The following is a 49,719-nucleotide window of genomic DNA, read 5'->3' on the forward strand; positions in this document are numbered from 1 at the left end:
GCATCCTGCAGGTCTCGCAACCTGCCCGGAGGCAACCGTTCTAACCTACCCGAGTCACTTCCCTCAGTCAAGTCCCTCATTCGAGCGACCGAACTGTGGAGGAGCTCCTCCGTTCCCAGCGCAACGCTCTCACAGCGGCAAGACCGCTGCGATCGTGGTGTGTGGGTGGCTGCTCCGGCGATCGGCCGCCGAGGTTCTTCCCTCGGTGTCCGCTGCTCGCTCGGAGGCAACCGTTCAAACTTAGCCGAGGCGCTTCCCTCCGTCAAACCCGCCGTTTCCGGCTGATCCTCGGGGTGAGACTGCGTCTCTGACCGGGCATCGTTGCGAGACCACGACATGGTCGCGATCTCGATGACACCTGGATGGCCGCTCCGCGGGACCGGCCTCCGAGGATCTCTCCTCGTGTCCGTTCCTCCCTGCCGGGCGACATCCAGAACATTACGAGTGGGTCGCGCTGAGCGTCAAGCGAGCAAGCCGTGATCTGGGTCACGACACCGGGTCGGGCGCTGGCCTGGGGGAATGGCGAAGGGCCGGCGTCTGCGCGCTGATCGCGGACACCGGCCCCTCCCCCTCACCGCCCGCACCGGGCCATGAGGTCAGTACAACGCGTTCGCCAGCGCTCGCCGCGCGGCCACCACCCGGGGGTCGTCGCCGCCGACGACCTCGAACAAGTCGATGAGCCGCTGTCGCACAGCCTCGCGCTCCTCGCCCGCGGTGGCCCGGACGACATCGATCAGGCGCGCGAACGCGTCCTCGACCTTTCCGCCCAGCACATCCAGGTCGGCGACCAACAGCTGCGCCTCGACGTCGGACTGCCGGGCGGCAGCGGCGGCGCGGGCGCCTGCCAGGTCGGCGTCGCGCGTCCGCTCGAGCAGGCCGACCTGGGCGAGCCCCGCCCGGGCCATGTCGTCGCGCGGGTTCTCCTGGAGCGCCTGGGTGTACGCCTCTTGGGCGGCGGCGAGGTCGTCGCGCTCGATCGCGTCGAAGGCCGCCTGGTGCAGCGGGGGCAGCGGCGGCTCCTCCTCGTCGGCGGGGGCATCGGCCGGAGCCTGCTCGGACGTCGGGGCGGAGCCCGTGATCCCGTTCGCGGCGGCGGCCGCGAGCACCTGCTCGAGCACCGCGCGCACCTGCTCGATGGGCTGCGCTCCTTGGAACAGCGGGAGCGGCTGGCCCGCGAGCACCGCGACGACCGTGGGCACCGACTGCACCTGGAAGGCCTGCGCGACCTGCGGGCTGGCCTCCACGTCGATGCGGGCCAACAGGAACCTGCCGGCGTACTCCGCGGCGAGTGCCCCCAGGTCGCGGGCCAGCGCCGTGCTCACCTCGCTCCACGCCGCCCAGAGCAGGACGACCACGGGGTACTGCGTCGACGACTGGACGAGCGCCGGGAACCCGGCCTCGTCGACGTCCACCGTGTACGCGCCCGCCGCGGGCGGGCCGCCGGGCGACCCCGGCGGCGGCGTGGAGGGTCGCGCGAGGCTCGAGAGGTCGATCGCGCCCCGGACATCGAGGGGCGGCTGCTGGCTCGGCGGCTGGCTCATCGTCAGTTCTCCTGCGTGGACGTCTGGCTCACTCGCCGGTGACGGCGGTGAGGGAGTGCTCGGCGGCTAGCACCTGGACCTGGGGCGTCACCGAGCCTGTGGGCGGCACGTAGAAGACGATGACGTCGGTCCACGTCCTGGACAGATTGTTCCCGACGCTGGCCTTCCCGGCCAACGCCACCTCGAACGGGTCGGTGAGGGTGAGGCTCCCGCGGGTGATCGCCAGGGTGGTCACCGTGCTCATCTCGGCCACGACGAGGGCTCCGCCGTCCGCGGTGGACAGCGCGATGACATCGCCAACGGGCGTGTACGTCTCCGTGGCCGAGCCGACAGCCTCCACGCTCGCCTGCGACTCCGCGCGCCGACCCTCGATCGTCGTGCGGAAGAAGTCGGCGGCGAAGCTCGCGGCGTGCGGCGACGCGTCGCCGTTCGTCAGGACGTCGACATACTGCGCGACCACGTCGGCGGGCTTCACGACGAGGCTCTCGTCGTCGAGCGCGACTGGGATGCTGCCGATCTCGATGTCGGCCGTCGGCGGCATCTGCACACCGCCGCCGAGTCGCGCCCAGCCCCACAGCTTGTAGGGATCGCGGGGCGACGCCTGCTGCAGGACCAGGATGCGCGGCGCCTGCAGGTCCTCGGGCTGCTCCGTGACGACGAGCTGTGTGCGCGGCCACGTGGTCGTGTCCGGCACGATGCTCGACTGGGCGGCGACGGGCAAGACCGTCGGGACCTTGGCGCCCGCCGTCGCCGTCGCCCGGACGTACTCGGCGGTGCGGGTGGCCAGCGCCGGTCCCGTGACGCGCTCGGCGAGCAGCGCCGGGTCGAGCGCGGCGTCCGCCTCGGCCAAGACCTCGCCCAGGCGGGTGAGGACGTTCTCCGACTGAGCGGCGGTCAGCACAGGAGGGGCCACGGCCTGGGCCGCCTCCGGCGTCGGTTGTGGCAGCGGGCTCGCGCACGCCCCCAGGGCGAGGCAGCCCGCGAGGACCACGGCGCCGGCCCGTGCGCGGCGGATCCGGGAGGTCATCTGTGCTCACTCTCCTCCGGGTCGCGGCCCGGCTCGTCGTCGGCGGGGGCCGTGCCCCCGGGGATGCCCCAGGCGCGACGCCAGGCGTCACCGCGGGCCGTGACGGCCTCGGGGTCGCCGACATGGGGCCAGCTGGGCTGGGCGGCGGGCGCCTGCGAGGCATTGTCCGACGGGGGCGTGGGGCCGACGGCGTCAGGTCCCCTGCCCGCCGACGGCATGGCGCCCCACGTGGGCCCGGCGGACACGCCACGCGGCTCGGCTGCCCGGCGCGAGTCACCGCCCGGCCGGCGGAGCTCGGCACGGGACGGCAGGCGGCCGGGGTCGCCGGACTGCTCGGGCTCCGAGGGTGGCGGCGTAGCGGGCCTGGCGCCCCGGGAGACCCAGCGGCTGCCGAGCGTCGGCATCTCGCGCCGACGGCGGGAGTCGGCCGGCGTGCCGTCCGGGGCGGACGGGCTCGACGCGCTACCGCCGGGCTCCGCGGTCCACGGGGTGGGAGCCGGAGCGCCGCTCACATGGGCCGGCGGCGGCACGGACGCCGCGGCGGGCGCCTCGTCTGCCGGTCGGCCCAGCAGCCATGACGGCCTGCGCGATGCGGGCGGGTCGCTCGGCGGAGCGGGCGGCGGCGCTGCGGCCGTCGAGGCGGCAGGCAACGAGGCCGTAGGTGAGGGGGCCGCGTGTGACCGGTCTGCGTATGACCGGTCTGCGGGTGCGGGTGCTGCCGGGGACGGCGCCGGGTGCTGGGCGTGCGGGCCCGCGCCGGCTGGCGTCGGGTCGGCGCCCTCCGCCCCGCGACGGCCTGCGGAGAGCCAGGAGGGCGTCGTGGCGGCAGACGCGGCAGCTCCGGCGGACGCCCCAGCCAGAGGGCTGGGAGACGCCGGGCTCGATATCGACGAGTGGTGGGATGCCGATGCGCCCGCATGGACGGCGTCCGCGGACTCGGCGTCGGGGGCGGGACCGGCGCCCTGGTGGCTGGGCAGCGTGGCGACGCCGGCGGCGCGGAGCTCGCGCAGCTGACGGCGGGTGAGGCCCTCGGCGGACGCCCCCCGCGACCCCACGGTGCCGGTGACGGCGGGGATGGCGCCGGTCAGCACTGCGTGCCACTCGGGCTCGACGGGGCCGCGACGGGCCCGCCGCCACTGCCGCACGCCGAGCACGAGGCCCGCGACCAGGAGGATGCCGCCGACGACCAGCGCCGGCACGAGCCACGGCGTGGACACCGCGCGCGGCCACGACATCGTCAGAGTCGGCGCCTCGGAGCCGACGCTCGCCACGATCAGGCTCCACCGCCCGGGCTGGTCCTCCCAAGTGAGGGTGGCGGCGCCGTTGCCGGTCGCCTCCGCCACCCACAGGTCGGAGCCACGCGGGTCGGCGGCCGTCGCGGCCTCGTCGGCGGCGGCATCATCCGTGGCAGTGCCGTCGGTGGCCGTGCCGTCCTCAGTCGCAGCGCCCTCGTCAGTCGCAGCGCCCTCGTCAGTCGCAGCGCCCTCGTCAGTGGCCGGTTCGTCAGTGGCGTCATCGGCGGGGGTGGTGGCCGCGACGGCCTCGGTGCGGAGCTGGTCCCAACTGGACAGGCCCGTCACGCGCAGGTGCGCGTCCTCCCCCACCCAGCCGGTCACATCGGTGTCGCGGCCGACGGCGATGACCACAGGCGTGTCACCCGCGGCCTCGACGGTCACGGTGACGGGATCGCCGGCCAGGTCGAGCACGCCGGGGTCGGCGACGAGCAGTGCGGCGCCCTCTGGGGCGGTGGCCGAGGCCACGAGCACATCGTCGCCGCGCCACACCGTCGCGGACGCGACGCCGAGGCCGATGACGAGCAGGCCGAGGGCGCTGAGAATGGCGGCAGTAAGTCGATGGAGCACGCAGGATCCTCCCGAACGTCGACCGCCAGGGTAGACGAGGGCACTGAGTGCGACCGGACGAACCCGTCATCCCCGGAACCGGCTCGCCGCCATCGCCATGTGGAGGACTCCCCCCGAACCGGCCAGTATCCTGGCGCCGGACTACCGGCCGACCGTGCCGAGCCTTGATCGAGGCCGTCCCGGACCCGGCGCTCGAGCGCCCAGGAGGATCCCCCGTGGCAGAGGACCGTTCGCCCTTCCCCGTCGTCAACTTCCGCGGCTACGAACGCGCCCCGGTGGATGCCCGGATTGAGGCATTGGAGAAGGCGCTGGCGGACGCGCGAGCGCAGGTGGAGTCACTGGACTCCCGCACGATGCAGGTCGCCGGGGAGCTCTCCGAGGCGCACCGCCAGCTGCGCGAGGCGGAGCGGCCCACCTACTCCGGGTTGGGCTCGCGCATCGAGCACCTGCTGCGCTCGGCGGAGGAGCAGTCCTCCGACGTGGTCCAGCAGGCCAACGCGCAGGCCTCCGACGCCCTGGCACGGGCCAAGCTCGCCGCGGGCCAGCTGCGCGCGCGTGCGGAGAACGAGGTCGCCGAGCTGCTCGCGACGGCCCGCCGGGAGGCGGAGGAGGTCCGCAGCACGGCCCACACCGAGGCCGAGAGCGCACTCGCCGCCGCGCAGCGCCGCGCCGAGGAGCTCGTCGGATCCGCCGAGCGCGAGGCCGCGCGCATCCAGAGCGCGATCACCACCGAGGAGAGCGAGCGGCGCAGCAGCCTCGAGCGCGAGCTCGGGACGTTGCGGGCCACCGTCGAGCGCGAGGCCACCGAGCTGCGCATCTCCACTGAGCGCGCCGCCACCGAGCTGCGCACCCGCACCGAGGCCGAGACGAGCGCCGAGCGCGCCGAGGCCGAGCGGTACGCCCAAGACCTGCGGCAGAGCGCCGAGGCCGACACCACGGCGCTGCGCCAGCGTGTGGACGCCGAGCTGGCCACGATGCGCGCCGACGCCGAGCGGTTCGCTGCCATGCAGCGCTCCGTCGCCGCCACCGAGGTCGCCGAGGCCCGCCAGGCCATCGCCGCCGAGGTCACGTCGTTGCGCGCCGAGGCGCATGAGTACGCCGACAACGTCCGATCCAAGGCCGAGCGCGAGTCCGCCGCCCTGGAGCAGCGGGTCGCCGCCGAGGTCACCGCACTCCGCGCCGAGGCCGAGCAGTACGCCGGCTTCGTGCGGGCCAGCGCCGAGCGCGAGACCGGCGAGCTGCGCGCCGCCACCGCGGACGAGGTCGCAGCGGCCCGCTCCGAGGCCGAGCAGTCCATCACCTCGATGCGCCTCGAGGCCGAGCACTACTCGGTGGAGGTCCGCGCCCAGGCCGAGCGGGAGACCGCCGAGCTGCGCGAGCGCGCCGAGCACGAGACGCAGCACCTGCGCGCCGCCGCCGAGCGGGAGACCGCGGAGCTGCGCGACACCACCCAGCGCGAGGTCGCCGAGCTGCGCGAGCAGGCCGAGCGGGAGACCGCCGAGCTGCGCGAGAGCACGCGCCTCGAGGTCGAGCGCCAGCTCACCGAGACGCACCGCACCGTCGCCGAGATGACGGCGTCGGCCAAGGCCAGCGCCGACGCCCTGGTCCGGCAGACGGAGGAGGCGCTGACGGACGCCGAGCTGTCCATCGCGGCACGCCGCGAGGCCGCCGAGCGCGCCGACGCCGAGCGGCACGAGGCCGCGCGCCGGGAGACCGAGCGCCTGGTCGGCGACGCGGAGGCACACGCCAGCGAGGCCGAGCAGCGCGTGGCGAAGGCCCTCGAGCAGGCCGAGAAGGTCCGCACCGACTCCGAGGCCCACGCGAAGGAGCTGCTCAGCAACGCGCGCCGCAACGCGGACCGCGTGGTCGCCGAGGCCCGTGAGCACGCCGAGAAGCAGCTCTCCGAGGCGATGACGGAGGCCGAGCGCGAGCGCACGTCCGCCCAGCGCCAGGTGGAGGACCTCAACCGCCAGCGCGAGTCGATCACGTCCTACCTGGACGAGCTGCGGAACCTGCTGGGGAACGACCCCGTCCCCACCCGCCAGACCCTGGAGCAGGCGGAGAAGGCCGAGGCGCAGTTCGCCGCGCAGCAGGGCGACCGCCCCGCCGCGACGCGCACCGAGCAGCCCACCCCGCCCGCGTCCACGGGGACGCTGCGGTCCGTGCGCCCCGTCGGCAAGGTGCGTCCGGCGCCCGTCTCGGCGGCCTCGACGGCGTCCCAGCCCGCAGTCGCCCGCGACGCGAAGCCGGCGGGCAAGGCCTCGGACAACGGCTCCCCGAGGGCGGCCGACAAGCCGTCCGACGGCGCGAAGCCTGCTGACAGCGCCAAGCCTGCTGTCGACTCCAAGCCTGCTGTCGACTCCAAGCCTGCTGACAGCGCGAAGACTGATGGCGCCAAGTCCGCCCAGGGCGCGGCGCCGGCAGAGAGCAGCAAGCCGGCCGAGAGCGGCAAGCCTGTAGAGAGCAGCAGGCCGGCGGAGAGCGGCAAGGCGTCGGACGCCGCGAAGCCCTCGGACGGCTGATCCCGGCACGGCGAGGAGGACCCGGATGAGCACCCCTGACGCGGCGAGCTGGCGCGAGCAGCGCAGTGAGGCTGCCGCAGTGCACGCCGAGGCGCTGGAGCGGCGACGGGTCGCCGAGTCCGACCGGGCCCGCACGCTGATCGCCGCGTTCGTGCGCGAGGCGCGCGAACGCGGCGTCGAGCCGACGCCGCTGCGCGCCCGCAGCTACGACGGGCGCCATCGGTACCGCACCCACCTGCGCGGGTGGTACCTGCGCCGGGATGAGAGCGTCGCTGTGGGCGTCGACGGCGAGTTCTACGTGCTGAGCGTCCCGGCGTCGCTGCAGGCGGCGCTGCGCGGCGCGTCGGTGCCCCCGCGCGACCCGCCGCTGGTGATCGGCGCGGGCGGCAAGGACGGCGAGTCGCTCGACCTGCCGATCGCCCTGGCCCGCGCGTTGGGCGACGACCCGGGACGCTGAGCGTCAGCCCGGGCGTCCGGCAGAGGCCGCCCGCTCAGTCGTTGACCGTGTCCACGCGCTGGGCCAGGTCGCCCAGGGCGGCCGCGACAGCGGCAGGGTCCTCGACGGCTGTCATGTGCCCGCTGCGCACCACCACGACGAGCTGACCCGCGGGCAGCGCCTCGGCCATCGCCTCGGCGACCGCCGCGGGGGTGACTTGGTCCTCGTCGCCGACCAGCACCAACGCCGGCCCGTGGAACTCGCGCAGCAGGTGGCCGCGGTCCGGCCGGGCGGCCATGGCGCGCTGCGACCAGGCGACGCCAGCCGGCTGCTGGTCCTCGATCCACGCGGTCAGGGTCGCGGCGAGCGTCGGGCGGGCGGCCCGTGTCGACTCGCCGAGCAGCGCCGTCCCCATCGGCAGCACCTCGGCGACTGAGCCGGTCTCCTCCACGGCGTCGGCGATCCGGAGCCGGTTCAGCCGCGCGTCGTCGTCGTCGGCTGTGGCCTTGGTGTCGAGGAGCCCGAGCCCGGCGATCAGGTCGGGGTGGCGCTCGAGCAGCGCTAGGGCGACATAGCCGCCCATCGACAGGCCGGCCACGACGGCGCGCTCGACGCCACGAGCGGCGAGGGCCTGCGCGACGGCGTCGGCGGCTGCCTCGAGCCCGGGCGGGGCGGGCAGGTCGACGTCCGCGGAGCCGCCGAGGCCCGGGAGGTCGACGCCCAGCACAGTCCGGTCGACCGGGAGCTGGGCCACGGTGGACTCCCACATGCGCGAGTCCACCGGGAAGCCGTGCAGCAGCACCAGCGGCGTGGAGCCGGCTGTGCCGCCGCGCAGCTCGCGGACCGCGAGCGCGGGGATGGGCGCGTCGCCTGGGGTGGCGGTCATGCGGTCTCCTCCGTGTCGGACGCTGGGCCGGGCTCGGAGCCGAGCTCGGCGTCGGGCTCGGCGCTGATGGCGCGGCCGGACCAGGTGATGGGCAGCGTCGACGAGCCTATCCGCGGCGGGCGAGGCCTTCGAGTGCGGCCTCGAGCTGCCGGGCGACTCCGTCGTCATCGTTCGAGGCGCAGACGCGCGACGCCGCGGCGCGCACCGCCGGGTAGGCGTTGGCCACGGCGAAGGACTCCCCCGCCCAGGCGAGCATCGGCAGGTCGTTGGGCGCGTCGCCGAACGCCCAGACGTCGGCCGCCTCGATGCCGTGGCCGGCGGCCCAGTGCGCGAGGGTCGACGCCTTCGTGACACCGGGGCCGGTGATCTCCGCGAGGCCCTGGGCGCCCGAGTCGGCGACTATCGCGCGTTCCGCCAGTGCCGCGTGGACGTGCTCGAGCAGCTCGACGGGCCCGAGCGCGGTGGAGCGCATGAGCAGCTTGAGCGTCGAGCCGGCGAGGGCGTGGGTCACGTCGACGGTGTGCGCGGCGTCCCACGGCGGCGCAGCGTCGGCGCCGAAACCGGGCTCGGCGGCGAGGCCGTGGATGCTCTCGACGGCGAATGACGCCCCGGCGACGGCCCGCCGCAGGTCGTCGACGAGCTCGGCGACCAGCTCGGGCGCCATGCCGCGGTCCAGCAGCACGCTGCGCTCGTGCACGTCGTAGACGGCCGAGCCGTTGGCGCAGATCGCGGCCCCGTGCCCGCCCACGGCGGCGCGCAGCTCGTCCACCCAGCGCGGCGGACGCGCGGTGACGAAGACGACGCCGATCCCGGCCTCCTCGACGGCGCGCAACGCGTCGCGGGTGCGGGCCGAGAGGGCGCCGTCCGACCGCAGCAGGGTGCCGTCGAGGTCGGTGGCGATGAGGCGGGGGACGCGGGGGTGCATCTGGCCGACCCTAGCCGTCGCGGCGCGGCCGGACCGGGGACCCATAGTCAGGCGGGTGGCTCAGCGGCGGGGACGCCGCCGACCTCGGGCGGCCCAGCACGCGTTGTGCCAGTGCCGGCGGTCGTCGAGGGCGGCCTCGGCCCCGAACATCCCGTCGGCCGCCCACGCGACGACGTGGGCGGTGCCGGGCGCGATGAGCTGGTCGCAGCCGGGGCAGCGGTAGGGCCGGTCGGAGCCGCGCACGTCCTGCACCGTCCACTCCCCGTCCGCCCCGGCCTCGGTGCGGCGGCCGCCGCGCAGGCGGTCGGGGTCGAGCGGGACGTGCTCGGTCCCGTAGGGCCGTTTGGTCGATCGACGTCCGCTGGGCACGGCTCCATCCTCTCTCAGTCCCGGGTATGCGAACGGCCGCCCGCCCTGTCGGCGTGACAGGTGCGGGCGGCCGGGTCGCCGGGGTCAGCCCATGGTGGGGGCCGACTCCACCGTCGGGATCTTGCCCGTGCGGACGAGCTCGCCGTACCAGTACGAGGAGTCCTTGCGGGTCCGCACGAGGGTGTCGTAGTCGACGCGCACGATGCCGAACCGGCGGTCGTACCCGTAGGCCCACTCGAAGTTGTCGAGCAGCGACCACACGAAGTAGCCGCGCACGTCGACGCCCTTGTCCATGGCCGCGCCGACGGCGTCGATGTGGTCGTGCAGGTAGCTGACGCGCCGCTCGTCGTGCACGCGCCCGTCCGCGGAGAGCTCGTCGTCGAAGGCGGCGCCGTTCTCGGTGATGGCGAGCGGCAGGCCCGGGTAGGCCTCGTGCAGGTCGAGCAGCAGCTCGGTGAGGCCGTCGGGGTCGATGTTCCAGCCCATCGAGGTGTGCGGGCCGGGCATGGCCATCCACTCGATGTCGTCCGTGGCGGGCCACGGGCTCAGCGGCGAGGACTTGTGGCCATCCGGGCCGGGGCTGCCGTCGCCCGGCACCCGCGGGGCGTCGGACTTGCGGACCATTCCGGTCGAGTAGTAATTGACGCCGAGCACGTCGACCCCGCTGTTGATGATCTCCAGGTCGCCGTCCTGCACGAAGGACCAGTCGGTGACCGACGCGGTGTCCTCGAGCACGTCGGCCGGGTAGGCGCCGTCGAGCAGCGGGCCGAGGAACACGCCGTTGGCCAGGCCGTCGATGCGCCGCTTGGCGTCGATGTCCTCGGGGGCGGTGCTGGCGGCGCGGGTGACGTGCAGGTTGAGCGTGATGGAGATCTGCGCGTCGGCGCCGACGATCTCGCGGACCGCGCGCCCGCCCAGGCCGTGGGCCAGGTTGAGGTGGTGCACGGCGGCGAGGGAGTCGGCGTGGTTCTCCCGGCCGGGCGCGTGCACGCCCGAGGCGTAGCCCAGGTAGGCGGAGCACCACGGCTCGTTGAGGGTGGTCCAGATCTTCACGCGGTCGCCCAGCGCGCCCGCGACCACTGCCGCGTAGTCGGCGAACCGGTGGGCGGTGTCGCGGGCGGGCCAGCCGCCGGCGTCCTCGAGGGCCTGCGGCAGGTCCCAGTGGTACAGCGTGACGACGGGGTCGATGCCGGCCTCGACGAGCTGGTCGACGAGCCGCGAGTAGAAGTCGAGGCCCTTCTGGTTCACGGCGCCGGAGCCGGTGGGCTGGATGCGCGGCCACGCGACGGAGAACCGGTAGGCGTCGAGCCCGTGCGCCTTCATCAGCGCGACGTCCTCGACGGTGCGGTGGTAGTGGCCCACGGCCACGTCGCCGGTGTCGCCGTTGAGCACCTTGCCGGGCGTCGCGGAGAAGGTGTCCCAGATCGACGGGCCGCGGCCGTCTTCGGTGGTGGCCCCCTCGATCTGGTAGGAGGCGGTGGCGGAGCCCCAGAGGAAGTCGGCGGGGAACTGCCGACCGGACGGGCGCGAGGTGGTCATCGTCGATCCTTTGTGGAGGGGCGTCCGGCGCCGTCGCTGGCGCCTCTCAACCGGCAGGCCAGGCTACCGATCGAATCGTTACGATACAACAGTGGGAGCGTGACCGCGAGGGTCTGCGGGAGCGTTTCCATCGCTCCGCGCAGACCCCGTCGGCGCCCTGGCCTCACAGGCTCAGCTCGACCACCCCGACCCCAGCGGGCGCCTCGCCGCGTGGGCCGCCCACGACCTGCACGGACCATGGCAGGCCTGTGCCGACGACCTCGACGCGCACCCGGTCGCCGTCGCGCGTCACGGTGTACCGAGACCCGCCCGCGCCGCCGAGCCCCGGAACCCAGGTGGTCGAGCGGTGTCCGTCCTCCACCTCGAACAGGTGCAGCGTCACGCCGTCGGCGTACTCGTAGTCCGGGCGGTCGTCCCGCGCGCCGACCGGCAGCACCGTGCCCGGGCGGACCAGCAACGGCAACGAGTCGAAGCCGTGCCGCTGGCGGACCCAGCGCGGGCCCACGACCCGCTCCCCCGTGAGCAGGTCGGTCCAGACGCCCTCCGGCACGTAGAACTCCACGTCGCCCTCGGCGTTGAACACGGGGGCGACCAGCAGCGCGTCGCCCAACATGTACTGCGTGTCGATCGCCGCAGTGCCGCGGTCCTCGGGGAACTCGAGCGCCATCGGGCGCATCACCGGCACGCCCTCCTCATGCGCCTGCGCGCCGATGCGCGCCAGATACGGCATGAGGGAGAGCTTGAGTCGGGTGAACCGGCGGGTGACGTCCACCGCCTCCTCGTCGAAGGCCCACGGCACCCGGTAGGAGTCCGAGCCGTGCAGCCGGCTGTGCGAGGACAGCAGCCCGAACGGGAGCCACCGCTTGAACACCGCCGGGTCCGGGGTTCCCTCGAAGCCGCCGATGTCGTGGCTCCAGAACCCGAAGCCCGACATCGCCAGCGACAGGCCGCCGCGCAGCGACTCGGCCATCGACACGAAGGTCGACTCGCAGTCCCCACCCCAGTGCACCGGGAACTGCTGCCCGCCCGCGGTGGCCGAGCGGGCGAACAGCACCGCCTCGCCGGCGCCCTTCTCCTCCTCGAGCAGCTCGAAGACCGCCTTGTTGTAGAGGTGCGTGTAGTAGTTGTGCATCCCGGCCGGGTCGGAGCCGTCATGCCAGACGACGTCGGTGGGGATGCGCTCGCCGAAGTCCGTCTTGAACGCGTCGACGCCCATGTCCAGCAGCGCGCGCAGCTTGCCCTGGTACCAGGCCGTGGCCTCGGGGTTCGTGAAGTCGACGAGCGCCATGCCCGCCTGCCACAGGTTCCACTGCCACACCGAGCCGTCCGGGTTCTTCACCAGGTACCCGCGCTCGCGCCCCTCCGCGAACAGCGCCGAGCGCTGCGCGATGTACGGGTTGATCCAGACGCAGATCTTCAGCCCCTTGGCCTTGAGCCGCGCGAGCATGCCCTCCGGGTCCGGGAACGTGGCCGGGTCCCACACGAAGTCGCACCAGTGGAACTGCCGCATCCAGAAGCAGTCGAAGTGGAACACCGACAGCGGCAGGTCCCGCTCGGCCATGCCGTCGATGAAGCTGGTGACCGTCGCCTCGTCGTAGTTCGTGGTGAAGGACGTGGACAGCCACAACCCGTAGGACCACTCGGGGACCCGGGCCGGGCGGCCCGTCAGCGCCGTGAGCTTGCGCAGGATGTCCTTGGGTGTGGGCCCGTAGATCACGTAGTACCGCAGCGACTGGCCCTCGACGCTGAACTGCGCGCGCGAGACGACCTCGGTGCCCACCTCGAATGAGACCCGCTCGGGCTGGTCGACGAAGACCCCGTAGCCGGCGTCGGTCAGGTAGAACGGCACGTTCTTGTAGGCCTGGTCGGAGGCGGTGCCGCCGTCGGCGTTCCAGATGTCGACGGTCTGGCCGTTCTTGACCAGCGCGCCGAACCGCTCGCCCAGCCCGTAGACGTGCTCGCCGACGCCGAGCGTGAGCTGCTCGCGGACGAAGTGGCGCCCCTCGGCGTCGGTGATGACCCCGACGCTGCGCGGCGTCGACGTGGTCAGCGTGCGCCCGTCGGCCTGGAAGTCGACGGTCCACTCCCCCTCGGTCGCGACCCGGGCGGTCAGGGCCCCCGAGCGGAACGTCGCCACCGGCTCGCCGGTCAACTCCGGCCCGGCGACCTTGACGTCGGCGACCGACGTCGCGAGCTCGAAGGCGGGGCCGCGCTCGACGCCGCCTTGGAAGTGCTCGATGGTCACCCCCACCACGTCGTCCATCGGCGTGTGGAAGGACACGGTGATGAGCGGGCGATTGAGCGTGTCGCCTCGCGTGGCGAGCGGGCCCGTCGCCGCGTACAGCGTCAGTGTGTCGGCGCCGGCTACCACGTCGTCGACCGCCTGCGGCCGCAGGATGCTCACTCCCGGCAGGACCTGCCAGTAGCCATCGGTGAACTTCATGAGGTCCTCTCGATCAAGGCGACGACGCCCTCGGGTGGGAGATGCGCCGCGCCAGCGTGGTGGGCGCCGGTCAGCAGGTCGTGGAAGGAGCCCGGGAGCGCGACCTTGCGCTCCTCGGAGCCCGCGTTGAACAGGAACATCACGGGGCCGCGGCGCACCGCCTCGACACCGTCGGGCAGGTGGTCCAGCACGCCGCGCACCCCGGCTGCCTCGGCGCACTGCCGCATGACCTCGTCGAGCACCTGCTGCGGCGGCGTGGCGGCCACGTACCAGGCCTCACCGCCCGACGAGTGGGGGCGGCGGACGATCGCGGGGCAGCCCTCGAGGTCGGCGCCCATGAACTCGGCCACCGCCTCGCCGCCCTCCAGGCGCAGGCGCTCGGCCCACATGTGCGCGGTGAAGTCCCAGATGGCGTCCGATGCCACCGGGGCGCCGGAGTCCGGCAGCGGGCAGTGCTCCTCGCCGGACGCGCCGATCAGGTCGGCGAAGGGCACGGGGAACCGCCCCTGGCGGACGTGGCCGTCGCGGTCCGCGACAGCGGAGAACGGCCCGAGCAGCAGCACGCCGCCGCGCTCGACGACGCCCCGCAGGTTCTGCGCGTCCGCATCGTCGAGGAGGTAGAGCTGCGGGACGACGACGAGGTCGTAGCCGGACAGGTCGGCCCCGGGCGGCGCCACGTCGACGGCGACGCCCGCCTGCCACAGCGGCCGGTAGTACGACTGCATCTGGGCCATCACGCGCAGCCGGTCGGACGGCTGGGCGGGCTCCTCGGCCGCCCACCAGCTCGACCAGTCGAACACGACGGCCGCCCGGGCCTCGACCCGCGTCCCCAGCACCGGCGCGAGCAGGCGCAGCTCGGCGCCGTGCGCGCGCACCGCCCGGTGCAGGCGTGTGTCGGGCCCGGCGTGGGGCAGCATCCCCGAGTGGAACCGCTCGGCGCCGAAGGCCGAGGCCCGCCACTGGAAGAAGCAGGAGCCGTCGGCGCCGCGGGCGATGGCGCGCAGCGAGTCCAGCCGCATCCGCGCGGGGGACTTGGGCACGTTGTGGGCGCGCCAGTTCACCGCGCCGGCGGCCTGCTCCATGACCATCCACGGGCCCCCGCCGGCCAGCGAGCGCATCAGGTCGTGGGTCAGCGCCAGCATCGCCGGCGACTGCGCGTCCGCCGGGTCGCCGTAGACGTCGTCGGCGACGACATCGACATGGGGCGCCCAGCGCCAGTAGTCGGTGGCGTGGTGGAAGCCCATGAAGTTGGTGGTGACGGGGACTCCGGGCGCGAGCTGCCGCACCAGGTCGCGCTGCTCCAGGTACAACGCCAGGAGCTGGTCGGAGACGAACCTGCGGTGGTCGAGCACCTGGCTGGGGTTCAGCAGGTACGGCGCCGCGCGCGGCGGGACGATCTCGCCCCAGTCGTCGTACCGCTGGCTCCAGAACGACGTGCCCCAGGCCCGGTTGAGCTCGTCGATGGTCCCGTGGCGGCGGCACAGCCAGGCCTGCAGCTCGGCGCCGCACAGGTCGCAGTGGCACACCTGGCCGTACTCGTTGCCGATGTGCCACATGCGCACGGCCGGATGGGCGCCGTAGCGCTCGACGAGCGCCCGGGCGATGCCAAGCGCGCGCTCGCGGTAGACCGGGGACGACGGGCAGAAGTGGTTGCGCGAGCCGTGGCTGAGCCGCACCCCGTCCCTCGTCACCGCGCGGGTCTCGGGCCACCGGAGCCCGAGCCACGGCGGCGGCGAGGCGGTGGGCGTGGCGAGGTCGACGGCGATGCCCGCCGTGTGCAGCAGCCCCAGCACCTCGTCGAGCCAGTCGAAGTCGTAGTCGCCCGGTCGCGGCTCGAGGCGGGCCCAGCTGAAGACGCCGAGCGTCACGAGGTTGACCCCGGCCTCGCGCATGAGCGCCACGTCCTCGCGCCACACCTCGGCCGGCCACTGCTCGGGGTTGTAGTCGCCGCCGTACAGGATCCCGAGGTCGCTGGTGAGCGTGCCGAGGCCTGACTGGGCCGCCGCCGTGCCCGGCGTCATGCCCGGGGCCTGGCCCTGGCTGGTGATGTCCACGTTGCCCCCGTCGTCGCCGGTGTCCGCCGCCTGTGGCAGATCATCGAAGCGGTTCAACACGCTAGCCCCCGGCCAGGAGTGAGTCCAGCGCGTTTCGCTGGAGTCCATACGGCATATGGGTGGTCGCTCGTCGTCGAACCGCTTACCTCACCCAGGTGGACCAGAGGCCTGCCTTCGCCGCCCCACGCCCCGCTAAAGTGTCCGCAGCCGGGGCGCAGCGACCCCGGCCGACCACTCGCCGTCAGGGCAAGACTCGTCGTCAGGGCGAGATCAGAAGGGGGCGCCCCATGGCGACCATCGACGACGTGGCACGAGCGGCCGGCGTCTCCACGTCGACCGTGTCCTACGTGCTCTCCGGCAAGCGGCCCATCTCCGCGCCCACCCGCCAGCGGGTCGAGCGCAGCATCCGCGACCTCGGCTACCGGCCGCACGCCGGCGCCCGGGCGCTCGCGTCGAGCCGCACCCAGGTGCTCGCCCTGATGGCGCCGCTGCGCGCGGACGTCAACGTCAACGTCATCATGCAGTTCGTCACCGGCGTGGTCACCAGCGCGCGGGCCTTCGAGCACGACGTGCTGCTGCTGACGCAGGACGACGCCACAGGCCTCGAACGCGTGGCCGACGGCTCCATGGTGGACGCCCTGATCATGATGGACGTCGAGGCCGACGACCCGCGCGTGCCCGTGCTCGTGGGACTGCGCCAGCCCGCCGTCCTCATCGGGCTGCCCCAGGAGCCCGCAGGCCTCTCCTGCGTCGACCTGGACTTCGAGGCCGCGGGGCGCGTGGCCGTGCGGCATCTCGCCGAGCTCGGCCACCGGGACGTCGCTCTGATCGGCTCCCCGCGCGCCGTGCTCGAGCGGCACACCTCCTACGCCGACCGGATGCTGCGCGGCTTCACCCTCGAGGCCGTAGCGCTCGGGCTGACCAGCACCGTCCAGTCGTGCGAGTCCTCGCACAGCGGCGCCGTCGAGGCCGTCGACGCCGTGCTGGCGAGGATGCCCGGTGTGACGGGCGTCGTGGTGCACAACGAGGTCGCCCTGCCCGCCGTGGTCGCCACCCTCCGCGAGCGCGGCCGCCGTGTGCCCGAGGACGTCTCCGTCGTGGCGGTCTGCCCGCATGACGTCGCCGTCGGGCAGCCGACGCCGCTGACCGCTGTCGACATCCCCGCCCACACCATCGGGCGCGTGGCCGTGGAGATGGCGATGGCCCGCGTCGAGGGCGAGCAGCCCGCCGAGACCCGGCTGCTCGCGCCCGTGCTCACGGCCCGCGGCACCACCGCGCCCGCCCCGGCAGGTCAAGGCCAACTCAACCCTTGATGGCGCCGAAGATGACGCCCTTGGTGAAGTGGCGCTGCACGAACGGGTAGACCAGCAGGATCGGCACCACGGCCAGCACCATCACGGCCATCTGCACCGGCAGCCCGGTGACGACGCCCGTCGCCACGTCCACAGTGCCGGTGCCGCCGCCCGGCAGTGAGACGCCCTGCAGCACGTATGAGCGCAGCACCATCTGGATGGGCCACTTCTCGTTGTCGTTGATGTAGAGCATCGCGTTGAAGAACGCGTTCCAGTAGCCGACCCCGTAGAACAGCGCCACGACGGCGATCGCGGCCTTCGACATGGGGAGCACGATCGCGCGCAGGATGCGCCAGTCCCCCGCGCCGTCGATGCGCGCCGCGTCGAGGATCGCGGGCTCCACGCCCATGAAGAAGTTGCGCAGGATCAGCACGTTGAACGCGGACACCGCCCCGGGCAGGATCAGCGCCCAGTACGAGTTGATCAGCCCGAGTCCGCTCACCAGCAGGTACGTCGGGATGAGCCCGGCGCCGAAGAACATGGTGATGAGGAAGACGAACAGGATGGGCCGGTGCATGAACGAGCCCGGCCGGGACAGCCCGTATGCCGCGAGCACCGACACCACCGTGGACAGCACCGTGCCGACGGCCGTGATGCCGACGCTGACCAGCGCCGCCCGCGTCACCACCCCGCCGGACAGGATCTGCGTGTACGCGTTGAGGGTCATCTCGCCCGGGATGGTGACGAGCCCGCCGGCGCGGATCGTCTCCGCCTGCGTCGACACGCTGGTGAGCACCACCGTGTAGAGGGGGAACACCACGGCCAGCACCACGACGGCGAGGATCACGAACTTCGAGACGGCGCCGGCCTTCGAGGGCGGCTCCTCCCAGGCCGGCCGGTGCGTGGGGCGCCTCGGCCGTCGCTGGGCTGAGGGCTCTGAGCCGATGGGCACGACGGGGGGCGTGGGCGCCGCTCCCGGCGTGAGCTGTGAGACCTGTCCGCTCATGCGCGTTTGTACACTCCCGACTCGCCGAAGACGTGCGCCAGCTTGTTCGCCCCGAGGACGAGCGCGAGGCTGACGACCCCCTTGACCAGGCCCGCCGCCGCGGCGAAGCTCCAGTCGCCGTACACCACGCCCTGGTAGTAGACGAAGGTGTCGATGACGTCTGAGACGCCCACCCCCACCGCGGCGCGCTGCAGGATGAGCTGCTCGAACCCGACGGTGAGCGAGTCACCCAGGCGCAGGATGAGCAGCAGGATGACCACGGGCCGCAGCGCGGGCAGCGTGATGTGCCACATCCGCCGCCACCGATTCGCGCCGTCCACCGCCGCCGCCTCGTACAACTCCGGCGAGACGGTGCTCAGGGCCGCCAGGAAGATGATGATGCCCCAGCCCGCGTCCTTCCAGACGGACTGCATGGTGATGAGCACCAGGAACGTGTCCGGGTTGGTCATCAGGTCGAAGCCCTCGTACCCGCGCTGGCGCAGGTTCTGGCTCAACAGCCCGGCGCCGCCGAACATCTGCTGGAACAGCGTCACCACCAGCACCCACGAGAAGAAGTGCGGCAGGTAGACGATCGACTGGATCGTCGTGCGGATGCGCGGGGACAGCACGCTGTTGAGCAACAGCGCCAGGAAGACCGGCACCGGGAAGAAGAACACGAGCTGGAAGGCCGTGATGGCCAGCGTGTTGCCCACCGCGTTGAGGAACAGCGGGTTGCTGAACACCCGCTCGAAGTTCTCCCAGCCGACCCACGGGCTCCCGAAGAAGCCCTGGTACGGCGAGTAGGACGACCACGCCATGATGTTGCCGAACATCGGCACGTAGGCGAACACCGCCAGCAGCACGACGGCGGGCAGCACCATGATCAGCAGCGAGCGGTCGCGGGCGATCTGCGCACGCCTGCTGAGGCGGCGGGGCTGCCCCGACGGCGCGGTGGCAGCCGCGCCGTCGGGACGTTCGGCGTCCGACGCCTTAGGGCGCCGGCGATGCAGCAGCGGGACCGTCACTCCTTGTCCAGGATGTCCTGGTAGAAGGCGCGGAGCTCGTCACCGCCCGAGGACTTCCAGGTCTGCACGGCGTCCTCGAGGTCGTCCAGGGACTTGCGGCCGCGCGAGATGTCCTTCTCGAGGTCCTGGAACGGCTGCCCGATCGACGCGTACTGCTGCGGCTCGGCGATCTGCCGGCCGAAGAACAGCGGGTCGGTGAGGTACTGGGCGGCGTCGGCCTGCCAGGCGGAGGCCGCCTCGACGTAGCCGGGGTACTGCACCTTGGCGTTCGCGATGGGACCGCCGACCAGGAACATGTACGTCGGCTGCACCTCGGTGGCCGCCAGGTCGGTGGGCACGGGCAGGCCGTCGGCGTCCTTGGTGTAGTGCACGCCCTCGACGCCGTAGTTGACCAGGTCGAACTCGGTGGTGCCGAAGGGCCCCGCGAGCACGTTCGCCAGCGCGAGGAGCTCCTTGATGCGGCCCTCGTCGTCGGACTTCTTCAGGAACGAGTAGATGTTGGCGGGGTTGCCCTTGAACAGCACCGGGGTGCCGCCATCGCCGGCGAACGGCGCGAAGGGCTGCTGCCAGAACGTGGGGTTGGCGCCGAGGTTGTCGCGCAGCGCCTCGTTCCAGCTCCCCAGGCCGTCGGCCATGATGAGCGACTTGCCGGACTGGAACCGCTGCTTCGCGTCGCCCTCCTGGCCCGCGATCGCGTCGGGGTGCACGGCGCCGGAGGCGAAGAGCTTCGCGTTCCAGGCGAGGGCCGCGCGGTACTCCTCGGTCTCGATCCGGTGCACGAGCTTGTCGCCGTCGAGGCGCCACTTGGGCGGCACCGCGTGGATGATCGCGGCGGTGGTCCACAGGTCCTCGGCGCCCCAGCGGCCCGAGCCCGTGTCGGTGAGCTCGAGGGCGAGGGCGATGAGGTCCTCGCCGTTCTTGACGTCCGGGGAGATGCCGAGCTGCTCGAGCACGTCCTGCCGGTAGAAGGTCGCGTCTGTGAGCACCTCGCCGGGCATCGGCAGCCCGTACAGGCGGCCGTTGAACACGCAGAACTTCCACACGTCGGAGGGGATGTTCGCGAGGTTCGGGTAGTCCTTGACCTTGTCGCCCGCGAGGAACGGCGTGAGGTCCTGGAAGACATTGCCGACGATCTCGGAGGCGAAGCGGGGCGGGAGGTTCCAGTTCGGCACGCACACCCAGTCCGGCACGTCCTTGGACGAGGCGAGCACGGTGGCGAGCTTGTCCCCGTAGGTGTTGCCGTCGGCGATCTGGAACTGGACTGTGGAGCCGAGCGCCTCGTTGACCGCCTCGTAGTACTTGTTGCCCTTGGTGGGCGGGATCGTCCCCCACAACGGCGTCATCGCGACGAACGTGGCGCCGCTGCCGGGCGGCGAGGACACCGACTGCACCAGCGCGTCGGGCAGGCTCGCGAATCCGGGGGTGGAGCCGTTGACGCTCGGGAAGTCCGGCTCGACGTACTCCTGTGGGATGTACGACGGGATCGCGTCCTCGAGCTTGACCGCGGCCGCCTCCCCGCCCTGGGGCGCGTCCGAGCTCCCGCAGCCGGTCAGCAGCGCGGGCACGCCGACGACCGCCGCGCCCGCGGCGACCATGCCGAGGAAGGACCTCCGCTCGACGGGGACGTCCGCGACACGGCTGGCCTTGCGGAGGTGTGTGGTGGTGTTCATCAGCGCCCTTCACTCCCTTGTGGAAACGCACGACTGCGAGGAGACCGCCGTGCGCGGGGGCACGCCGGCGTGGTGCTCCGGAGCCGATCAGCAGTGATCAGACGACCGGGTGGCTCGGATGAACGCTTCGACGAAACACATCGAAGCGGTTCGACGCACCGACTCTAGGGCAGCCCTATCGGTCCCGCAATACCCCGGCGCCGCCGTGACCAAGTTGTCATCTTCCCGGTGGTTGCTCCCTTTCAACCGTCCGAAAGGGGCGAGTTCGCGTACGGTGTGCGGAGGCTGCCAGCAGGTCCCATCGTCGAAACGGTTCGATCAGACGTCTCCCTGCTGCCAGCCGCGACATCCGACCATCAGCACACCGAAGCCGAGGATCAGCGTGGCCGACGACGACGTCCAGCCCGAGCAGCCCCGCCTGGCGGCCGACTCCCCCACCGACCCCGCGGCCATCCGTGCCGCACGCGCCGCACGCGCCCGCGCGCTGCTCGCCGAGCTCACCCTCGACGAGAAGACCGCACTGCTGCACCAGCACGCCCCCGCCATCGAGCGGCTGGGGTTGAACGCCTTCCACACGGGCGCCGAGGCGCTGCACGGCGTGGCCTGGCTCGGGACCGCGACGGTGTTCCCGCAGCCCGTCGGCCTCGCGGCGTCCTGGTCCGCCGAGCTGCTCACCCGGATCGGCGAGGTGGTGGGCGTCGAGCTGCGCGCCAAGCACGCCGCCGACCCCGCCGTGAGCCTCAACGCCTGGGCCCCGGTGGTGAACCCCCTGCGCCACCCGCGCTGGGGGCGCAACGAGGAGGGCTACTCCGAGGACCCACACCTCACCGCCGAGCTGGCCACCGCCTACGCCCGCGGGCTGCGCGGCGACCACCCCGTGTTCTGGCGCACAGTCCCCACCCTCAAGCACTTCCTCGCCTATAACAACGAGACCGACCGCGCCCTGACGAGCTCCCGGCTGCGGCCCCGCGTGCTCCGCGAGTACGAGCTGCCCGCCTACCGCGGCCCCCTCGAGGCGGGTGTCATCGGCGCCGTCATGCCGTCGTACAACCTCGTCAACGGGAGGCCCAACCACGTCGCCCGCGAACTGCTCGACGAGCTGCGGAGTTGGACGCCCGAATCGCTGCTGGTCGTCTCCGACGCCGCCGCCCCCGGGAACCTGGTCACCTTCGAGCGGTACTACCCCGACCACGTCACCGGGCACGCCGCGATGCTGCGCGCCGGCATCGACTCCTTCACCGACAACGACGCCGACGCGCGGCCCACCACCACCCGGATCGCCGCCGCGCTCGAGCGCGGGCTGATCACCGAGGCGGACATCGACCAGGCCGCGCTCCGCCACCTCGAGCTGCGCCTCGCCACCGGCGAGCTGGACCCTGGGCTGGACCCCTACGCCGGCATCAGCGCCGACCAGATCGACCTGCCCGAGCACCGCGCCCTGGCCCGCGAGGCCGTGGCCCGGTCCGTCGTGCTCCTCGCCAACGACGGCGTGCTGCCCCTGGGCCCGGACCAGCGGATCGCCGTGGTCGGGCCGCATGCCGACCGCGTGCTGCACGACTGGTACTCGGGGACGCCGCCCTACCTGACGGGCATCGCCAGCGCGCTCGACGCGCGGCTGCCCGGCGCCGTGCGCACCGCCGACGGCGCCGACCGCGTCGCGCTGCGCTCCACCAGCACCGGCGGGTACCTGCGCCCCGGCGTCGATGGCGTCCTCCTCGCCGACGGGCCCGACGCCGGCCCCGAGGCGCAGATCGACGTCACCGCCTGGGGCGAGGGCATCGTCACGCTGCGCTCGGTGGCCACCGGGCTGCTCTGGTCGGGTGTCGGCTGGGTGATCCGCGCCGACGCCGAGCGGGTGGGCGGCTGGGTCGCGCAGGAGAGCTTCCGCCTGCACCGCCACGACGACGGCGCCTGGTCGCTGCGGCACCTGGGCAGCGGGCGGTGGCTCCGCGTGCAGCACGGCCAGGGACTGCTCGCCGCGGACGCCGCCGAGCTCGCCGACGCCGAGCGGTTCACGCTGCGCACCGTGCGCCACGGGCACACGCACGTCGCCGAGGTGTCCGCCGCCGCGGACGTCGTGCTGGTCGCCGTCGGCAACGACCCCCACCTGCTCGGCCGGGAGACCGAGGACCGTCCCCACCTGCGCCTCCCCGACGAGCAGGCCGAGTTGTGGCGCGCCGCGCGCGAGGCCAACCCGAGGGCTGTGCTCACCGTCGTGTCGTCCTACCCCTACGCGCTCGGCGGCCTCGCCGACCAGGCCGCCGCCGTGGTGTGGACCTCGCATGCGGGCCAGGAGCTCGGGAACGGGCTCGTCGACGTGCTGGTGGGCGACGTCGAGCCCAGCGGCAGGCTCGCGCAGGGCTGGCCCGCCGACGAGTCCCACGTGGGCGACCTGCTCGACTACGACGTGATCGAGGCCAAGTCGACCTATTGGTACGCCGAACACCCGGCCCAGTACGCCTTCGGCCACGGGCTCTCCTACACCGAGGTGGAGTACACCGCCCTCGCCCTCGACACCGCCGACGTGGACCCGGACGACGTGGTCCGCGTGACGGTCACCGTCGCGAATCGCGGTGAGAGGCCCGTGGACGAGCTCGTCCAGGTGTACGCCGCGTCACCCGGCCACCGCCTGCCCGTCCCCCGCCGACGGCTCGTGGCCCACTCCCGGGCGTCGCTCGCACCCGGCGAGACCCGCGATGTGGTCCTCACAGTGCGGATCGAGCAGCTCTCGACGTGGGATGTCAGCAGCGGCCGGCACGTCGTCGAGCCCGGCCGCCACGAACTGCACGCAGGCCCGTCGAGCGCCGCACGGCCGCTGCGCGCCGAGCTGCGCGTGGCCGGGCAGCCCGTGCCGCCCCGCGCGGCGCTCGGCGCCGTCCTCCGCCTTGCCGACTACGACGAGCAGGAGGGGACTGCCCTCGCCGAGCGCACCCTGGACGCCGGCGACGCGGTGCAGCCCGCACCGGGCCGCCGCAGCGGCTGGGTGCTGTTGCGGTCAATGGACGCGCAGGGAGCACGTGGCTTGCGGGTGACACTCGCCCGCACCGGGCCGGGCGCCGCACAAGCCCGCGTCGAGGTGCGCGAGAGCATCGACGCCGCTGGCCTGTCCGCCGCCCACGACGACGCCGCCTGGCAGCCCGTCGGCACGGCCGAGGCTCCAGCCGGAGGCGGCCGCTACGACTGGTCGGACGTGCCCGTGACAGCAGAGCCGCTCACGGCGGGCTGGGACACGCTGGCCGGGAAGGTGGTGGACGTGCGGGTCGTGCTCACGGGGCCCGTCCGCGCGGGCGAGCTGTCGCCGACGCCCTGAGCCACCCGCCCTGCGCGCCGCACCCGCACCGCGCGCAGGGCCTCGTCCACCACCAGCACATCGGCTCGCCGCCCGGCCTCCAGGGCTCCCAGGTCCGGCCGTCCGAGCACTTCGGCGGGGGTCGTCGCGGCGGCGCGCACCGCGTCGACGAGCCGCACACCGCCGCGCACCGTCGCGCGCACCACGTCGAGCAGGTGAGCGGTGCCGCCGGCGATCGCCCCGCCCCCGTCGGAGCCAGCGTCCGCGCCCTCAGGCGACGTCAGCCGCGCGACGCCTCCCCGCACGCTCACCGCCAGCGAGCCGAGCACATAGTCGCCATCCGGCATGCCCGTGGCCGCCATGGCGTCGGTCACCAGCGCGATGGCTCCCGGGCCCACGAGGTCGAACACCGCGCGCACCGTGGCCGCGTCCAGGTGGACGCCGTCCGCGACGAGCTCGACCACGAGCTCCCCCCGCGCCGCCGCGGCAAGGCAGGCGGCCACTGGGCCCGCGTCCCGATGATGCGGCGGGCGCATCCCGTTGAACAGGTGCGTCGCCGTCGGCCGCGCGGAGCGGGCCCGTGGCTCCGCCGCGAGCAACCCCACGGCCCGTGCCACACCCGCGTCGACCTGCTCAGCGCTCGCGTCGGTGTGCCCGATGGACGGCAGCGCCCCGGCCCGCGTCAACGCCGCCACCACGTCGTCACCGCCGTCCACCACCCCCGCCACCTCGGGCGCCACGGTCATCGTCACCAGCGCGCCGCGGGCGGCCGCCGCCACCTCGCGGACCAGCGCCGCGTCCCCGGGGATCATCGCGCCCGGGTCCTGCGCGCCGCACCTCCGTTCCGAGAGGAAGGGGCCCTCCAGGTGGATGCCGACGATCTCGCCCTCGTCCACCAGGTCCGCCAGCAGGGCGGCACGGGCGAGCAGCGCCTCGCGCGGGGCCGTGACCAGCGACGCGACGACGCTCGTGGTGCCGTGCCGCAGATGCTCCCGCGCAGCGACGCGCGCCTCGTCCACAGTGCTGACGTCGGGGAACCCGGCGCCCCCGCCCCCGTGGTTGTGCAGGTCCACGAGCCCCGGCAGGACGCTCGCACCGGGCTCGGCGGCCGTCGCCGCGACAGCGTCAGCCCAGCGCGCGGGCGCCTCTGCGGCGTCGCCCACCCAGGCGATCCGCTCCCCCTCGATCACCACGGCGCCGTCGGCGATCACACCGCTGGGAGTGACCACCTGCCCGCGCTCGACCACCACCGGCAACGCCGCCGCAGGCAGGGCTGTCACGGGGCCGGGACCGTGGGGAGTGCTCATCGGGCCATCTTGCCGCGCCAGGCCCATGGCTGTCCGTCAACCGGCCGATCAGGCGCCATCAAACGCGCAAGAGGTCAGAAGAGACGCGAGTCCACGTCGTCGACCCCGCGCATCGCGTCGTAGTCGAGGACGAGGCAGCCGATCCCGCGATCCTGCGCGAGCACGCGCGCCTGCGGCTTGATCTCCTGCGCGGCGAACACCCCGCGCACCGGGGCGATCAGCGGGTCGCGGTTCAGCAGCTCGAGGTACCGGGTGAGCTGCTCCACGCCGTCGATGTCCCCGCGCCGCTTGATCTCGACGGCCACAGTGCCGCCGCTGGCGTCGCGCGCCAGGATGTCCACGGGCCCAATGGCCGTCGGGAACTCGCGTCGCACCAAGGTCAGGCCGGCGCCGATCAGGTCGATCTGCGCGGCGAGCATCTCCTGCAGGTGCGCCTCGACGCCGTCCTTGACCAGGCCGGGGTCGACGCCCAGATCGTGCGCCGAGTCGTGCAGCACCTCGAACAGCTCGATCTCCAGCCGGTCGTCGCTCTTGGTGTGCTGCACGTGCCACACCTGCGTCACACCCCGCTCGCGCGCGGCGTCGTCCACCTCGCGCTCCGCGAGGACGCACGGCGGGCTCATCCAGTTCAACGGCTTGTACGAGCCGCCGTCGGAGTGCAGCAGCACACTGCCGTCGGCCTTGACCACCAACAGCCGCGTCGCCTCCGGCAGATGCGCGTTCAGTCGGCCGCTATACCGCGCGGCACAACGTGCGACGACGAGTCGCAACTCAGATCACCCTGCCCACTGCGGCCGGAGCCGCTTCGATCCATGAGGTGAGGCCCGCGTAGGCCTCTCGTGACATCGTCAACTCGAACAGCTCGTCCCCCGCCCGGCAGGTGACGAGCACCCGTCCGGGCTCCTCCATCGGCTCCCGCGAGACGATCACCAGCGCGGTGCGCGACCAGTACCGCGAGGGGCGCAACGCGAGCGACCAGGAACGCCACCAGTAGAGCCGCTCGGCGCCGTACTGCCCGATCCCGGCCTTCCAGCCGGCGGGCGGGTCCTCACTCGTGCGGCAGCCGCACTCGAAGGACCCGACCCGCCCGGACAACGTCCGCATCCGGGACGTCCACACAGCGGCCGCGATGAACGCGGCGAGCAGCAGCCCGCCGAGGATCAGGCCAAGCCACAGCCCCATCCTCGCCCGCCGTCAGTGCGAGGTCGGGGCGGGGGCGCCGCCCGAGACCTGCTCGACGGAGTCGACGACGACCGTCACCTGGTCGGCGTCGACGGAGAGGAAGCCGCCCTCGACGATCCAGCGCTTCGGGGCGCCGCCGGCGCCCGCGACCCGCAGCTCTCCGCGCCGCAGCACGGCGAGGAGCGGTGTGTGCCCGACACGGATCCCGACCTCGCCGTCGGCGGCAGGCGCACTGACCTGCTGCGCCATACCCGACCAGATCTTGCCGTCGGGGGCGACGATGTCGACCTCGAGCTCTGCCACGCTCACTCCTTCACAGGTGGGGGGACGGGGGAACGCGACGTCGTCAGACGCCGTACTCCTTCTGGATCCGCGCCCAGTTGCGCTCGAGGTCCTCGAGGCCGCCGATGTTGAAGAAGGCCTGCTCGGCGACGTGGTCGAACTCGCCGTCCGCGATCTTCGAGAACGCCTCGACGGTCTCGGAGACCGGCACCGTCGAGCCCACGACACCCGTGAACTTCTCGGCCATGTACGTGTTCTGCGAGAGGAACTGCTCGATGCGGCGCGCACGCGCCACGACCGTCTTGTCCTCCTCGGAGAGCTCGTCCACGCCGAGGATCGCGATGATGTCCTGGAGCTCCTTGTTGCGCTGCAGGATCGACTTCACGCGGGTCGCCGTGTCGTAGTGCGCCTGGCCCACGTAGCGCGGGTCGAGGATGCGGCTGGTGGAGGCCAGCGGGTCGACGGCCGGGTAGAGGCCGCGCGAGGCGATGTCACGGCTGAGCTCGGTCGTCGCGTCGAGGTGCGCGAACGTCGTCGCCGGCGCCGGGTCGGTGTAGTCGTCGGCGGGCACGTAGATGGCCTGCAGCGACGTGATCGAGTGCCCACGCGTGGAGGTGATGCGCTCCTGCAGCATGCCCATCTCGTCGGCGAGGTTCGGCTGGTAGCCGACCGCGGACGGCATGCGGCCGAGCAGCGTCGACACCTCGGAGCCCGCCTGCGTGAAGCGGAAGATGTTGTCGATGAAGAGCAGCACGTCCTGCTTCTGCACGTCGCGGAAGTACTCCGCCATCGTCAGGGCGGACAGGGCCACGCGCAGACGCGTGCCCGGCGGCTCGTCCATCTGGCCGAAGACGAGGGCGGTCTTGTCGAAGACGCCCGCCTCCTCCATCTCGACGATGAGGTCGTTGCCCTCACGGGTGCGCTCGCCGACGCCGGCGAACACGGAGACACCGCCGTGGTCCTGCGCGACGCGCTGGATCATCTCCTGGATGAGGACCGTCTTGCCGACGCCCGCACCGCCGAAGAGGCCGATCTTCCCGCCGAGCACGTACGGCGTGAGCAGGTCGATGACCTTGATGCCGGTCTCGAACATCTGCGTCTTCGACTCGAGCTGGTCGAAGGCCGGGGGCTTGCGGTGGATGGGCCAGCGCTCGGTGACCTCGAACTTCTCACCCTCGGCCAGGTTCAGCACCTCACCGGTCACGTTGAACACGTGGCCCTTGGTGATGTCGCCGACGGGCACGCTGATCGGCGCGCCGGTGTCGGTGACCAGGGCGCCGCGCACCAGGCCGTCGGTCGGCTTGAGGGCGATGGCCCGCACCAGCGAGTCACCGAGGTGCTGGGCGACCTCGAGCGTCATGGTGAACGCGCCCTCGCCCTCGCCCTGGGCGGAGAGGTCGATGTCGACCGTGAGGGCGTTGTACATCTCGGGGATCTGGTCCGACGGGAACTCGATGTCCACGACGGGGCCGATCACGCGGGCGACCCTGCCCACTCCGGGCGCGCCGGAGTCGGTCGCCGTGGCGTCGACGGTGGTGGCGGTCATGTCTGGCCTCGCTTCGCTCGACCGGAGCGTGCTCCGGCGTGGGAATGGTGGTGCAGTCTGTTCAGGAGGCGAGTGCGTCGGCGCCCGACACGATCTCGCTGATCTCCTGGGTGATCTCGGCCTGGCGCGCCTGGTTGGCCAGCCTCGTGTACATGCGGATGAGATCTTCGGCGTTCTCGGTCGCGGTGTGCATCGCCCGCTGTCGAGAGGCCAGCTCTGACGCAGCAGCCTGGAGCAGGCAGCTGTAGATCCGGCTGCGCACGTACCGCGGCAGCAGCGCGTCCAGCACCTCTTCAGGGCTGGGCTCGAAGTCGTAGAGCGGCAGCACCTCGTTGGCGCCGGCCTCCGCCACGCCCTCGACGACCTCGAGGGGCAGCATGCGGATGACCCGGGGGCGCTGCGTGACCATGTTGACGAACTGGGTGTAGACGACGTGCAACTCGCCGACGCCGCCCTCGTCCGCCTCGGCCTCGAACGCGCTGAGCAGCGTGTTCGCGATGTCGTCGGCGATCTCGGCGGTCGGGGCGTCCGAGTTGCCCACCCACGAGCCGCCGAGCTCGCGCCCGCGGAACGTGTAGTAGGACACCGCGCGGCGCCCGGTCGCGAACAGCACGACCTCCTTGCCCGCCGCCTCGAGCCGCTCGACGACGCGCTCGGTCTCGCGGATGACGCTCGCCGAGTAGGCGCCCGCCATGCCGCGGTCCGAGGTGATCACGAGCACCGCGACGCGGTTGGTGTCCGTGCGGTCCCGGAGCAGCGGGTGCGACACCGTGGAGTGCGTCGCGAGCGCCGACACGGCGCGCGTGATGGCCCGCGAGTACGGCGTCGCCGCCGTCACGCGCTCACGCGCACGCCCGATGCGGGACGCCGCGATGAGCTCCATCGCCCGGAAGATCTTCTTCAGCGACTGCGTCGACCGGATCCGCTGCCGGTAGACCCGCTGGCTGCCGGCCACTCTCAGCCCTTCTTCTGTCGGACGATCTGCTCCTGCTCGACGGGAGCGGCCTCGTCAGCCGCCTCGCCCCCGATGAGCGGGGTGCCGTCACCCTTGAGGAAGCCGGCGCGGAACTCGTCGACGGCCACGGCCAGCGCCTTCTCCACGTCGTCCTCGAGCTTGCCGGTGGCGGCGATGGTGCTCAGCACGTCCGTGTTGCGGCGCAGGCTGTCGAGCAGCTCGCTCTCGAACCGGCGCACATCCTCCAGCGGGACGTCGTCGAGCTTGCCCTTGGTGCCGGCCCAGATCGACGCGACCTGGTCCTCGACCGGGTACGGGCTGTACTGGCCCTGCTTGAGCAGCTCCATGAGGCGCGCGCCACGGGTGAGCTGGCCGCGGGAGGCCGCGTCCAGGTCGGAGGCGAACATCGCGAAGGCCTCGAGCGACCGGAACTGCGCGAGGTCGATCTTCAGCGTGCCGGAGACCTTCTTCATGGCCTTGACCTGGGCCGCGCCACCGACACGCGACACCGAGATGCCGACGTCGACGGCGGGGCGCTGGTCGGCGTTGAACAGGTCCGACTGGAGGAAGATCTGGCCGTCGGTGATGGAGATGACGTTCGTCGGGATGTACGCCGAGACGTCATTCGCCTTGGTCTCGATGACCGGCAGGCCGGTCATCGAGCCGCCGCCCAACTCGTCCGAGAGCTTGGCACAACGCTCGAGCAGACGGGAGTGCAGGTAGAAGACGTCACCGGGGTACGCCTCGCGGCCCGGCGGGCGGCGCAGCAGCAGCGACACGGCACGGTAGGCCTCGGCCTGCTTGGACAGGTCGTCGAAGACGATGAGGACGTGCTTGCCGCCGTACATCCAGTGCTGGCCGATGGCCGAGCCGGTGTAGGGCGCCAGGTACTTGAAGCCGGCCGGGTCGGAGGCGGGGGCCGCGACGATGGTCGTGTACTCGAGCGCGCCGGACTCCTCGAGCGCGCTGCGCACTGCGGCGATCGTCGAGCCCTTCTGGCCGATGGCGACGTAGATGCAGCGGACCTGCTTGGTCGGGTCGCCCGTCTCCCAGTTGGCCTTCTGGTTGATGATCGTGTCGACAGCGATCGCCGTCTTGCCGGTCTGGCGGTCGCCGATGATGAGCTGGCGCTGGCCACGGCCGATCGGGATCATCGCGTCGATGGCCTTGAGGCCGGTCTGCAGCGGCTCGTGGACGCTCTTGCGGTCCATGACGCCGGGTGCCTGCAGCTCCAGCGCGCGGCGTCCCTCCGTCACGAGCTCGCCCAGTCCGTCGATGGGCTGGCCGAGCGGGTCGACCACGCGGCCGAGGTAGCCGTCGCCGACGGGCACCGAGAGCACCTCGCCGGTGCGGCGGACCTCCTGGCCCTCCTCGATGCCGGTGAACTCGCCGAGCACGACGACGCCGATCTCCCGGACGTCGAGGCTGAGCGCCAGGCCGAGCGTGCCGTCCTCGAACCGCAGCAGCTCGTTCGCCATCGCGCCGGGCAGGCCGGAGACCTGCGCGATGCCGTCGCCCGCCAGCGTGACGCGCCCGACCTCTTCGGTCACGGCGCCGCTCGGCTCGTAGGACTTCACGAAGCTGTCCAGAGCGGACCGGATGTCCTCCGGCCGGATCGTCAGCTCAGCCATTGCTCTTCTCCTGTCATGACTGCACGGTGGGTGCGGTCGAACACGTTCTCGGGACGGCGCGTCGAACGGACGCGGGCGTCAGCTGGCAAGTCGTCGTCGGGCATCGGCAAGGCGGGACAGGACCGTCGCGTCGACGACCTCGGGACCCACCTGCACCCGGAGGCCCCCGATGACGTGCGGGTCCTCGATCACGTTGAGCTGCATCGCGTGCCCGTACGCCTGCTCCAGGATCTGGGTCAGGCGCTGGCGCTGGGCCTCGCTGAGCCCTGTCGCCGTGGTGACCGTGGCGACCTGGCGGTTGCGGCGGTCGGCGATGAGGTCAGACAGGTGGTGCAGCGTGGCCACGTAGCGCCTGCCGCGGGGGGCAGTCGCAGCCCGCCGTGCCAGGATCTCGGTGGCCGGGGCGGCCTGGCCGGAGAGCAGCTCGTCGACCACGGCCCCGCGGGCGGCGGCGCCGATCTTCTCGTCGAAGAGCGCCCGGCGCAGCTCACGCTGCCCGGCGAGCGCCTTGCCGAGCGTGAACAGCTCCTGCTCGACGCGCTCGAGCCCGCCGGGTTCGGCCTGCGCCGAGGCGAGGACCGCGTGAAAGGCCAGGTGCTCGATCGCCTCGGCCAGGTCGGCGTCGGCTGACCATCGCGAGCGCACGAGGCCCTCGACGGCCTCGACGGCGCGCGGGTCGGCGTCAGCGAGGAGCTGGCCGACCAGCCGGGCCTTGGCGTCGCCGTCGATCGACGGGTCGGCCAAGGTCCGCCGGAGCGAGCCGGATGAGTCCAGCGCGTCCACCAGGGCGAACAGTTGCTCGCCCAACGTCGACGCCTGGGCGCCAGCCGCGCGCAGCACCGGCTCGAACCGGGCCTCCGCGGCGTCCAGCGACACCTGACTCGTCCCGCGCATCAGTTCCCCTTACCGGCGTTCGCCGTGGTGCTGGCCTCGAGTTCGTCGAGGAAGCGGTCGACGACGCGCGACCGGCGCGCCTCGTCCTCGAGCGACTCGCCGACGATCTTCGACGCGAGCTGGGTCGCCAGCGAGCCGACGTCGGCCCGCAGCGACACGGACGCCTGCTGGCGCTCCGCCTCGATCTGCTTGTGCGCGGTCTCGACCAGGCGTGCGGCCTCGTCGTCGCCCTTCGCCCGAGCCTCGGCCACGATCTGGCCTCCCTCGGCGCGTGCCTCCTCGCGGATGCGCGCGGCGTCGGCCCGAGCGTTCTGCAGCTCCTGCTCGCGCTCGGCCCGCATCGCGTCAGCCTCGGCCTGGGCGGTCTCCGCCTGGGCGAGCCCGCCCTCGATCTTGGCCGTGCGCTCGTCGAGCACCGCGTTGAACTTCGGCAGCACGTACTTGTAGAACGCGAGCGCGAGGACAACAAGGACGACCGTCGACCACAGGATGTCGTAAGGCGCAGGAAGCAGGAGCTCGATGCCCTCCGGCTCCCCCGTCGTCTCCGCGGCCGTCAGGGCAGCCGCGGACAGTGCCGCGACAGACATCAGAACAGGAACCCGGTGATGAGGCCGAGCAGACCGAGGACCTCGACGAAGCCGATGCCGATGAACATGGTGGTGCGCAGCTGGCCGGCGACCTCAGGCTGGCGCGCGATGCCCTCGACGGTCTTGCCGATGAGGATGCCGAGGCCGATGCCCGGGCCGAGCACCGCGAGGCCGTAGCCGACGGTCGCGATGTTGCCCTGCAGCTCGGCGAGGACGGTGGTGGTTTCCGCAAGTGCCACGGTTGCTCGTTCCTTCCGTTGGGCCCCCGGCCGGACGGCCAGGCGCTCATTCAGTGGTGGGGATCGCCCGGATCCCCGGCGGGTCAGCGAGAGATCAGTGCTCGTCCTCGATCGACAGGCTGATGTACACAGCCGCGAGGATGACGAAGATGTAGGCCTGCAGCGCTGCGACGAAGAGCTCGAACAGCGTGATGGCAAACCCTCCCACGAGGGTGAGGGCGCCGAACGCCTTCATCGCGGGCGCGGCCTCGAAGATGAAGTACTGCGTGGCCGAGAAGCACAGCACGAGCATCAGGTGCCCGGCGACCATGTTGGCCATGAGTCGGATGGCCAGGGTCGCGGGCCGCAGGACGAACACCGTCAGGAACTCGACGGGCGTCAGCAGCACGTACAGGAAAGGGGGGACGCCGGGCGGGAACAGGCTGTTCTTGAGGAACCCGCCCACGCCGTGCGCCTTGACGCCAGCGCCGAGGTACATGACGTACACCCACAGCGCCAGCACGATCGGCAGGCCGATCAGCGACGTCCCGGCGATATTCAGCCCGGGGATCACGCCGGTGAGGTTGAACGCGAGGATCGCGCAGAAGATCGTCGTGAGGAGCGCCGTGTACTTCGGCGCCTTCTCCTTGCCGAGAATGTCCTCGGCGACGTTGACCTTGACGAAGTTCAGGATGAACTCGATGGCGTTCTGGAATCGACCCGGAACCACCTTCGCGCGGCGGGCCGCGACCATGAAGATGATGATGAGCGCCAGCGCCGCCACGACCCGCACCAGCTGCAGGCGGTTGAACTCGAAGATCGTGCCCTCGAAGAAGATCGGGGCGGGGAAGAAGTCCACGATCGAGGGCGCGTGGAAACCGCTGTCGCCCTCACCCGAGGCGAGGCGGAGAATCGTCGCTACGTTGGACAGGGCGCGCTCCCGTTGCTCGACGGTGCCGGCCAACCGCGTCGATGCGGGCACGCCGTCGGCACCAGGCCGTCATGGATGGTTGAAGCCTAACCTATGCCTGACTGTTGTCTGAACGTCCGTCTTGCTGCGAGACGGGCTCCACGTAGGGCACCCGCCCGTTGGCCACGGCGCGGTAGTCGAGCAGCGCAGAGCCGATCACGCCGACCGCCACGACGATGGCCAGGACGCCCCGGCTGTAGAAGTCCATGTCCCGCAGGATCGCCAGGACGACGATCACCACGACGATCTTGCCGAGCCAGGCGCCCATCACCACGGCGGCCATGGTCGCCGGGCTGGACCCCGACGTGCGCAGCATCGACAGGACCGTGGTGCCGGAGAACACGAGCACCAGCGCGACCCCGATCAGCGCGCCCCACACGCCGGGCGTGCCGGCGACGAGGGCTCCGATGCCGACGCCCAGCACCGTGACGAGGCCGAGCAGGACGAGCATGCCGCGCAGCGCGGCGCGGAAGACGTCATCCGCCGCGGTGCGCTCGTTGCGCGGGGTGAGTGGCTGGGACTGGGATGCGGTGGTCACGCGTGGTCCTCCGAGACGACGGGCGCGGCACGCTTGCCGCGCAGGGGGCCGAGGGTGAGCAGGATGGCGATGACGACGCCGATGCCGAGCGCCCACAGGGCCACGGTGGTGGACACCACCACCAGTGCGGCGCCTCCGAAGGCGAAGACGGCCGTCCAGATGTACATGATGCCCACCGCGCGCCGGTGCGAGTGGCCGATGCCCAGCAGCCGGTGGTGCAGGTGCATGCGGTCCGGGTGGAACGGCGAGTTGCCCTTGCCGACCCGGCGGACGATGGCCAGGCCCATGTCGAGCAGCGGGAGCATCAGCACCGCGACGGGCAGCAGGATGGGCAGGAAGGCGGGGAAGAACTGCCGGGTGGACACCACCGACGGGTCGATCTGGCCGGTGACCCGGATCGCGGCGGCCGCGAAGACCAGGCCCAGCAGCATCGAGCCCGAGTCCCCCATGAAGATCCGCGCGGGGTACACGTTGTGCGGCAGGAACCCCAGGCAGATGCCGACCAGCACCGCCATCACCAGCGTCGCCAGGCTCGAGTAGTCCATCGAGCCGGCCGTGACGGTCAGCAGGTACGAGTAGAGGAAGAACGCCGTGCCGCCGATGGCGATGACGCCGGCCGCGAGCCCGTCGAGGCCGTCCACGAAGTTCACCGCGTTCATCGCGACCACGACGGTCAGCACCGACAGCAGGAACGTGGTGCGCCCGGAGTAGACCATCACCCCGGCGATGGGGAGCTGGTAGAGCTGCACGCCGCTCCAGGCGACGATGCCGCCCGCGAGGATCTGGCCCATCAGCTTGGTGAGCCAGTCGAGGTCCCAGATGTCGTCAGCGACCCCGAGCAGGCACACGAGCGCCGCGCCGCCGACGATGCCGAGCAGCGGCGCCGGGTCGGCGTACACGTCAGAGAGGAACGGCAGGCGGCTGGCCATCATGAACGCCACCACCAGCCCGATGAGCATGGCCAAGCCGCCCAGGCGCGGGGTCGGGATCGCGTGCACGTCCCGGTCGCGGACCGCGGTGATGGCCCCCCAGCGCAGCGCGCACCACCGGGCGAGCGGCGTCATGAGGTACGTCACCGCCGCCGCGACGATCAGCACCAGGAGGTAGGCCCTCACCTCTCGTGCTCACCCTCCGCGGAGTCGGCGGCCTCGGTGGCTGCTGCGTCAGTCGGCGGGGTGTCGTTGGCAGGGGCGTCGGCGGCAGGGGCGTCGCTGGCCGCGGTGTCGGGGGCGGCCTCAGACGGGTCCTCGACGTCGGCCACCTCGCGCAGCTCCGCGAGGCTCAGCGCGCCCGCGCGGACGATCCGCAGCGTCGGGCCCGTCGCGTCGATGATCGTCGAGGAGACCTGCCCCGGCGCCTGCCCGCCGTCGAGGAAGACGGGCACCACGGAGCCGAGCTGCGTGTACGCCTCCTGGACGGTGACGGCCGCCGGGCGGCCGGTCAGGTTGGCGCTCGAGACGGCGAGCGGCCCGGTGCGGCGCAGCACCGCCAGGGCGACGGGGTGATCGGGCACGCGCAGCGCGACGGTGCCGTGCGTCTCGCCCAGGTCCCACGCCAGCGAGGGCTGCGCGCGGAGGATCAGGGTCAGGCCGCCGGGCCAGAACGCCTCGGCGAGCTTCCGGGCGCCGTCGGGGATGTCGGTGGCGAGGCCGTCGAGGGTGCGCACATCCGGGATGAGCACCGGTGGGGGCGCTTGCCGCCCGCGGCCCTTGGCGTCGAGCAGTGCCTGCACGGCCTCGGGGGTGAAAGCGTCGGCGCCCACGCCGTACACGGTGTCGGTGGGCATCACGATGAGCTCGCCACGCGAGATGGTGTGCACTGCCTCGTCGATGGCAGGTCCCCAGGTGCTGGGGTCGGTCGCGTCCTTGATGCGGATCAGACTCACGGCTGCGAGTCTCCCACGCCGACGGACCCCTCCACACCGCCATCGGCGCGTCTGCGGGCCAGGACCATGCGCGCGCGGCCCGTCAGGTCCACGTCGGTGCGGATGTCGTCGAAGGCGCCCGTCGCGGTGACCAGGGCCCGGGCGGCGGCGTCCTGCACCTCGGCGTGCTCCATGACGAACAGCCCGCCGGGACGCAGCAGGCGCACCGCCGCGGCGGTGATCCCGCGCGGCACCTCCAGGCCGTCGGCGCCGAGCCCGTACAGGGCCACCGCCGGGTCGTGCTCCGCGACCTCGGGATCCACCGGCACCGCACCCGGCGGCACATACGGCGGGTTCGAGACGACGACGTCCACCGTGCCGTCGAGCTCGCGCAGCGCCGTCCGGGCGTCGCCGCGCAGCAGCCGGACTGCGGGCGCGACGGCCGCCACGTTGCGGGCCGCCCAGGCGTGCGCGGCGGCGTCGAGCTCCACGGCGTGCACCTCGGCGCCGGGCGCCTCATGGGCCACGGCCAGCGCGATGGCGCCCGAGCCGGTGCACAGGTCGACGACGCGGGCCCCGTCACCGCCGGCCAGCAGCGCCAGCGCCTCGGCGACGGCGTGCTCGGCCACCTGCTCCGTCTCCGGGCGCGGGACGAACACCCCGGGCCCGACAGCGAGCTCGAGCCCGCGGAACGCCGCCGTGCCGACCAGGTGCTGCAGTGGCTCGCGCGCGGCCCGCCGTGTGACCAGCTCCGCGAGGCCCTGCGGTGCGCGTCGGCCGAGGATGGCGGCGGACTGCACCTCGCCGCGGCTCATCGCCCGGCCGGCCTCCAGGCCCATCAGATGCGCGGCCAGCAGCTCGGCGTCGACCCGGGGGCTCGGCACGCCCGCGGCGGCCAGCAGCCGCTCGGCCTCACGCAGCGCGTCGGGCAGCGCGTCCGGCAGTGGCTCCATCGTCAGTGCCCCGCGGCCTCGAGGCGCGCCGCCTCGTCGGCCTCGATCGCCGAGCGGACCACAGGGTCCAAGTCGCCGTCGAGCACCGCGTCGAGGTTGTAGGCCTTGTAGCCGGTGCGGTGGTCGGCGATACGGTTCTCGGGGTAGTTGTACGTGCGGATCCGCTCGGAGCGGTCCACGGTGCGCACCTGCGAGCGGCGCGCCTCGCTGGCCGCGGCGGCCGCCTCCTCCTGCTGCGCGGCGAGCAGCCGGGCGCGCAGCACCCGCATCGCCTGCTCGCGGTTCTGCAGCTGCGACTTCTCGTTCTGCATCGAGACGACGATGCCCGTGGGCACATGCGTGATCCGCACCGCGGAGTCGGTGGTGTTCACGGACTGGCCGCCTGGGCCCGACGAGCGGAACACGTCGATGCGCAGGTCGTTCGGGTCGATCGCGACCTCGCCGGCGTCCTCCGCCTCAGGCAGCACCAGCACGCCCGCCGCCGAGGTGTGGATGCGCCCCTGCGACTCGGTGACGGGCACACGCTGCACGCGGTGCACCCCGCCCTCGTACTTCAGGCTCGCCCACACGCCCTGCGCCGGGTCGGTGACACCGCGCGACTTCACGGCGACCTGCACGTCCTTGTAGCCGCCCAGGCCGGACTCGGTGCTCTCGATGACCTCGGTGCGCCAGCCGCGCCGTTCCGCGTAGCGCAAGTACATGCGCAGCAGGTCGCCGGCGAACAGCGCGGACTCCTCGCCGCCCTCCCCCGCCTTGATCTCCAGGATCACGTCGCGGACGTCGTCCGGGTCGCGCGGGATGAGCACGCGGCGCAGCCGCTCGGCGGCGGCGTCGGCGGCGGCCTGCAGCTCGGGAAGCTCGGCGGCGAACGCGTCGTCGACCTCCGCGAGCTCGGTGGCGTCGGCCAAGTCGTCGGCGGCAGACCGCCATGCCTTGTACGCGGCCACGACCTGGCCGAGCTCGGCGTACCTGCGGCCCAGCGTCCGGGCGCGGCCCGCGTCGGCGTGCACATCCGGGTCGGCCAACTGCCGCTCGATCTGCGCGTGCTCCTCGAGAAGGGTCTCAGCGGCCCCGAACTGCTCAGTCATCGCCGGTCTCCTCGTGTCCGTCCAGCCCTCGGGCCCACCGGTCGGCAGGCACGACAACGCCGGTGGGACAGGACTCGTCGTGACGAGAACTGTCCCACCGGCGCAGGAGGACTAGTTGGCCTTCTTGCCGTAACGCGCCTCGAAGCGGGCGACGCGGCCGCCGGTGTCGAGGATCTTCTGCTTGCCCGTGTAGAACGGGTGGCAGGCGCTGCACACGTCGGCGCGGATCTGGCCGGACGTCTCGGTCGAGCGCGTCGTGAACGTGTTGCCGCACGTGCAGGTCACGGTCGTGACCACGTACGCGGGGTGGATGTCAGACTTCACAGGGATTCTCCTTGACTGGGATGCCTCCGGGTCGGCAAGCGCATGTGCGCCCCCGTGAACCGCAGACCGAGGGGTCATTCTGCCAGAACTGGGCCGAGGTCAGAAATCTTCCCCCCTGCCTGCGCGAGCGCTGGCCGCCAGACGCGGCAGCACCCGGGGGCCGAGGCTCCCGGGTGCTGCTCACGGTTCAGCTCACGTGTCGTTCGGGCCGCCCATGCCGGGCGTCGTCTTCTGCACCTGAAGCAGGAACTCGACGTTCGACTTGGTCTCGCGCAGCTTGCCGAGCAGCAGCTCGATGGCCTGCTGCTGGTCGAGGGCGCCCATGACGCGGCGGAGCTTCCAGACGATCTTGAGCTCGTCCGGCGACATGAGGATCTCCTCGCGGCGCGTGCCCGAGGCGTTGACGTCCACCGCCGGGAAGATGCGCTTGTCCGCGAGCGAGCGGGTGAGCCGGAGCTCCATGTTCCCGGTGCCCTTGAACTCCTCGAAGATGACCTCGTCCATCTTGGACCCGGTCTCCACGAGCGCCGAGGCGAGGATCGTGAGCGACCCGCCGTGCTCGATGTTGCGCGCGGCGCCGAAGAACCGCTTGGGCGGGTACAGCGCCGAGGCGTCGACACCACCCGAGAGGATGCGCCCCGAGGCGGGGGCCGCGAGGTTGTAGGCCCGCGACAGGCGGGTCAGCGAGTCGAGCAGCACGACGACGTCCTGGCCCAGCTCGACCAGGCGCTTGGCGCGCTCGATCGCGAGCTCGGCGACGATCGTGTGGTCGGACGCGGGGCGGTCGAACGTCGAGGCGATGACCTCGCCCTTGACCGTCCGCTCCATGTCGGTGACCTCTTCAGGCCGCTCGTCCACGAGCACCACCATGAGGTGGACCTCAGGGTTGTTGGTCGTGATGGCGTTGGCGATCTGCTGCATGATGATCGTCTTGCCGGCCTTCGGCGGCGAGACGATGAGGCCACGCTGGCCCTTGCCGATCGGCGCGACGATGTCGATGACGCGCGGGGTGACCTGGCTCGGGTCGTGCTCGAGGCGCAGGCGCTCCTGCGGGTACAGCGGCGTGAGCTTGGAGAAGTCGGGGCGCTGGCGCGCCTCCTCGGGCGACATGCCGTTGACGGTGTCCAGGCGGACCAGCGCGTTGAACTTCGAGCGCGCGCTGTTGCCCTGCGGCTGCGGGTCGCCCTCACGCGGCTGGCGGACGGCGCCGGTGATCGCGTCACCGCGGCGCAGGCCGGCCTTCTTCACCTGGCCGAGCGACACGTACACGTCGTTGGCGCCCGGCAGGTAGCCGCTGGTGCGCACGAACGCGTAGCTGTCGAGGATGTCGAGGATGCCCGCGACGGGAAGCAGCACGTCGTCCGCGCTGACCTCGACCTCTTCGTAGCCGGCGAGGTCGCCGCCGGGGCCACGGCCGCCACGCGTGCGGCCCTTGTTGCGGTCGCGGTCGCGGTAACGGTCACGCGAGCGGCGACGGCGGCCGCCGCGCTCGTCGTCGTCGTGCGGGCCGTGGTCGCGCTGGGCGCCGTTCGGGTTCTGGGCGTCGCGCGGCTGGCCGTCACGCTGCTGGCCGTCACGCTGGCCCTCGCGCTGGCCGTCACGCTGCTGGCCGTCACGCTGCTGGCCGTCGCGCTGCTGCCGCTGGCCGCCGTCACGGTGCTGCCCGGCCTGCTCGGCGCGCTCGGCGCCGCGCTGGCGGCCGCCATCGGACTGCTCGATGGGCTCGTGGTGCGGCGCGGCGTCCACGGACACCTCCGCGGCCTCGACGCGCGGGGCGCCGGCGCCGCGGCCCGAGCGGCGGGAGCGACGCTCGCCGGTCACGGAGCCCACCGCGTCTGCGGCGCGGGCGGCGCGATCGTCCCGCGTCTCGCCGGCGGCGATGCGCTGGTCCAGGGTGCGCTCGACAGCCTGCAGCTCGGCGGCGATGTCCGGGCGGCGGGCGGGGGCGTCGGCGGAGTCGACGGCCCGCGGGGCCCGCACGCTCTCGACGTCGATACGCACCTCGGGCACGGCCGGGGCGGACTCGGCGGGCTCGGCGCGACGCGGCGCGGACTTCGGCGCGGACTTCGGCGCGGAGCCGGCGCGCTTGGCCTTGATGGCCTCGACGAGATCGCTCTTGCGCATCTTCGACGTGCCGGTGACCCCGAGCTCGGAGGCGAGGGCCTGGAGCTGGGGCAGGCGCAGTGCGGAGATCGCGCCCGTGGTGCTGGGTCCGTCGGAGTTCTTGCTCACGGCGGCCTCGATGGTGTCAGTCACGAAGGACCCTTCCCCCTCGTCGGTGGCGGCGCCCCTGGCGCGGCCTACGCCCGGCCGTTGCGGCCGGATCAGTGTGGAGATGCAGCACGTGCGTACGACGACGTCTGAGCACGTGGGCTGGATCGTTCCCGGGCTCGTCAACTCTCAACAGAGTTGTGCGGCTGAACGCGCGTGGCATGGCCATGACGTGAAGGCACGAGGCCGGGGAACACGATCATCGTAACACCGCGCCGAAGTCCGAAGACAGGACCACGACTGTTCACCCGAAGGGCTGAACGAGCCCGTCGCTCAGGCGCCCGACCAGGTCCGCGCGCCGTCAGAATCGACCCCCGGTCGGAGCATCCGCCATGCGCCCGCGCGCGTGGAGATCGCCCCGGCGAGCGCCTCGTCGGCGTCCGTGCCCTCCCCCGATCGGCGGGTCAGCGCCAACACCGTCGGCCCCGCCCCGGACACCACAGCCGCGACCCCGCTGGAGCGCAGCTCGTCGACCAGCGCGAGCGACTCGGGCATGACCTCACGGCGGTGCTCCTGGTGCAGGCGGTCCTCCGTGGCCGGCAGCAGCAGGTCGGGGCGGCGGCTCAGCGCCTCCACGAGCAGCGCCGCGCGACCGGCCTGGAACGCCGCGTCCCGGTGCGGCACCGCCGCGGGCAGGACGCTGCGCGCGTGCTGGGTGGACAGCCGCGCGTCGGGCACCAGGACCACGGGGACGATGTCGGGGTGCACCGGGAACGGCGCGGCATGGGCCTGGCGGGCGCCGTCGGCGCCCTCGATCCAGGCGATCGTCGCGTCGCCCAGCAGCGCGGGGGCCGCGTTGTCCGGGTGGCCCTCGAGCCGGGTGGCCAGGGCCAGCACGGTGTCGTCGTCCAGCGCCGCGGGGTCGGCCAGCAGGGCGCGCGCGAGCAGCAGCCCGCCCACGGCGGCCGCCGCCGAGGAGCCGAGGCCCCGGCCGTGCGGGATGCGGTTCACGCAGGTCAGCGCCAGCCCGGGCTGCTCGGCGCCCACGTGGTCCAGAGCCAGGCGCAGCGCGCGCAGCACCAGGTGGCTCTCGCCATCGGGCACCTCGCCGGCGCCCTCCCCGGTGACTTGCACCCGCACGCCCGCGGGCTGCACCCGCACCTCGAGGTCGTCGTGCAGCGCAAGCGCCAGCCCGAGCGAGTCGAAGCCGGGGCCGAGGTTCGCGCTGGTCGCCGGGACGCGCGCCCGCGCCCGGTCGTGGCCGAGGATCACGGGGCTGCTCAGCCGAGCTCGAGCGCGTCGGCGATCGACATGACGTCGGCCGACACCCGCTGCGGAGTCACGTCGGAGCCGTCGGCGTTGCGCAGCGCCCACTGCGGGTCCTTGAGGCCGTGCCCGGTCACCGTCACCACGATGCGCGCGCCAGCGGGAACACGGCCCTGCTCCGCGAGCATGAGGATGCCGGCCACCCCCGACGCCGAGGCGGGCTCGACGAAGACGCCGACCTCGCTCGACAGGATGCGGTGCGCCGCGAGGATCTGCTCGTCGGTGACGGCCTCGATGAGCCCGCCCGAGGCGTCCCGCGCCTGCTCGGCCTGCTCCCACGAGGCCGGGTTGCCGATCCGGATGGCCGTCGCGATGGTCTCGGGATGCGTGATGGGGTGGCCCGCGACGATCGGCGCGGAGCCCGCCGCCTGGAAGCCCCACATCGCCGGGGTGCGCGTGGCGACGGCGGGCAGGTCGCTGCCGGCGTCCAGGCCCGCGTACTCGCGGAAGCCCTTCCAGTACGCGGTGATGTTGCCCGCGTTGCCCACCGGCAGCGCGTGGATGTCCGGGGCGTCGCCCAGCGCGTCGACGATCTCGAAGGCGCCGGTCTTCTGGCCCTCGATGCGGTCGGGGTTGACGGAGTTCACGAGCTCCACCGGGTACACCTCGGCGAGCTTGCGCGCGGCCACCAGGCAGTCGTCGAAGTTGCCGTCGACCTGCAGCAGCTTGGCGCCGTGCGCGATGGCCTGGCTGAGCTTGCCCATCGCGATCTTGCCGTCCGGCACGAGCACCACGCAGAGCATGCCCGCAGCCGTGGCGTACGCGGCGGCCGAGGCGGACGTGTTGCCCGTCGAGGCGCACACCACGGCCTTGGCGCCGCGGCCCGCGGCCGACGAGATCGCCGTGGTCATCCCGCGGTCCTTGAAGGAGCCCGTGGGGTTCATGCCCTCGACCTTGACGAACACCTCGGCGCCCGTGCGCTCGGAGAGGGCCGGCGCGGCCACGAGCGGCGTGCCGCCCTCCCCGAGGGTCACCACCCGCTCCTTGAGGTGGGCGGGCAGGCGGTCGGCGTACTCGGCGATGATCCCTCGCCACTGGTGTGCCATCGGGCTCAGGCTCCTTCGACTCGCAGCACGGAGATGACCCGACGCACCGCGTCGAGGTCGGCGACCGCCGCCACTGTGGCGGACAGCGCCTCCTCCGACGCCTGGTGCGTCGTGAGGATCAGGCGGGCGAACCCGACTCCGTCGGGGCCCAGCGGGGCCGGCGCCTGCCGCATCGCCTCGATCGAGACGCCATGGGTGGCGAAGACCGCCGCGACCGTGGCCAGCACGCCCGGCCGGTCGTCCACGTCGATGCGGACCTGGTACCGGGTGCGCGCCGCCGAGGCGGGCAGCACCGGCAGCGCCGCGTACGACGACTCCACGGGGCCCTTGCCCCCGAGCACCCGGTGGCGGGCCACCGAGACCACGTCGCCGAGCACCGCCGAAGCGGTGGGCGCCCCACCGGCGCCGCGGCCGTAGAACATGAGCTCGCCGGCGGCCTCCGCCTCGACGAACACCGCGTTGTAGGCGCCGCGCACCCCGGCCAGCGGGTGGGTCAGGGGCACCAGCGCGGGGTGCACCCGCACCTGCACGCCCTGGTCGCTGCGCTCGGCGATGGCCAGCAGCTTGATCGCGTAGCCCGTCCGCTCGGCCCAGACCACGTCGTCGGCCGTGATCCCGCTGATGCCCTCGCGGTCGACGTCGTCGATCGAGACGCGGGTGTGGAAGGCCAGCGAGGCGAGGATCGCGGCCTTGGCCGCGGCGTCGTACCCCTCGACGTCGGCCGTCGGGTCCGCCTCCGCGTAGCCCAGCGCCTGCGCCTCCTTGACGGCGGCGTCCAGGTCGAGGCCCTCGGTGGACATCTTGTCCAGCACGTAGTTGGTGGTGCCGTTGACGATGCCGAGCACGCGCTGCACCCGGTCCCCCACGAGCGACTCGCGGACGGGGCGGACGATCGGGATGGCGCCTGCGACGGCGGCCTCGAAGTACAGGTCCACGCCGGCGGCGTCGGCGGCCGCGTACAGCGTGGGGCCGTCCTGGGCGAGCAGCGCCTTGTTCGCGGTGACCACCGCGGCGCCGTGCTCGATGGCGCGCAGCAGCAGCGTGCGGGCGGGCTCGATGCCGCCCATCACCTCCACGACCACGTCGGCGCGCTCGACGAGGCCCTCGGCGTCTTCCGTGAGCAGCGCGCGGTCCACCACGGGGTCGCGCTCGATGGACGTGTCGCGCACCGCGATGCCCACCAGCTCGAGCGAGGCGCCCACGCGGGCCGCGAGGTCGCTCGCCTGCGTCGTGAGGAGCCGTACGACCTCGGTGCCGACGACTCCGCAGCCGAGGACGGCGACGCGCAGCGTTCGGCCCGTCTCGGTGGACGTCGACGTCGACGCGGCGGAATCGGGTCGGGGCTGCTCGGGCACTGCCACGGTTGGGCGCCTCCTTCGGGGGCCGGTCCAGGACCGGAGGGTCAGAAGCGAGCGAGTTCGTCGCTCGGCGACCTCAGGGTAGTGCGCCGCCACCAGCACCCGGATGCGGGTCCGGGTGCTGGGCGCGGCGGCCCGTGGAGCACGTCAGCCCCGCTCGAGTCAGCCCAGGTCGAGCGCGAGCAGGTCGTCCTCGGTCTCGCGCCGCACGATCACCCGTGCCGCGCCGTCGCGCACCGCCACCACGGGCGGGCGCGGCACGTGGTTGTAGTTCGAGGCCATCGACCGCCCGTAGGCGCCCGTGGCGGGCACGGCCAGGAGGTCGCCGGCGCGCACGTCGGCCGGCAGGCGCACCTCGTGCACCACGATGTCGCCGCTCTCGCAGTGCTTGCCGACCACGCGCGCGAGCACCGGGGCCTCGTCGCCCACACGCGAGGCGAGCTCGGCGTGGTACTGCGCGCCGTACAGCGCGGGCCGCAGGTTGTCGCTCATCCCGCCGTCCACCGACACGTAGCGCCGGGTGAACGGCTCGGGCCCGTCGCCCACCGTCACGTCCTTGACGGTGCCGACCGTGTACAGCGTGAGCGTGCTGGGGCCGACGACCGCGCGGCCCGGCTCGATCGAGATCCGCGGCAGCGGCGTGCCGTGCTCGACGCAGGCCCCCTGGACGGCCGAGGCGACGTCCTTCGCGAGCCGCGCGGGGTCCAGCGGCACGTCCTGCGGAAGGTAGGCGATGCCGAAGCCGCCGCCCAGGTCCACCTCGGGCGCCAGGACGCCGGTCTGCGCGGCGAGCTCCGCGCGCAGGCCCATGACCTTGTGCGCGGCGACCTCGAACCCGGACGGGTCCAGGATCTGCGAGCCGATGTGCGAGTGGATGCCCAGCAGGCGCAGCTCGGGGTGGTCGAGCACCAGGCGCAGCGCGGTGAGCGCGGGGCTCGGGGCGCCGTCGTGGGCCGCGGCCATCGACAGGCCGAACTTCTGGTCCTCATGCGCCGTGGAGATGTACTCGTGGCCGCCCGCGTGCACGCCGGTGGTCACCCGCACCATCACGGGCGCCGGCTCGCCGCCCCGGGCGCGCACGGCCGCGGCGACCCGCTCCACCTCGCCGAGGGAGTCGATGATGATCCGCCCGACCCCTGCCTCCAGGGCGCGGTCGATCTCCGCGTCGGACTTGTTGTTGCCGTGCAGCCCGATGTCCGCGCCGGGGATCCCGGCGCGCAGGGCCACCGCGAGCTCGCCGCCGGTGGCGGTGTCGACCCGCAGGCCCTCCTCATGCGCCCACCGTGCGACCGCCACGGACAGGAACGCCTTGCCGGCGTAGTAGACGTCGACGCCTGTGCCGATCGAGGCGAACGCGTGCTCGAAGGCCTCGCGGTAGGCGCGGGCCCGGTGGCGGAAGTCGGCCTCGTCGAGCACGTAGGCGGGCGTGCCGTGCTCCGCGGCCAGGGCGCGCAGGTCCAGGCCCGCCACGCTGAGCGCGCCGTCGGGGGTGCGCGCGGCGCCGCTGGACCAGGGCTGCCCCAGGGCGGTCCCGGCCGCGGCGGCGGGCGTGGTCACATCCGCTCCGGGGCGCTCACACCCAGCAGGTCCAGGCCGTTGGCGAGCACCTGGCGCGTCGCGTCGTTGAGCCACAGGCGCGTGCGGTGCACGTCCGTGACCTCCTCGTCGCCGAAGGGCGTGACGCGGCGCTGGTCGTACCACTTGTGGTAGCTGCCCGCGAGCTCCTCGAGGTAGCGGGCCACGCGGTGCGGCTCACGCAGCTCGGCGGCCTGGGCGATGATGCGCGGGAACTCCGCGAGCGAGCCGAGCAGCACCGTCTCGGACGGGTGGTCGAGCAGCGCGGCGTCGAAGCCGTCCTCGCGCCGCACCCCGGAGTCGGCGGCGTTGCGCGCCACGTTGACGGTGCGGGCGTGCGCGTACTGCACGTAGTAGACGGGGTTGTCGTTCGTGGCGCTGACCAGCAGGTCCAGGTCGATGTCCAGGCTGGAGTTGGCGGCCGAGCGGGCCAGGGAGTAGCGGGCGGCGTCGACGCCGACCGCGTCCACCAGGTCGTCGATGGTGACGATGGTGCCCGCGCGCTTGGACATGCGCACCGGCTCGCCGTTGCGCATCAGGTTGACCATCTGGCCGATGAGGATCTCCAGGTTGACCCACGGGGTGTCCCCGAAGGCCGCGACCATCGCCATCATGCGGCCGATGTACCCGTGGTGGTCCGCGCCGAGCATGATGATGGCCCGGTCGAAGCCGCGCTCGCGCTTGTCCAGGTAGTACGCGAGGTCGCCGGAGATGTAGGCGCCCTCGCCGTCTGACTTGATGATGACGCGGTCCTTGTCGTCACCGAAGTCCGTGGTCCGCAGCCACAGCGCGCCGTCGGCCTCGAAGATGTGGCCGAGCTCGCGCAGCCGCTCGACGGCGCGGTCCACGGCGCCGGACTCGTGCAGCGAGTCCTCGTGGAAGTACACGTCGAAGTCGACGCGGAAGTCGTGCAGCTTGGCCTTGATCTCGCCGAACATGAGCTCGACGCCGCGGCTGCGGAAGACCTCCTGCGCCTCGGGTTCGGGCAGCGTGCGCGGGTCCGGGTCGCCGGCGGCGATCGCCTGCGCGATGACGGCGTCGGCGATGTCGCCGATGTACTGCCCGCCGTAGCCGTCCTCGGGTGCGGGCCGGCCGAGCGCGCGGGCAAGCAGCGACTGCGCGAACCTGTCGATCTGCGAGCCGTGGTCGTTGAAGTAGTACTCGCGGGTCACGTCCGCGCCCGCGGCCTGCAGCACCCGGGCCAGGCTGTCGCCCACGGCCGCCCAGCGCACCCCGCCGATGTGGATGGGGCCCGTCGGGTTCGCGGAGACGAACTCGAGGTTGATCTTCTCGCCCGCGAGCGCCTCGGAGCGCCCGTAGGCCGGTCCGGCGTCGACGATGCCGCGCGCGAGCTCGCCAGCGGCAGCGGTGTCGAGGGTGATGTTGAGGAAGCCGGGGCCCGCGACGTCGACCTTCGCGACGCCAGGCGCGGCCTTGAGGCGCGTGGCCAGCTCCTCCGCGAACGCGCGCGGGCTCGTGCCGGCCTTCTTGCCGAGCTGCATCGCGACGTTCGTCGCCCAGTCGCCGTGCTCGCGCTGCCGGGGTCGCTCCACGTGGACGGTGGTGGGGATGTCGGCGGGGTCGAGGGCGAAGGCGCCGTCGGCGACCGCCGCCACGAGGGCGTCACGGAGGGCAGCAGAGAGCTCAGCAGGGGTCACGACACCAGGGTAGCGAGGCCTGCCTGGTGCCCCGCACGGATATCCGCCGCACGCGATGCCGTCTTTGCCGTCATGTGTCCCCCGCCTCACGTGGCCGGACCTGCGCAGACATGGGACGTTGGTCTGGCGGCCGACGGTGTCGGCGGTGTTGACTGCTCCGACCACGTGCCGACAATGACGTCCGCACAGCGGTCGCCCCGGCCTGGGCGACGATGAGGGAGGACTCCACACATGCGGCGACGCACTGGACTGATCGACACCGCCGTCGATGGGATCCGCGAGCGCATCACCTCGGGACGGTGGCCCGTCGGCACCCGCATCCCGCCTGAGCCGGCGCTCGCCGAGCTGCTGGGCGTGGGGCGCAACACGGTGCGCGAGGCGGTGCAGTCGCTCGTGCACGCGGGGCTCCTGGCCCGCCGCCAGGGCTCCGGCACGTACGTGCTGTCCACGTCCGAGCTGGCCGTCACCATGGGCCGCCAGATCGCCGACGCGCACCAGCGCGATGTGGTGGAGGTCCGGCGCAGCCTGGAGGTGGAGGCCGCCCGGCTCGCCGCCCGCCGCCGCACCACGGCCGACGTCGCCGCCCTCGAGCAGCTCCGCGACCAGCGGGCCACCGCCTACTCGCTGGGCGACCTGGACGCGATGGTGGCCTCCGACCTGGCCCTGCACCTCGCGATCGCGCGCGCCGCGCACAACCCGGTGCTGCTCTCGCTCTACGAGAGCCTGCTCGACGCGATCACCGAGAACATCCGCTTCAACTTCGAGCGCCCCGTCGACGACGACCCCGGCCACGACGACCTCGTCGCGGCCATCACCGACGGCGACGACGTCGCGGCGATGACCGAGGTCGACACCTACCTCTCGCGTCTGATCGACGTGTCCTGAGCACATCGGTTGGCGGCCGAGGCCCTGGTTGCTGGTAGTCTCGGGACCTGCGCCAGCAACATGCGCACGCCCGCGTAGCTCAGTGGATAGAGCGTCTGCCTCCGGAGCAGAAGGTCGAAGGTTCGAGTCCTTTCGCGGGCACCACAGGAAGGCCCGGCCCCTCGGGGGTCGGGCCTTCTTCATGCCTGCCGCGCCCTCGGGCCGCGACCCTCGACCCGCGGCGCCCTCCCCCGCTATGTTGCGGCGCATGAGCGCGATCCGCCGCCGCGTCGCCACCCAGGCCTGTGCTGTCGTCGTGCTGTGCTCGGCCGCGTGCGCGTCAGGGCAGGCAGCCGGCGCGGGGCCCACGGAGGAGTCCTCACCCTTGCCAGGCCAGGCCGCCGAGTGCCCGGAGGAGCCGGTGGACCCGGTCGGCCCCGAGCATGCGGCCGAGTGTGTGTACCGGGCCTGGATCACGGATGACGAGGCGTTGGAGCGGGCGTACGGCGCCGAGGGGGTGACCGACGTGCTGCCGACCGTCATGGATGAGCCGGTGATGACGTTCAACGGTTGCGCGGAGGGCAGCGGGACGGTGCTGACAGGCCTCGTCTGCACGTGGACCGGTGTGAACATCCAGCCCGACGTGACCCTGGAGATGGCGCTCACCGGCAGTCCGGCCGAGGGGTTCCGCGTCGCCGAGATCCACGCCGTGACCGACGGTGTGGCCCCCTGACACCTCTGACACCTTCTGACACGGCGCTCCGGCGGCTGGAGCGCGCAGCGCGCCCTGCCTGCTGGCGCCGGCTGTCGGATGCGCGGGCTCGATGAGAATCGCTTCACACTCCCCCGTCGGCCGTGATCCTCCTGTTACTTTCGGCGAGCCGCTGGGAAAGCCCTTGCCTGACCGACAGCCCCGCCGGCGACGTCCACCGAGCACAGGCGCTCGGCCACGCTGGACAGGAGCCCCGATGGACACGAGCACCCCGCCCCGCACGTCCCGCGCGCAGATCCGCCGCCGTGTGCGGCAGGCCCGCCAGGCACGCCGCCTGCGGCGCGGCAGGGTCACCGCGATGCTCGCCGCCGTGTCGCTCGCCCTCGTGGGAGCGACAGTGGCCGGCGCCACGCTCGCGAGCGCGGCCGTGCGATGCGCCGTCGACTTCACGACCACAGCGCAGTGGAACACCGGCCACACCGGCGCCGCCGTCATCCACAACACCGGCGACCGCGTGGACGGCTGGACCCTGACCTGGAGGTTCGCCTCGGGTGAGCGGCTCACCCAGGGATGGCTCGGCGACTTCACGGCCAACGGCGCGCAGGTGACAGTGACGCAGCCGGCATGGTCGCGCGTCATCGAGGCCGGCGGCACAGCCACCATCGGCTGGAACGCCACGCACACCGGCGTCGTGTCCACCCCCGTCGACGTGCGGCTCAACGGGGTGGCCTGCACCGTCAACGGCGTCGCGCCCGGCACGACGAC

At 72.9% G+C, this 49,719-nt stretch carries 41 protein-coding genes, 1 tRNA gene and 1 pseudogene; 8 read left to right on the forward strand and 35 right to left on the reverse strand.

The annotated features are described in order from the left end of the window. Nucleotides 1-596: 596 nt before the first annotated feature. Genes QUV83_RS16290 through QUV83_RS16300 form a run of 3 tightly spaced genes read right to left on the reverse strand, consistent with a single transcriptional unit; the run spans nucleotide 597 to nucleotide 4,430 of the window. A complete protein-coding gene (locus QUV83_RS16290) occupies nucleotides 597-1,541 on the reverse strand; it encodes a tetratricopeptide repeat protein (RefSeq protein ID WP_289565980.1) in 945 nt (314 codons plus the stop codon). Between the two features lie 28 nt (nucleotides 1,542-1,569). After that, nucleotides 1,570-2,568, reverse strand: coding sequence for a hypothetical protein (locus tag QUV83_RS16295; protein WP_289565981.1), 999 nt, complete (start codon nucleotides 2,566-2,568; stop codon nucleotides 1,570-1,572). Then, on the reverse strand, nucleotides 2,565-4,430 hold the full coding sequence (locus tag QUV83_RS16300) for a hypothetical protein (RefSeq protein WP_289565982.1): 1,866 nt from the start codon (nucleotides 4,428-4,430) through the stop codon (nucleotides 2,565-2,567). The genes QUV83_RS16295 and QUV83_RS16300 overlap by 4 nt, the downstream gene beginning before the upstream one ends. A 215-nt stretch (nucleotides 4,431-4,645) precedes the next feature. Here QUV83_RS16300 and QUV83_RS16305 point away from each other — a divergent pair, with 215 nt between their 5' ends. Together QUV83_RS16305 and QUV83_RS16310 are read left to right on the forward strand one after the other, a co-directional pair. Further along, on the forward strand, nucleotides 4,646-6,952 hold the full coding sequence (locus tag QUV83_RS16305; protein WP_289565983.1) for a hypothetical protein: 2,307 nt from the start codon (nucleotides 4,646-4,648) through the stop codon (nucleotides 6,950-6,952). 25 nt (nucleotides 6,953-6,977) lie between these two features. Beyond that, entirely contained in the window at nucleotides 6,978-7,409 is a 432-nt protein-coding gene (locus tag QUV83_RS16310) for a hypothetical protein (protein ID WP_289565984.1), read from the forward strand. A gap of 34 nt (nucleotides 7,410-7,443) precedes the next feature. Here the strand turns inward: QUV83_RS16310 and QUV83_RS16315 are convergent, their stop codons facing one another. The 6 genes from QUV83_RS16315 to QUV83_RS16340 form a co-directional block, all read right to left on the reverse strand. After that, nucleotides 7,444-8,274, reverse strand: a complete 831-nt coding sequence (locus QUV83_RS16315; protein ID WP_289565985.1) for an alpha/beta fold hydrolase — start codon at nucleotides 8,272-8,274, stop codon at nucleotides 7,444-7,446. Nucleotides 8,275-8,380: 106 nt separating this feature from the next. After that, entirely contained in the window at nucleotides 8,381-9,199 is an 819-nt protein-coding gene (locus QUV83_RS16320; RefSeq protein ID WP_289565986.1) for an HAD family hydrolase, read from the reverse strand. 60 nt (nucleotides 9,200-9,259) lie between these two features. Continuing rightward, nucleotides 9,260-9,568, reverse strand: a complete 309-nt coding sequence (locus QUV83_RS16325) for a hypothetical protein (protein WP_289565987.1) — start codon at nucleotides 9,566-9,568, stop codon at nucleotides 9,260-9,262. 84 nt (nucleotides 9,569-9,652) lie between these two features. Continuing rightward, nucleotides 9,653-11,107: a glycoside hydrolase family 1 protein gene (locus tag QUV83_RS16330; protein ID WP_289565988.1), complete on the reverse strand. Its 1,455-nt coding sequence runs from the start codon at nucleotides 11,105-11,107 to the stop codon at nucleotides 9,653-9,655. 163 nt (nucleotides 11,108-11,270) lie between these two features. Beyond that, the gene (gene yicI / locus QUV83_RS16335; RefSeq protein ID WP_289565989.1) at nucleotides 11,271-13,550 is read right to left on the reverse strand and encodes an alpha-xylosidase; all 2,280 of its coding nucleotides are present in this window, start codon (nucleotides 13,548-13,550) and stop codon (nucleotides 11,271-11,273) included. Beyond that, entirely contained in the window at nucleotides 13,547-15,661 is a 2,115-nt protein-coding gene (locus QUV83_RS16340) for a beta-galactosidase (protein ID WP_354003956.1), read from the reverse strand. The genes yicI and QUV83_RS16340 overlap by 4 nt, the downstream gene beginning before the upstream one ends. 230 nt (nucleotides 15,662-15,891) lie before the next feature. Between QUV83_RS16340 and QUV83_RS16345 the strand changes: the two genes are divergently transcribed. Next, on the forward strand, nucleotides 15,892-16,917 hold the full coding sequence (locus QUV83_RS16345; protein WP_289565990.1) for a LacI family DNA-binding transcriptional regulator: 1,026 nt from the start codon (nucleotides 15,892-15,894) through the stop codon (nucleotides 16,915-16,917). Here the strand turns inward: QUV83_RS16345 and QUV83_RS16350 are convergent. The 3 genes from QUV83_RS16350 to QUV83_RS16360 are packed head-to-tail and all read right to left on the reverse strand — an operon-like array spanning nucleotide 16,907 to nucleotide 20,576. Next, nucleotides 16,907-17,902 (reverse strand): carbohydrate ABC transporter permease, encoded by a 996-nt coding sequence (locus QUV83_RS16350; protein WP_289565991.1) that lies wholly within the window; start codon nucleotides 17,900-17,902, stop codon nucleotides 16,907-16,909. The two genes, QUV83_RS16345 and QUV83_RS16350, sit on opposite strands and share 11 nt — an antisense overlap. Continuing rightward, complete coding sequence (locus tag QUV83_RS16355) at nucleotides 17,899-18,906, reverse strand: ABC transporter permease (RefSeq protein WP_289565992.1); 1,008 nt, start codon at nucleotides 18,904-18,906, stop codon at nucleotides 17,899-17,901. The genes QUV83_RS16350 and QUV83_RS16355 overlap by 4 nt, the downstream gene beginning before the upstream one ends. Further along, a complete protein-coding gene (locus tag QUV83_RS16360) occupies nucleotides 18,903-20,576 on the reverse strand; it encodes an extracellular solute-binding protein (RefSeq protein WP_289565993.1) in 1,674 nt (557 codons plus the stop codon). The genes QUV83_RS16355 and QUV83_RS16360 overlap by 4 nt, the downstream gene beginning before the upstream one ends. A gap of 118 nt (nucleotides 20,577-20,694) precedes the next feature. On the opposite strand from QUV83_RS16360, the pseudogene QUV83_RS16365 reads away from it, so the two are divergent. Further along, nucleotides 20,695-23,367 (forward strand): annotated as a pseudogene (locus QUV83_RS16365) (beta-glucosidase family protein); the annotation flags it as partial. A gap of 383 nt (nucleotides 23,368-23,750) precedes the next feature. On the opposite strand, the gene QUV83_RS16370 reads toward QUV83_RS16365, so the two are convergent. From QUV83_RS16370 to argS, 23 genes are all read right to left on the reverse strand, one after another. Next, nucleotides 23,751-25,172: an N-acetylglucosamine-6-phosphate deacetylase gene (locus tag QUV83_RS16370; protein WP_354003957.1), complete on the reverse strand. Its 1,422-nt coding sequence runs from the start codon at nucleotides 25,170-25,172 to the stop codon at nucleotides 23,751-23,753. A 74-nt stretch (nucleotides 25,173-25,246) separates the two neighbouring features. Next, entirely contained in the window at nucleotides 25,247-25,942 is a 696-nt protein-coding gene (gene nucS, locus QUV83_RS16375) for an endonuclease NucS (protein WP_289565994.1), read from the reverse strand. Nucleotide 25,943: 1 nt separating this feature from the next. Continuing rightward, nucleotides 25,944-26,354, reverse strand: a complete 411-nt coding sequence (locus QUV83_RS16380) for a DUF2550 domain-containing protein (RefSeq protein ID WP_289565995.1) — start codon at nucleotides 26,352-26,354, stop codon at nucleotides 25,944-25,946. Between the two features lie 12 nt (nucleotides 26,355-26,366). Continuing rightward, a complete protein-coding gene (locus tag QUV83_RS16385; protein ID WP_289565996.1) occupies nucleotides 26,367-26,657 on the reverse strand; it encodes a F0F1 ATP synthase subunit epsilon in 291 nt (96 codons plus the stop codon). A gap of 43 nt (nucleotides 26,658-26,700) precedes the next feature. Further along, the gene (atpD, locus tag QUV83_RS16390) at nucleotides 26,701-28,182 is read right to left on the reverse strand and encodes a F0F1 ATP synthase subunit beta (protein WP_289565997.1); all 1,482 of its coding nucleotides are present in this window, start codon (nucleotides 28,180-28,182) and stop codon (nucleotides 26,701-26,703) included. A gap of 61 nt (nucleotides 28,183-28,243) precedes the next feature. Continuing rightward, nucleotides 28,244-29,137 (reverse strand): F0F1 ATP synthase subunit gamma, encoded by an 894-nt coding sequence (locus QUV83_RS16395; RefSeq protein WP_289565998.1) that lies wholly within the window; start codon nucleotides 29,135-29,137, stop codon nucleotides 28,244-28,246. Between the two features lie 2 nt (nucleotides 29,138-29,139). Then, nucleotides 29,140-30,768 carry a F0F1 ATP synthase subunit alpha gene (gene atpA, locus QUV83_RS16400; protein WP_289565999.1) on the reverse strand — a complete coding sequence of 543 codons (1,629 nt, stop codon included), beginning with the start codon at nucleotides 30,766-30,768 and terminating at the stop codon, nucleotides 29,140-29,142. A gap of 78 nt (nucleotides 30,769-30,846) precedes the next feature. Beyond that, nucleotides 30,847-31,662, reverse strand: a complete 816-nt coding sequence (locus tag QUV83_RS16405) for a F0F1 ATP synthase subunit delta (protein ID WP_289566000.1) — start codon at nucleotides 31,660-31,662, stop codon at nucleotides 30,847-30,849. Beyond that, nucleotides 31,662-32,249 carry a F0F1 ATP synthase subunit B gene (locus QUV83_RS16410; RefSeq protein WP_289566001.1) on the reverse strand — a complete coding sequence of 196 codons (588 nt, stop codon included), beginning with the start codon at nucleotides 32,247-32,249 and terminating at the stop codon, nucleotides 31,662-31,664. Before QUV83_RS16410 ends, QUV83_RS16405 begins: the two co-directional genes overlap by 1 nt. Further along, nucleotides 32,249-32,488, reverse strand: a complete 240-nt coding sequence (atpE, locus tag QUV83_RS16415) for an ATP synthase F0 subunit C (RefSeq protein WP_066584573.1) — start codon at nucleotides 32,486-32,488, stop codon at nucleotides 32,249-32,251. Before atpE ends, QUV83_RS16410 begins: the two co-directional genes overlap by 1 nt. Nucleotides 32,489-32,582: 94 nt before the next feature. Continuing rightward, on the reverse strand, nucleotides 32,583-33,398 hold the full coding sequence (gene atpB / locus QUV83_RS16420) for a F0F1 ATP synthase subunit A (RefSeq protein WP_289566018.1): 816 nt from the start codon (nucleotides 33,396-33,398) through the stop codon (nucleotides 32,583-32,585). A gap of 91 nt (nucleotides 33,399-33,489) precedes the next feature. Then, nucleotides 33,490-33,975, reverse strand: coding sequence for a hypothetical protein (locus QUV83_RS16425; RefSeq protein ID WP_289566002.1), 486 nt, complete (start codon nucleotides 33,973-33,975; stop codon nucleotides 33,490-33,492). Then, a complete protein-coding gene (locus tag QUV83_RS16430; RefSeq protein WP_289566003.1) occupies nucleotides 33,972-35,090 on the reverse strand; it encodes an MraY family glycosyltransferase in 1,119 nt (372 codons plus the stop codon). Before QUV83_RS16430 ends, QUV83_RS16425 begins: the two co-directional genes overlap by 4 nt. Further along, nucleotides 35,087-35,860: an L-threonylcarbamoyladenylate synthase gene (locus QUV83_RS16435; RefSeq protein ID WP_289566004.1), complete on the reverse strand. Its 774-nt coding sequence runs from the start codon at nucleotides 35,858-35,860 to the stop codon at nucleotides 35,087-35,089. The genes QUV83_RS16430 and QUV83_RS16435 overlap by 4 nt, the downstream gene beginning before the upstream one ends. After that, complete coding sequence (gene prmC / locus QUV83_RS16440; protein ID WP_289566005.1) at nucleotides 35,857-36,792, reverse strand: peptide chain release factor N(5)-glutamine methyltransferase; 936 nt, start codon at nucleotides 36,790-36,792, stop codon at nucleotides 35,857-35,859. The genes QUV83_RS16435 and prmC overlap by 4 nt, the downstream gene beginning before the upstream one ends. Nucleotides 36,793-36,794: 2 nt before the next feature. Further along, entirely contained in the window at nucleotides 36,795-37,880 is a 1,086-nt protein-coding gene (prfA, locus tag QUV83_RS16445; RefSeq protein ID WP_289566006.1) for a peptide chain release factor 1, read from the reverse strand. A gap of 111 nt (nucleotides 37,881-37,991) precedes the next feature. Continuing rightward, nucleotides 37,992-38,204 (reverse strand): 50S ribosomal protein L31, encoded by a 213-nt coding sequence (gene rpmE, locus QUV83_RS16450; RefSeq protein WP_289566007.1) that lies wholly within the window; start codon nucleotides 38,202-38,204, stop codon nucleotides 37,992-37,994. 192 nt (nucleotides 38,205-38,396) lie between these two features. Next, nucleotides 38,397-40,460 (reverse strand): transcription termination factor Rho, encoded by a 2,064-nt coding sequence (gene rho, locus QUV83_RS16455; protein ID WP_289566008.1) that lies wholly within the window; start codon nucleotides 40,458-40,460, stop codon nucleotides 38,397-38,399. 288 nt (nucleotides 40,461-40,748) lie between these two features. Continuing rightward, the gene (thrB, locus tag QUV83_RS16460) at nucleotides 40,749-41,687 is read right to left on the reverse strand and encodes a homoserine kinase (RefSeq protein ID WP_289566009.1); all 939 of its coding nucleotides are present in this window, start codon (nucleotides 41,685-41,687) and stop codon (nucleotides 40,749-40,751) included. Nucleotides 41,688-41,695: 8 nt separating this feature from the next. Further along, on the reverse strand, nucleotides 41,696-42,787 hold the full coding sequence (thrC, locus tag QUV83_RS16465) for a threonine synthase (RefSeq protein WP_289566010.1): 1,092 nt from the start codon (nucleotides 42,785-42,787) through the stop codon (nucleotides 41,696-41,698). 5 nt (nucleotides 42,788-42,792) lie between these two features. Next, complete coding sequence (locus tag QUV83_RS16470) at nucleotides 42,793-44,076, reverse strand: homoserine dehydrogenase (RefSeq protein WP_289566019.1); 1,284 nt, start codon at nucleotides 44,074-44,076, stop codon at nucleotides 42,793-42,795. Between the two features lie 231 nt (nucleotides 44,077-44,307). Then, complete coding sequence (lysA, locus tag QUV83_RS16475) at nucleotides 44,308-45,702, reverse strand: diaminopimelate decarboxylase (RefSeq protein ID WP_289566011.1); 1,395 nt, start codon at nucleotides 45,700-45,702, stop codon at nucleotides 44,308-44,310. Beyond that, nucleotides 45,699-47,378, reverse strand: coding sequence for an arginine--tRNA ligase (gene argS / locus QUV83_RS16480; RefSeq protein ID WP_289566012.1), 1,680 nt, complete (start codon nucleotides 47,376-47,378; stop codon nucleotides 45,699-45,701). Before argS ends, lysA begins: the two co-directional genes overlap by 4 nt. Nucleotides 47,379-47,609: 231 nt before the next feature. Between argS and QUV83_RS16485 the strand changes: the two genes are divergently transcribed. From QUV83_RS16485 to QUV83_RS16500, 4 genes are all read left to right on the forward strand, one after another. Continuing rightward, on the forward strand, nucleotides 47,610-48,263 hold the full coding sequence (locus tag QUV83_RS16485; protein WP_289566013.1) for a FadR/GntR family transcriptional regulator: 654 nt from the start codon (nucleotides 47,610-47,612) through the stop codon (nucleotides 48,261-48,263). A gap of 68 nt (nucleotides 48,264-48,331) precedes the next feature. Beyond that, nucleotides 48,332-48,407: transfer RNA gene (locus QUV83_RS16490), tRNA-Arg, on the forward strand. 103 nt (nucleotides 48,408-48,510) lie between these two features. After that, nucleotides 48,511-48,975, forward strand: coding sequence for a hypothetical protein (locus QUV83_RS16495; RefSeq protein ID WP_289566014.1), 465 nt, complete (start codon nucleotides 48,511-48,513; stop codon nucleotides 48,973-48,975). A 235-nt stretch (nucleotides 48,976-49,210) separates the two neighbouring features. Beyond that, the coding region (locus tag QUV83_RS16500) for a cellulose binding domain-containing protein (protein WP_289566015.1) at nucleotides 49,211-49,719 on the forward strand (509 nt) is incomplete at its 3' end.

The sequence above is a fragment of the Cellulomonas cellasea genome (assembly GCF_030372105.1).
Taxonomy (GTDB): Bacteria; Actinomycetota; Actinomycetes; order Actinomycetales; family Cellulomonadaceae; genus Cellulomonas_A; species Cellulomonas_A cellasea_A.

Bases quoted from the DNA above. Each gene is read 5' to 3' on its own strand.
- QUV83_RS16290 (WP_289565980.1), bottom strand. From the start codon at position 1,541: ATGAGCCAGCCGCCGAGCCAGCAGCCGCCCCTCGATGTCCGGGGCGCG.
- QUV83_RS16295 (WP_289565981.1), bottom strand. From the start codon at position 2,568: ATGACCTCCCGGATCCGCCGCGCACGGGCCGGCGCCGTGGTCCTCGCG.
- QUV83_RS16310 (WP_289565984.1), top strand. From the start codon at position 6,978: ATGAGCACCCCTGACGCGGCGAGCTGGCGCGAGCAGCGCAGTGAGGCT.
- QUV83_RS16315 (WP_289565985.1), bottom strand. From the start codon at position 8,274: ATGACCGCCACCCCAGGCGACGCGCCCATCCCCGCGCTCGCGGTCCGC.
- QUV83_RS16320 (WP_289565986.1), bottom strand. From the start codon at position 9,199: ATGCACCCCCGCGTCCCCCGCCTCATCGCCACCGACCTCGACGGCACC.
- QUV83_RS16330 (WP_289565988.1), bottom strand. From the start codon at position 11,107: ATGACCACCTCGCGCCCGTCCGGTCGGCAGTTCCCCGCCGACTTCCTC.
- yicI (WP_289565989.1), bottom strand. From the start codon at position 13,550: ATGAAGTTCACCGATGGCTACTGGCAGGTCCTGCCGGGAGTGAGCATC.
- QUV83_RS16345 (WP_289565990.1), top strand. From the start codon at position 15,892: ATGGCGACCATCGACGACGTGGCACGAGCGGCCGGCGTCTCCACGTCG.
- QUV83_RS16350 (WP_289565991.1), bottom strand. From the start codon at position 17,902: ATGAGCGGACAGGTCTCACAGCTCACGCCGGGAGCGGCGCCCACGCCC.
- QUV83_RS16360 (WP_289565993.1), bottom strand. From the start codon at position 20,576: ATGAACACCACCACACACCTCCGCAAGGCCAGCCGTGTCGCGGACGTC.
- QUV83_RS16370 (WP_354003957.1), bottom strand. From the start codon at position 25,172: ATGAGCACTCCCCACGGTCCCGGCCCCGTGACAGCCCTGCCTGCGGCG.
- QUV83_RS16380 (WP_289565995.1), bottom strand. From the start codon at position 26,354: ATGGGGCTGTGGCTTGGCCTGATCCTCGGCGGGCTGCTGCTCGCCGCG.
- atpD (WP_289565997.1), bottom strand. From the start codon at position 28,182: ATGACCGCCACCACCGTCGACGCCACGGCGACCGACTCCGGCGCGCCC.
- atpA (WP_289565999.1), bottom strand. From the start codon at position 30,768: ATGGCTGAGCTGACGATCCGGCCGGAGGACATCCGGTCCGCTCTGGAC.
- QUV83_RS16405 (WP_289566000.1), bottom strand. From the start codon at position 31,662: ATGCGCGGGACGAGTCAGGTGTCGCTGGACGCCGCGGAGGCCCGGTTC.
- QUV83_RS16410 (WP_289566001.1), bottom strand. From the start codon at position 32,249: ATGTCTGTCGCGGCACTGTCCGCGGCTGCCCTGACGGCCGCGGAGACG.
- prmC (WP_289566005.1), bottom strand. From the start codon at position 36,792: ATGGAGCCACTGCCGGACGCGCTGCCCGACGCGCTGCGTGAGGCCGAG.
- prfA (WP_289566006.1), bottom strand. From the start codon at position 37,880: ATGACTGAGCAGTTCGGGGCCGCTGAGACCCTTCTCGAGGAGCACGCG.
- thrC (WP_289566010.1), bottom strand. From the start codon at position 42,787: ATGGCACACCAGTGGCGAGGGATCATCGCCGAGTACGCCGACCGCCTG.
- QUV83_RS16485 (WP_289566013.1), top strand. From the start codon at position 47,610: ATGCGGCGACGCACTGGACTGATCGACACCGCCGTCGATGGGATCCGC.
- QUV83_RS16495 (WP_289566014.1), top strand. From the start codon at position 48,511: ATGAGCGCGATCCGCCGCCGCGTCGCCACCCAGGCCTGTGCTGTCGTC.